50 protein-coding genes (2 of these 50 only partly in view) are annotated in these 57,671 nt (G+C 73.8%); 32 read left to right on the forward strand and 18 right to left on the reverse strand.

Annotated features, from left to right (window positions below; genetic code table 11):
* The 4 genes from GA0070614_RS22580 to cofC form a co-directional block, all read right to left on the reverse strand.
* Positions 1–817, reverse strand: the 5' portion of a protein-coding gene (locus GA0070614_RS22580) for an NUDIX hydrolase (protein ID WP_088977841.1). The gene continues 68 nt to the left of window position 1, outside the view; the window shows 817 of its 885 coding nt (coding positions 1–817); it begins with the start codon at positions 815–817; its stop codon lies beyond the left edge, outside the window.
* Positions 818–887: 70 nt separating this feature from the next.
* On the reverse strand, positions 888–3,182 hold the full coding sequence (locus GA0070614_RS22585; RefSeq protein WP_088977842.1) for an RNA degradosome polyphosphate kinase: 2,295 nt from the start codon (positions 3,180–3,182) through the stop codon (positions 888–890).
* Between the two features lie 54 nt (positions 3,183–3,236).
* The gene (locus tag GA0070614_RS22590; protein ID WP_088977843.1) at positions 3,237–3,434 is read right to left on the reverse strand and encodes a cold-shock protein; all 198 of its coding nucleotides are present in this window, start codon (positions 3,432–3,434) and stop codon (positions 3,237–3,239) included.
* A 22-nt stretch (positions 3,435–3,456) separates the two neighbouring features.
* Complete coding sequence (gene cofC, locus GA0070614_RS22595) at positions 3,457–4,083, reverse strand: 2-phospho-L-lactate guanylyltransferase (protein WP_088977844.1); 627 nt, start codon at positions 4,081–4,083, stop codon at positions 3,457–3,459.
* Positions 4,084–4,198: 115 nt separating this feature from the next.
* Here cofC and GA0070614_RS22600 point away from each other — a divergent pair, with 115 nt between their 5' ends.
* From GA0070614_RS22600 to GA0070614_RS22620, 5 genes are all read left to right on the forward strand, one after another.
* Positions 4,199–4,924 (forward strand): lysophospholipid acyltransferase family protein, encoded by a 726-nt coding sequence (locus tag GA0070614_RS22600; protein ID WP_088977845.1) that lies wholly within the window; start codon positions 4,199–4,201, stop codon positions 4,922–4,924.
* A 22-nt stretch (positions 4,925–4,946) separates the two neighbouring features.
* Complete coding sequence (locus GA0070614_RS22605) at positions 4,947–5,951, forward strand: NAD(P)H-dependent glycerol-3-phosphate dehydrogenase (RefSeq protein ID WP_088977846.1); 1,005 nt, start codon at positions 4,947–4,949, stop codon at positions 5,949–5,951.
* A 55-nt stretch (positions 5,952–6,006) separates the two neighbouring features.
* Positions 6,007–7,143, forward strand: coding sequence for a cystathionine gamma-lyase (locus tag GA0070614_RS22610; protein ID WP_088977847.1), 1,137 nt, complete (start codon positions 6,007–6,009; stop codon positions 7,141–7,143).
* Between the two features lie 136 nt (positions 7,144–7,279).
* On the forward strand, positions 7,280–8,065 hold the full coding sequence (locus GA0070614_RS22615; protein ID WP_172892484.1) for a putative protein N(5)-glutamine methyltransferase: 786 nt from the start codon (positions 7,280–7,282) through the stop codon (positions 8,063–8,065).
* Positions 8,066–8,163: 98 nt separating this feature from the next.
* Positions 8,164–9,216, forward strand: a complete 1,053-nt coding sequence (locus GA0070614_RS22620; protein ID WP_088977849.1) for an ROK family protein — start codon at positions 8,164–8,166, stop codon at positions 9,214–9,216.
* A 78-nt stretch (positions 9,217–9,294) separates the two neighbouring features.
* Here the strand turns inward: GA0070614_RS22620 and GA0070614_RS22625 are convergent, their stop codons facing one another.
* Both GA0070614_RS22625 and GA0070614_RS22630 read right to left on the reverse strand, forming a co-directional pair.
* Positions 9,295–9,495 carry a DUF397 domain-containing protein gene (locus GA0070614_RS22625; RefSeq protein WP_088977850.1) on the reverse strand — a complete coding sequence of 67 codons (201 nt, stop codon included), beginning with the start codon at positions 9,493–9,495 and terminating at the stop codon, positions 9,295–9,297.
* Between the two features lie 2 nt (positions 9,496–9,497).
* Positions 9,498–10,343 (reverse strand): helix-turn-helix domain-containing protein, encoded by an 846-nt coding sequence (locus GA0070614_RS22630; RefSeq protein WP_088977851.1) that lies wholly within the window; start codon positions 10,341–10,343, stop codon positions 9,498–9,500.
* Between the two features lie 271 nt (positions 10,344–10,614).
* Between GA0070614_RS22630 and GA0070614_RS22635 the strand changes: the two genes are divergently transcribed.
* Positions 10,615–10,842, forward strand: a complete 228-nt coding sequence (locus tag GA0070614_RS22635) for a hypothetical protein (RefSeq protein ID WP_088977852.1) — start codon at positions 10,615–10,617, stop codon at positions 10,840–10,842.
* 149 nt (positions 10,843–10,991) lie between these two features.
* Positions 10,992–12,092, forward strand: a complete 1,101-nt coding sequence (locus GA0070614_RS22640; RefSeq protein WP_088977853.1) for a D-alanine--D-alanine ligase family protein — start codon at positions 10,992–10,994, stop codon at positions 12,090–12,092.
* A 199-nt stretch (positions 12,093–12,291) separates the two neighbouring features.
* Here the strand turns inward: GA0070614_RS22640 and GA0070614_RS22645 are convergent, their stop codons facing one another.
* Together GA0070614_RS22645 and GA0070614_RS22650 are read right to left on the reverse strand one after the other, a co-directional pair.
* A complete protein-coding gene (locus GA0070614_RS22645) occupies positions 12,292–12,927 on the reverse strand; it encodes a DUF3515 family protein (protein WP_088977854.1) in 636 nt (211 codons plus the stop codon).
* Positions 12,928–13,161, reverse strand: a complete 234-nt coding sequence (locus GA0070614_RS22650) for an Lrp/AsnC ligand binding domain-containing protein (protein ID WP_013284547.1) — start codon at positions 13,159–13,161, stop codon at positions 12,928–12,930.
* A gap of 163 nt (positions 13,162–13,324) precedes the next feature.
* Here GA0070614_RS22650 and GA0070614_RS22655 point away from each other — a divergent pair, with 163 nt between their 5' ends.
* Both GA0070614_RS22655 and GA0070614_RS22660 read left to right on the forward strand, forming a co-directional pair.
* On the forward strand, positions 13,325–14,263 hold the full coding sequence (locus GA0070614_RS22655; protein ID WP_088977855.1) for a thiamine-phosphate kinase: 939 nt from the start codon (positions 13,325–13,327) through the stop codon (positions 14,261–14,263).
* Positions 14,264–14,291: 28 nt separating this feature from the next.
* Positions 14,292–14,753, forward strand: coding sequence for a GNAT family N-acetyltransferase (locus GA0070614_RS22660; protein WP_088977856.1), 462 nt, complete (start codon positions 14,292–14,294; stop codon positions 14,751–14,753).
* A 198-nt stretch (positions 14,754–14,951) separates the two neighbouring features.
* Here GA0070614_RS22660 and GA0070614_RS22665 read toward each other — a convergent pair whose 3' ends face one another.
* Both GA0070614_RS22665 and rpmB read right to left on the reverse strand, forming a co-directional pair.
* On the reverse strand, positions 14,952–16,208 hold the full coding sequence (locus GA0070614_RS22665) for an ATP-grasp domain-containing protein (protein ID WP_088977857.1): 1,257 nt from the start codon (positions 16,206–16,208) through the stop codon (positions 14,952–14,954).
* A 209-nt stretch (positions 16,209–16,417) separates the two neighbouring features.
* The gene (gene rpmB, locus GA0070614_RS22670) at positions 16,418–16,609 is read right to left on the reverse strand and encodes a 50S ribosomal protein L28 (RefSeq protein WP_088963534.1); all 192 of its coding nucleotides are present in this window, start codon (positions 16,607–16,609) and stop codon (positions 16,418–16,420) included.
* 326 nt (positions 16,610–16,935) lie between these two features.
* On the opposite strand from rpmB, the gene GA0070614_RS22675 reads away from it, so the two are divergent.
* The 3 genes from GA0070614_RS22675 to GA0070614_RS22685 all read left to right on the forward strand — a co-directional run bounded on the left by GA0070614_RS22675 (position 16,936) and on the right by GA0070614_RS22685 (position 21,747).
* On the forward strand, positions 16,936–18,555 hold the full coding sequence (locus tag GA0070614_RS22675; RefSeq protein WP_088979594.1) for a DAK2 domain-containing protein: 1,620 nt from the start codon (positions 16,936–16,938) through the stop codon (positions 18,553–18,555).
* A complete protein-coding gene (recG, locus tag GA0070614_RS22680) occupies positions 18,552–20,753 on the forward strand; it encodes an ATP-dependent DNA helicase RecG (protein ID WP_088977858.1) in 2,202 nt (733 codons plus the stop codon). The genes GA0070614_RS22675 and recG overlap by 4 nt, the downstream gene beginning before the upstream one ends.
* Positions 20,754–20,814: 61 nt before the next feature.
* A complete protein-coding gene (locus tag GA0070614_RS22685) occupies positions 20,815–21,747 on the forward strand; it encodes a serine hydrolase domain-containing protein (protein WP_088977859.1) in 933 nt (310 codons plus the stop codon).
* A 291-nt stretch (positions 21,748–22,038) separates the two neighbouring features.
* On the opposite strand, the gene GA0070614_RS22690 is transcribed toward GA0070614_RS22685, so the two are convergent.
* Positions 22,039–23,301, reverse strand: coding sequence for a hypothetical protein (locus GA0070614_RS22690; protein WP_088977860.1), 1,263 nt, complete (start codon positions 23,299–23,301; stop codon positions 22,039–22,041).
* A 315-nt stretch (positions 23,302–23,616) separates the two neighbouring features.
* Between GA0070614_RS22690 and rsmD the strand changes: the two genes are divergently transcribed.
* From rsmD to GA0070614_RS22740, 10 genes are all read left to right on the forward strand, one after another.
* Positions 23,617–24,180 (forward strand): 16S rRNA (guanine(966)-N(2))-methyltransferase RsmD, encoded by a 564-nt coding sequence (rsmD, locus tag GA0070614_RS22695; RefSeq protein WP_088977861.1) that lies wholly within the window; start codon positions 23,617–23,619, stop codon positions 24,178–24,180.
* Entirely contained in the window at positions 24,177–24,665 is a 489-nt protein-coding gene (coaD, locus tag GA0070614_RS22700; RefSeq protein WP_088977862.1) for a pantetheine-phosphate adenylyltransferase, read from the forward strand. The genes rsmD and coaD overlap by 4 nt, the downstream gene beginning before the upstream one ends.
* 151 nt (positions 24,666–24,816) lie before the next feature.
* Positions 24,817–25,314 carry an SPFH domain-containing protein gene (locus GA0070614_RS22705; protein ID WP_088977863.1) on the forward strand — a complete coding sequence of 166 codons (498 nt, stop codon included), beginning with the start codon at positions 24,817–24,819 and terminating at the stop codon, positions 25,312–25,314.
* Between the two features lie 110 nt (positions 25,315–25,424).
* Positions 25,425–25,988, forward strand: a complete 564-nt coding sequence (locus GA0070614_RS22710) for a YceD family protein (RefSeq protein ID WP_088977864.1) — start codon at positions 25,425–25,427, stop codon at positions 25,986–25,988.
* Positions 25,989–25,993: 5 nt separating this feature from the next.
* Positions 25,994–26,167 (forward strand): 50S ribosomal protein L32, encoded by a 174-nt coding sequence (rpmF, locus tag GA0070614_RS22715; protein WP_088963525.1) that lies wholly within the window; start codon positions 25,994–25,996, stop codon positions 26,165–26,167.
* Positions 26,168–26,283: 116 nt separating this feature from the next.
* Positions 26,284–27,261: a phosphate acyltransferase PlsX gene (locus tag GA0070614_RS22720; RefSeq protein ID WP_088977865.1), complete on the forward strand. Its 978-nt coding sequence runs from the start codon at positions 26,284–26,286 to the stop codon at positions 27,259–27,261.
* Positions 27,258–28,040, forward strand: a complete 783-nt coding sequence (gene rnc / locus GA0070614_RS22725) for a ribonuclease III (protein WP_088977866.1) — start codon at positions 27,258–27,260, stop codon at positions 28,038–28,040. The genes GA0070614_RS22720 and rnc overlap by 4 nt, the downstream gene beginning before the upstream one ends.
* On the forward strand, positions 28,033–28,890 hold the full coding sequence (gene mutM / locus GA0070614_RS22730; RefSeq protein WP_088977867.1) for a bifunctional DNA-formamidopyrimidine glycosylase/DNA-(apurinic or apyrimidinic site) lyase: 858 nt from the start codon (positions 28,033–28,035) through the stop codon (positions 28,888–28,890). Before rnc ends, mutM begins: the two co-directional genes overlap by 8 nt.
* 217 nt (positions 28,891–29,107) lie before the next feature.
* Complete coding sequence (locus GA0070614_RS22735; RefSeq protein ID WP_088977868.1) at positions 29,108–31,327, forward strand: MMPL family transporter; 2,220 nt, start codon at positions 29,108–29,110, stop codon at positions 31,325–31,327.
* Positions 31,328–31,357: 30 nt separating this feature from the next.
* The gene (locus tag GA0070614_RS22740; protein WP_088977869.1) at positions 31,358–33,766 is read left to right on the forward strand and encodes a protein kinase domain-containing protein; all 2,409 of its coding nucleotides are present in this window, start codon (positions 31,358–31,360) and stop codon (positions 33,764–33,766) included.
* Positions 33,767–33,945: 179 nt separating this feature from the next.
* On the opposite strand, the gene GA0070614_RS22745 is transcribed toward GA0070614_RS22740, so the two are convergent.
* Complete coding sequence (locus GA0070614_RS22745) at positions 33,946–34,809, reverse strand: endo alpha-1,4 polygalactosaminidase (RefSeq protein ID WP_088977870.1); 864 nt, start codon at positions 34,807–34,809, stop codon at positions 33,946–33,948.
* Between the two features lie 147 nt (positions 34,810–34,956).
* Positions 34,957–36,108 (reverse strand): CAP domain-containing protein, encoded by a 1,152-nt coding sequence (locus tag GA0070614_RS22750; RefSeq protein WP_088977871.1) that lies wholly within the window; start codon positions 36,106–36,108, stop codon positions 34,957–34,959.
* Between the two features lie 374 nt (positions 36,109–36,482).
* Here GA0070614_RS22750 and GA0070614_RS22755 point away from each other — a divergent pair, with 374 nt between their 5' ends.
* The 3 genes from GA0070614_RS22755 (at position 36,483) to GA0070614_RS22765 (ending at position 41,165) form a co-directional block, all read left to right on the forward strand.
* Positions 36,483–36,677 (forward strand): hypothetical protein, encoded by a 195-nt coding sequence (locus tag GA0070614_RS22755; RefSeq protein ID WP_088977872.1) that lies wholly within the window; start codon positions 36,483–36,485, stop codon positions 36,675–36,677.
* A gap of 268 nt (positions 36,678–36,945) precedes the next feature.
* Positions 36,946–40,545, forward strand: coding sequence for a chromosome segregation protein SMC (gene smc, locus GA0070614_RS22760; protein ID WP_088977873.1), 3,600 nt, complete (start codon positions 36,946–36,948; stop codon positions 40,543–40,545).
* The gene (locus tag GA0070614_RS22765) at positions 40,545–41,165 is read left to right on the forward strand and encodes an HAD family hydrolase (protein WP_088977874.1); all 621 of its coding nucleotides are present in this window, start codon (positions 40,545–40,547) and stop codon (positions 41,163–41,165) included. The genes smc and GA0070614_RS22765 overlap by 1 nt, the downstream gene beginning before the upstream one ends.
* A 125-nt stretch (positions 41,166–41,290) precedes the next feature.
* Here GA0070614_RS22765 and GA0070614_RS22770 read toward each other — a convergent pair whose 3' ends face one another.
* Positions 41,291–42,235: an SMP-30/gluconolactonase/LRE family protein gene (locus GA0070614_RS22770; RefSeq protein WP_088979595.1), complete on the reverse strand. Its 945-nt coding sequence runs from the start codon at positions 42,233–42,235 to the stop codon at positions 41,291–41,293.
* Positions 42,236–42,312: 77 nt separating this feature from the next.
* Here GA0070614_RS22770 and GA0070614_RS22775 point away from each other — a divergent pair, with 77 nt between their 5' ends.
* Positions 42,313–43,287: an ArsR/SmtB family transcription factor gene (locus tag GA0070614_RS22775; RefSeq protein WP_088977875.1), complete on the forward strand. Its 975-nt coding sequence runs from the start codon at positions 42,313–42,315 to the stop codon at positions 43,285–43,287.
* A 19-nt stretch (positions 43,288–43,306) separates the two neighbouring features.
* On the opposite strand, the gene GA0070614_RS22780 is transcribed toward GA0070614_RS22775, so the two are convergent.
* The 3 genes from GA0070614_RS22780 to GA0070614_RS22790 all read right to left on the reverse strand — a co-directional run bounded on the left by GA0070614_RS22780 (position 43,307) and on the right by GA0070614_RS22790 (position 46,254).
* Complete coding sequence (locus GA0070614_RS22780) at positions 43,307–43,837, reverse strand: DinB family protein (protein WP_088977876.1); 531 nt, start codon at positions 43,835–43,837, stop codon at positions 43,307–43,309.
* Between the two features lie 239 nt (positions 43,838–44,076).
* Complete coding sequence (locus tag GA0070614_RS22785; RefSeq protein WP_231933360.1) at positions 44,077–44,517, reverse strand: MarR family winged helix-turn-helix transcriptional regulator; 441 nt, start codon at positions 44,515–44,517, stop codon at positions 44,077–44,079.
* A 24-nt stretch (positions 44,518–44,541) separates the two neighbouring features.
* Complete coding sequence (locus GA0070614_RS22790) at positions 44,542–46,254, reverse strand: alkaline phosphatase D family protein (protein WP_088977877.1); 1,713 nt, start codon at positions 46,252–46,254, stop codon at positions 44,542–44,544.
* Positions 46,255–46,406: 152 nt separating this feature from the next.
* Between GA0070614_RS22790 and ftsY the strand changes: the two genes are divergently transcribed.
* From ftsY to ffh, 6 genes are all read left to right on the forward strand, one after another.
* The gene (gene ftsY, locus GA0070614_RS22795) at positions 46,407–47,588 is read left to right on the forward strand and encodes a signal recognition particle-docking protein FtsY (RefSeq protein ID WP_088977878.1); all 1,182 of its coding nucleotides are present in this window, start codon (positions 46,407–46,409) and stop codon (positions 47,586–47,588) included.
* Positions 47,589–47,595: 7 nt separating this feature from the next.
* Positions 47,596–48,459 carry an aminoglycoside phosphotransferase family protein gene (locus GA0070614_RS22800; RefSeq protein WP_172892486.1) on the forward strand — a complete coding sequence of 288 codons (864 nt, stop codon included), beginning with the start codon at positions 47,596–47,598 and terminating at the stop codon, positions 48,457–48,459.
* Positions 48,460–48,689: 230 nt separating this feature from the next.
* Positions 48,690–50,099 (forward strand): ammonium transporter, encoded by a 1,410-nt coding sequence (locus tag GA0070614_RS22805; RefSeq protein WP_088977880.1) that lies wholly within the window; start codon positions 48,690–48,692, stop codon positions 50,097–50,099.
* Positions 50,100–50,124: 25 nt separating this feature from the next.
* Positions 50,125–50,463, forward strand: coding sequence for a P-II family nitrogen regulator (locus tag GA0070614_RS22810; protein WP_170839442.1), 339 nt, complete (start codon positions 50,125–50,127; stop codon positions 50,461–50,463).
* Between the two features lie 10 nt (positions 50,464–50,473).
* The gene (locus GA0070614_RS22815) at positions 50,474–52,780 is read left to right on the forward strand and encodes a [protein-PII] uridylyltransferase (RefSeq protein WP_088977882.1); all 2,307 of its coding nucleotides are present in this window, start codon (positions 50,474–50,476) and stop codon (positions 52,778–52,780) included.
* Between the two features lie 464 nt (positions 52,781–53,244).
* Positions 53,245–54,795 carry a signal recognition particle protein gene (gene ffh, locus GA0070614_RS22820; RefSeq protein ID WP_088977883.1) on the forward strand — a complete coding sequence of 517 codons (1,551 nt, stop codon included), beginning with the start codon at positions 53,245–53,247 and terminating at the stop codon, positions 54,793–54,795.
* A gap of 61 nt (positions 54,796–54,856) precedes the next feature.
* On the opposite strand, the gene GA0070614_RS22825 is transcribed toward ffh, so the two are convergent.
* Positions 54,857–57,671, reverse strand: the 3' portion of a protein-coding gene (locus tag GA0070614_RS22825; RefSeq protein ID WP_231933361.1) for a S8 family serine peptidase. It continues 761 nt past the right edge of the window; 2,815 of the gene's 3,576 nt are visible here — the last part of the coding sequence; its start codon lies off the right edge, out of view — the gene reads right to left on this strand; it ends in the stop codon at positions 54,857–54,859.

The raw sequence follows: 57,671 nt of genomic DNA on the forward strand, positions 1-57,671 counted from the left end.
TGCTCCAGTCGTCGGCCCGCCCGGTCAGCCGCTCCAGCGCGCCCGGGATCACCTTGCCCTGGCTGCACACCCCGACCGACCCGCCGGCGGCGGCCAGCTCCGCCAACCGGCCGGCCGCCGCCAGCGCGCACTCCTCACGCTGCTGACCCGGACGCGGCTCGTCCAGGTCGCCGCAGACCTCGATCGACAGGTCCAGCAGGGCCGCCACCGGGGCGAGGGTCTGCACGCAGCGGCGCGCCGACGCCGACAGCAGCCGGGTCGGGCGGACCAGCGCCAGCAACGGCGCGAGCGCCTCGGCCTGGGCCTCGCCCTCGGCGTCGAGCGGGCGGCCGTCGTCCGGGCCGGACCAGGTGGCCCGCCGTCCGGCGTGCCCGTGCCGGATGAGCGCCATCGTCGCGGTCACCGGGGGCAGCGCGGCGAACGCGGCCAGCACCTCCGCGTCGTGCGGGTAGCTGACCAGCCGAACCGCGTCGTCGACGCCGAGCCAGCGCACGTCGTCGACCTCGGTGCCCGGCTGGAACCCGCCCTCGCCCACCGCCCGCATGGACCAGTAGTCGACCGCCTTGGATCGGCCCTCGCTGCGGTAGCGCACGGTGGGCAGCCGGACCTGCGGGACGGCCCGCACGTCGCTCTCCTCGGCCACCTCGCGGACGGCGGCCAGCAGCGGGTGCTCGCCGGACTCCAGCTTGCCCTTCGGCAGCGACCAGTCGCCGTAGCGGGGGCGGTGCACCAGGCAGACCTCGACGCCGCCGTCGGCGTCCGGCCGCCAGGCCACCCCGCCGGCAGCCCGGATCCCGACCGGTTCGTCGTCCACCATCTGGTCACCCTACGTCCGGGACGGCCCCCGCACGGGCCGCTCGGGCTCCTCCCCGCACGCCTGCGCCGGCTCAGCCCGCCGTGCCGCCGACCCGGCGCAGCAACAGCTCCTGCAGGTCGACCAGCGGCTCCTGGTCGCTGCCGGTACGCCGGGTCCAGGTGCCGTCGGCGGCCAACTCGAAGGCGTCCACCTCGGCGCTGAACGCGGCGGTCAGCACGTGGTCCAGCTCGGCCCGGGCCACCGGGTCGCTGACCTGCACCAGCGCCTCCACCCGGCGGTCCAGGTTGCGGTGCATCAGATCGGCCGAGCCCATCCAGAACTCGGCGTCGCCGTTGTTGCCGAACCGGAAGATCCGCGAGTGCTCCAGGAACCGGCCGAGGATCGAACGGACCCGGATGTTCTCCGACAGCCCCGGCACCCCCGGGCGCAGCGTGCACATGCCCCGGATCAGCAGGTCCACGTGCACCCCGGCGCGGGAGGCCCGGTACAGCGCGTCGGTCACCTCCTCGTCGACCAGGGCGTTCACCTTGAACTGCACCAGGCCCGGCATGCCGAGCCGGACGTGCGCGATCTCCCGTTCGATCCGCTCGACCAGGCCGCGACGGATGCCCTGCGGCGCCACCAGCAGCCGCCGGTACGCGGTCTGCCGGCTGTACCCGGTGAGGACGTTGAACAGGTCGGTCAGGTCGGCGCCGATCTCCGGGTCGGCGGTGAGCACCCCGAAGTCCTCGTAGAGCCGGGCGGTCTTCGGGTGGTAGTTGCCGGTGCCGATGTGGCAGTAGCGGCGGATCTGGTTGCCCTCCTGGCGTACCACCAGCGCGGTCTTGCAGTGCGTCTTGAGGCCCACCAGGCCGTAGACGACGTGGCAGCCGGCCCGCTCCAGGGTGCGGGCCCAGCCGATGTTGGCCACCTCGTCGAAGCGCGCCTTCAGCTCCACCAGCACCACCACCTGCTTGCCGGCGGCGGCCGCGTCGACCAGGGCGTCGACGATCGGGGAGTCGCCGCTGGTGCGGTAGAGGGTCTGCTTGATGGCGAGCACGTCCGGGTCGGCGGCGGCCTGCTCGATGAAGCGCTGCACGCTGGTGGCGAACGAGTGGTACGGGTGGTGCACCAGCACGTCGCCGTCGCGCAGGGTGGCGAAGACGCTGCGCGGCACCTCGCCCTCGGCGAGGCGGGGGTGGGTGGCCGGCACGAACGGCGGGTCCTTCAGGTCCGGGCGGTCGGCCTCGCCGTAGAGCTGCCAGAGCGCCGACAGGTCGAGCAGCCCCGGCACCCGGAGCACGTCGTGCCCGTCCATGTCCAGCTCGCGGACGAGCAGCTCCAGCATGTGGTCGGAGATCGACGCGGCGACCTCCAGCCGGACCGGGGGGCCGAAGCGGCGTCGGGCCAGCTCCCGTTCCAGCGCCTGGAGCAGGTCCTCGTCCCGGTCCTCGTCGACCTCCACCTCGGCGTTGCGGGTCACCCGGAACAGGTGGCACTCCACCACCTGCATGCCGGAGAAGAGCTGCCCCAGGTGCACCGAGATCAGCTCCTCGACCGGCAGCATGTGCACGCCGGGCCGGTCCTTGGCGACCCGGACGAAGCGCGGCACGTTGTTCGGCACCTTGACCCGGGCGAACAGCTCCGAGCCGCCGTCCGGGTCGCGTACCGCCACCGCCAGGTTCAGCGACCGCCCGGAGATGTACGGGAACGGGTGCGCCGGGTCCACCGCGAGCGGCGTCAGCACCGGGAAGATGTGCTCGCGGAAGTAGGTGCGCAGCCGCTCCCGTTCCGGGTCGTCCAGCTCGGCCCAGCGCAGGATCCGGACGTCGGCCTCGGCGAGGCGGGGCAGCACGTCGTCGACGAAGCAGGCGGCGTGCCGGGCCACCAGGTCGGCGGTCTTCTCGGTGATCCGGTCGAGCTGGGTCCGCAGCGGCAGCCGGTCCCCGCCGCGTACCGGCAGGCCGGCGGAGAGGCGGCGCTTCAGGCCGGCCACCCGCACCATGTAGAACTCGTCGAGGTTGCTGGCGAAGATGGCCAGGAACTTGGCCCGCTCCAGCAGCGGGGTGCGCGGGTCCTCGGCCAGCGCCAGCACCCGGGCGTTGAAGTCGAGCCAGGAGACCTCGCGGTTGAGGAAGCGGTCCTCCGGCAGCGGCTCGCGGGCCGCCGTGGCGTCCTCCGGGGTGGGCCGCTGCCCCGCGTCCAGCACCTCGTCGAGTCCCGCCGAGGCGCCGGCGGCGCCGGTCCCGGGGGAGTCGGGGGTCGTGCCGACGACGTCCTCCGGGCTGCGCGGGGCTCGGCCGCCGCGACGGCGGGCGCCGTTGCGGGAGGCCGTCGGGTCGGTGGCGTGCGGTGGGCCGGTGGGGTGCTCCCGAGGGGTGCTCACCCGCTCATAATCACCCGATTCCGGTTAACGCAAAATGAACTCCGGCCGGGTCGGTCAGGCCATCGTCGGGAACGTCACCCGGACGACCGCTCCGTCCGGGTCGCGTTCCACCCGCAGCCGCTGCCCGAGGCGGAGCAGCCGCAGCCCGGAGGCGTCGAAGGCGCGCGCCGGGAAGGCCAGCTCGGTGCCGTCGTCCAGCAGCAGCACCCCGGTGCGGGTCTGCGCGTCGAAGCTCGCCACGGTGCCCTGCATGCCAGCACCGTACACCGGTGGGTCAGGGGCAGGGCGCCAGCAGCGCGGCGCTGCGCGGGCCGAGCCCGAGCCGGGCGGCGGCGGCCAGGTCGGCGGCGGTGTCCACGTCCCGGCGCAGGGTGGGCCAGTCGCCGTGCAGCGGCAGCGCCCCACCGGCGGCGTGCGCCGCCGCCGAGCCGACCCCGAAGCGGGGCTCCAGCGCGACGCCCGGCGGCGCGGCCAGCAGCACGGTGCCGCTGCCCGGGGCGTCGGCGACGAACCGGCGTACCCCCGGGGTGTCGGTGGCGGCGGCGAGCAGCGCGGCGGCCAGCTCCGCCGGGCGCAGCGCGGGCAGGTCCGCGGTGAGGCCGGCGACCCAGCCGCGGCCGGCGACCTCGGCGCCGTGCCGGAAGGCGGCGTTGAGCCCGGCGTCCGGCCGGTCCGGGACGACCCGCGCGCCGGCCGCGCCGGCGGTGGCCGCCACCGCCGGGTCGTCGGTGACCACCAGGACCTCGGCCACCGCCGGGCAGGCCACCGCCGCGCGGACCGTGTCGGCCGCCAACGCCAGCGCCAGCTCCTCGTGGGGTACGGCCGGCAGCGCGCCCCGCAACCGGCTCTTCGCCGCGTCGAGGCGCTTCACCGGCACCACCACGGTCCAGGTCGGCTGCACGCGCCAATCCTGCCAGCGTCGCCGGCCGGTACCCTCACTGGCCGGACCCGGGGCGAGCAGGCATGATTTCCGCTGCGGGCCACACCGCGGGGGTCCGGGGCGACGAGGAGGCAGGGTGACACGGCGCAGGCTGGGCTTCTGGCAACGATTCGCCGTGGTGCTGGTCAAACCGGTGATGCTGCTCTGGACCCGGCGCACCTGGCGCGGCGCCGAGCAGTTGCGCCGCGAGGGCGGGATCATCATCGTGCCCAACCACCTCTCGCACGCCGATCCGCTGGTCTCCGCGCACTTCATCTACGAGGCCGGACGCTGGCCGCAGTACCTCGGCAAGGCCAGCGTGTTCCGGGTGCCGGTGATCGGCTGGATCCTGCACCGCTGCAAGCAGATCCCGGTGGAGCGGGAGACCGTCCACGCGGTGAAGTCCCTGGACAAGCTGGTCGCCGCCCTCGACGCCGGTGGCGCGGTGGTGATCTACCCGGAGGGGACGATCACCCGCGAGCCGCAGCTGTGGCCGATGAAGGGCAAGACCGGGGCGGCCCGGCTGGCGCTGGCCACCGGCGCCCCGGTGGTCCCGGTGGCGATGTGGGGGCCGGAGAAGCTCTTCGACCCGCGTACCAACCGCTTCGGGCTGCGGCCCCGCACCCCGGTGACCGTGGTCGCCGGCCCGCCGGTGGACCTGAGCCGCTGGGCGGGCGCGACGCCGACCCGGGCCGTGCTGGAAGCGATGACCGACGAGATCATGCTGACCCTGCGTGACCAGCTCGCCGAGATCCGGGGCGGCACGCCCCCTCCGCTGTGGGAACGTCCCGCCCGTCCGCGTACTCCCGAGGTGACCGAATGAGCGAGCGCAGCGAGGTGACGGCATGAGCCATGTGGCGGTGCTGGGGGCGGGTTCCTGGGGGACCGCCTTCGCGAAGATCCTCGCCGACGCCGGCCGGGACGTGACGATCTGGGCCCGCCGGGAGTCGGTCGCCGAGGCGATCTGCACCCACCGGCGCAACCCGGACTACCTGACCGACATGCGGCTGCCCGAGCGGGTCACCGCGACCGGCGACGCCGCCAAGGCGATCGCCGGCGCCGAGCTGGTGGTGCTGTCGGTGCCGTCGCAGACGCTGCGCGGCAACCTCGCCGACTGGGCCCCGCACCTCGCCCCCGACTCGACCCTGGTCTCCCTGATGAAGGGGATCGAGCTGGGCACCACCCGGCGGATGAGCGAGGTGATCGTGGAGACGGCCCGGGTCACCCCGGACCGGGTGGTGGTGGTCTCCGGCCCCAACCTGGCCCCCGAGATCGCCGCCGAGCAGCCGGCCGCGACGGTGGTCGCCGGCACCGACGCCCGCCGGGCCGAGCTGGTGCAGCGCTCCATCCGCACCCCGTACTTCCGGCCGTACACCAACGACGACGTGATCGGCTGCGAGCTGGGCGGCGCGGTCAAGAACGTGATCGCCCTGGCGTACGGGATCGCCACCGCGATGGGCTTCGGCGACAACACCCGGGCGATGCTGATGACCCGAGGGCTCGCCGAGACCGCCCGGCTGGGCGTGGCGCTCGGCGCCGACCCGATCACCTTCGCCGGCCTGGCCGGCATGGGCGACCTCGTCGCGTCCTGCTCGTCGCCGCTGGCGCGCAACCGCACCTTCGGCGAGCACCTGGGCCGGGGGGAGACCCTGGAGCAGGCGCAGGCGGCCACCCGGCAGACCGCCGAGGGGGTGAAGAGCTGCCTGGCCATCCGGGACCTGGCCCGGGCGCACGGGGTGGAGATGCCGATCACCGAGCAGATCGAACGGATCTGCCACGAGGGAATGGACCCGAGACTCGCCGTGGACGCCCTGATGAGCCGTACCGCCAAGCCGGAGTCGTACGAGTGAGCGCGAGGAGTGAGCCGGTGTTGCGAGCCCCGCAGTCGCGAACCCAGGTGGCACCGTGAGCGCGGACCAGTGGCACGACGGCACCCGCTGCGTGCACGCCGGCCTGCCCGAGCCCGCCCCGGGCGACCCGTTCCTGCCCGGGCCGGTCTTCGCCGCGCCGTACCACCTCGACCCGTGGCAGGGGCCGGCGGCGAGCCCGAACGGCTACGGCCGGCCGGACAACCCCACCCGCCGGCTGCTGGAGGCGGCCATCGGTGAGTTGGAGGGAGGCGACTGCCGGGTCTTCGCCAGCGGGCAGGCGGCCATCACCGGGCTGCTGCTGGCCCTGCTGCGCCCCGGCGACCGGGTGCTGCTCCCCGCCGACGGGTACTTCCCGGTCCGCGCCTTCGCCACGGCCACCCTGGAGGGCATCGGCGTCTCCGTCGGGTTCGTGCCGACCGCCGGGCCGTACCCGTCGTTCGACGGCGTCCGGCTGCTGATGCTGGAGACCCCGGCGAACCCGGGGCTGGACGTGGCCGACGTCGCCGCGCTCGCCGCCGCGGCGCACGCCGCCGGCACGCTGGTCGTGGTCGACAACACCACCGCCACCCCGCTCGGGCAGCGTCCGCTGGACCTCGGCGCCGACCTGGTCGTCGCCTCCGGCACCAAGGCCCTGACCGGGCACTCCGACCTGCTGCTGGGCTACGTCGCGGCCCGCTCGGCGGAGCTGCTGGAGACGCTGACCGCCTGGCGTACCACCACGGGCGCGGTGACCGGGGCGTTCGACGCCTGGCTCGCCCACCGGTCGCTGGCCACGCTGGACCTGCGGCTGGCCCGGCAGTCGGCCAACGCGGCGGCCGTCGCCGAGCTGCTCGCCGGGCGCGCCGACGTGACCGGGCTGCGCTGGCCCGGCCGGCCGGAGGACCCGGCGTACCCGGTGGCGTCGGCGCAGATGCGGCGGATGCCCGGGGTGCTCTCCTTCGACCTCGGTGACGCCGCGCGGGTGTCCCGGTTCGTCGAGGCGTCCCGGCTGGTCGCCGCCGCCACCTCGTTCGGTGGCCTGCACACCACCGCCGACCGGCGGGCGCAGTGGGGCGACGACACCGCGCCCGGCTTCGTCCGGCTCTCCTGCGGGGTGGAGGACACCGCCGACCTGGTGGCCGACATCGCCGCCGCGCTGGACGCCGCCGGGCCGGCCGGTCCGCTATCGTGATCTCCGACCCGCAGGGGTCCCGACCGGAGGAGGTGAGTCCGATCCGCCAGACAGCAGGACCGGCGCTGCCCTCCGGGTCCCCGTCACCGCGCGGGTGACGGCGGGAGCGCCGACGAGCGTTCCCGAGAGGCATTCCGTGACGTCCTTCCACCCTGACCGTCCCGCCCTCGTCTCGCGGCTGCGCGCCGCCGGCTGCGTCTACGCCGAGGACGAGGCGGACCTGCTCATCGCCGCCGTCGACTCGTCCGACGCGCTGGCCGCGCTGACCGACCGCCGGGTCGGCGGCGAACCGCTGGAGTACGTCCTCGGCTGGGCCGAGTTCTGCGGGCTGCGGGTCGCCGTCGCGCCCGGCGTCTTCGTGCCCCGCGCCCGTACCGCCCTGCTGGTGGAGGCCGCCGTGTCGGTCACCGGGCCGGCGCCCGCGGTGGCCGACCTGTGCTGCGGGTCGGGCGCGACGACCCTGGCGCTCGCCGCGCGGCTCACCCCGCGCTGGCTGGTCGCCGTCGACCTGGACCCGGCCGCGGTGGCCTGCGCCCGGCGCAACCTCGCCGGCCGGGACGTCCCGGTCCTGCACGGCGACCTGTACGACCCGCTGCCGCCCACCTGGCGGGGCCGGCTCGACCTGGTGGTGGCCAACGCCCCGTACGTGCCGACGGAGGCGGTGGCGCTGATGCCGGCCGAGGCGCGGCTGCACGAGGCGCCGGCGGCGCTCGACGGCGGGGCGGACGGGCTGGCCGTGCTGCGCCGGGTGACGGCCGGGGCGGTGGACTGGCTGGCCCCCGGCGGTCACCTGGTGGTCGAGGTGAGCGACGGCCAGGCCGACGCGCTCTGCGCGACGATGACCGGGCTGGGCCTGGCGCCGCGGGTGTGGCACGAGCCGGAGTGGGACGCCACCGCCGTCACCGCCCGCCGGCCCGGCTGACCGCCGCTCGGGCCGGCCGGTTCGGGTCCTCCGGGCGTGGCGGGGCCCGGGAGCGGGAACTAGCCTCGCATCAGGATCGGGGCGGGAGGCGGCGGGCGATGGACAGCGCGGACGTGCCGGTGGTGGTCGGCATCGACAACGGTGGGACCAGCAACAACGCCACCGTCCTCACCGTCGACGGGCGGTTCCTGGTCGACGGGCTGCTGGAGATCCCCAGCGAGGTGGGGGCCGGCCCGGAGGCGGCGGTCGAGGCGATGGCCCGCGCGCTGGACGGGGCGCTCGCCCACACCGGCGTGCCGAGGGCGCTGGTGCGGGCGGTGGGGCTGGACACCCCGGGGCCGGCCAGCGCCGACGGGGTGATCTCGTCGCGGGGGTCGACGAACTTCGCCCAGGCCGCCTGGCACGGCTTCGACGTGCGGGGCGCGTTGCAGCGGCGGCTGGGCCTGCCGGTGGTGTACCACAACGACGGCAACGCGGCGGCGCTCTACGCCCACCACGTCCACTTCGGAGCCGAGGCGACGGCCCGCTCCTCGGTGTCGGCGATCGTCGGTACCGGGCTGGGCGGGGGAGTGGTGGTGGACGGCCGGGTGCTGACCGGGGCGGCGGGGATGGCCGGTGAACTCGGGCACGTGCACATCCCGCTGACCGGGCTGCTCGCCCCGGAGCAGCCGGTCCCGACCTGCGCCTGCGGGTTCGTCGGGGACGCGGAGAGCGTGGCCTCGCTGACCGCGATCCGGCGCAACCTGCTGCCGTACTGGCTGACCCGGTACCCGGACCACCCGCTCGCGGCGGAGCCGGCCGACCGGGCCGCGAAGCTGCTGCGGGGGTACGCCGAGCGGGGCGACGCGCTGGCCCGGGAGGTCTTCGCCCAGCAGGCCGCCGCGCTGGGCCGGCTCTTCACGATCGCGGCCAACGTCGCCGACCCGCACGCGTACTTCGTGGGTGGCGGCGTGGTGGAGGCGGCGCCGGAGTTCCGGGACTGGTTCCTGGCGACCGTACGCGAGCACACGGTGCTCCGCGCGGAGCAGGCCGCCGTCGCGACCTTCGCCCTGGTCCCCGACCGGGACATGGCCGGCGCCCGCGGCGTCGCCATCGCCGCCCTCACCGCCCTGCGGCCGGCCACCCGCGCCCCCGCTCCGCTGCCCGGTTGAGCAGGAGGTCCGCGTCCCCCGCACCGGGCCGTGCGGGGGACGCGGACCTCCTGAGCCGTCCCGTGGACCCGGGTCGGGTCAGCGCCGGGGCGGGGCGGCGGCGAAGGCGGCCCAGGCGGCCGGGGGGAAGAGCAGGACCGGGCCGGCGGGGTCCTTGGAGTCGCGTACGGCCACGGCCTCCGGCACGGTCGCCAGCTCCACGCAGGCCCCCTCGTCGCCGCTGTGGCTACTCTTGCGCCACGCGGCCGTGGCCAGCGCCGCGCTGATCGTCGGTGTCATCTCTACCGTCCCTTCAACAGTTGCACGAGCTGGTCGCGGCTGTCCGCCGGGCTGAGCGCGACGGTCCGCAGGTGTTCCATGATCTTGGTGCAGGTACGCAGGTCACCCGGGCGGTCGAGGACCATCTGCCCGGCGACGGTCTCCACCGAGGCGATCAGCGGATCCTCGGGGTCGGCGAACTCCAGGATGTGCAGCGAGCCGCGGGTGCCCCGGTGGTAACCCGCCGCCAGGGGGATCACCTGCACGGTCACGTTCGGCAGCTCGCCCATCTTGAGCAGGTGCCGCAGTTGACCCTGCATCGCCGCGCGGTCGCCGACCGGCCGCAGCAGCGCGCCCTCGTCGATGATCGCGTCGAAGATGGGCGGGTCGTCGGCGGTGATCCGCTGCTGCCGGTCCAGCCGTAGCTGCACCCGCTGCTCGACCTGGTCGTCGCTGAGGGTGTGCGGGCCGCCGCGCATCACGCCCCGGATGTAGTCCGCGGTCTGCAGCAGCCCGGGCACCACCGAGGGTTCGAAGTTGGCGATGCCGGTCGCCTCCGCCTCCAGCGCGATGAAGTCGATGGTGCGCTTGTCCAGCAGGTGTGAGTACGGCACCCACCAGCCGGGTTTGCGGGTGTCCTTGGCGAGCTGCACCGCCGCGGCGATCTCGTCCGGCCCGACGCCGTAGAGGCTGAGCAGCGCGCGCACGGTGGCGGGGCTGACCAGCGTCTGCGCGTTCTCGTAGCGGGAGAGCGTGCTGCGGGTGCTGTTGATCTCGTCGGCGGCGGCCTCCAGCGTGAGGCCGGCCGCCTCCCGGTGGGTGCGCAGGGCGATGCCCAGCCGTCGCGCCCGGGCGGTCTTGGGAGCCATACGTCGATGGTGACATATGTCTTCGGGAAAGTGCGCATGAGAGAACGTCGATGAGAGTTGCATTCACGCCTGTCCACCTGTCAATCTGTGATGGCGTCCTCACCAACGGTTGTCGTGGCGACGGCGATGGTGAGCGACCGGAGGGGATGGGGCGCGTGGTGATCGGGTTTACTCCCCCGTACCCGATCGCCACGTGCCACCCCGCGCCGCCACCGTCCACGCTGGAGGGAGACGTCGGAATGAGGTCGAGCGGATGTCCTGGCGAGCGGCGATGACGCGGTTCCTCGTGGTGCTCACCGACGTCCGTCCGGTGGAGGGGGAGGTCCGCAACGAGCGCACCTCCCCGGAGCGGCGCCGCCAGGTGGTCGGCGCCAGCAGCCGGGAGGCCGCCGACCGGATCGCCGGCGCGTTCATGGCCCTGGGCATGGTCCGCGCCGGCCGGCAACGGGTGAAGGTGATCGCGGTCGGTCGCGGCCGGCACACCTGCCCGGACAGGTAGGTCACGCACCGTATCGGTCCGGGTGACCGTTTGCGAGGGAGGCTCAGCTCCTCCCGGGTATCACCATCGGCCCGCCGCCACCCACAGTAAGGTCAACCGGGTGAGCGCGCCGCAGGCGGCTCGGCAGTCGCGTACCGAGAGGTGACCCAGTGACCACCCCAGGCAAGACCCGCGTGGCGATCGTCTTCGGCGGCCGCAGCCCCGAGCACGGCATCTCCTGCGTCAGCGCCGGCAGCGTGCTCGCCGCGCTCGACCCGGACGAGTTCGAGGTGGTGCCGGTGGGCATCACCCGCCAGGGGCAGTGGGTTCTCGCCAGCGGCGACCCGAGCCGGCTCGCCATCGCCGACCGGAAGCTGCCGGAGATCACCGCCGGCTCCGGCGCCGAACTGGTCCTGCGCGCCGACCCCACCGCCGGTGGCCTGATGGTGCTCGACCCCGCCGAGGGCCCGCGCGCGATCGCCGACGTCGACGTGGTCTTCCCGGTGCTGCACGGCGCGTACGGCGAGGACGGCACCATCCAGGGCATGCTGGAGATGGCCGACATCCCGTACGTCGGGGCGAACGTCTTCGCCTCCGCCGCGGCGATGGACAAGGAGTTCACCAAGAAGCTCTGCGCCGTCGAGGGCATCCCGGTCGGGCCGTACGCGGTGCTGCGCAACGGGATGACGCTCAGCGAGGAGGACAAGGAGCGCCTCGGCCTGCCGGTCTTCGTCAAGCCGTCCCGGGCCGGCTCGTCCTTCGGCATCACCAAGGTCGACGACTGGTCCCAGCTCGACGCCGCGGTCGCCACTGCCCGGGAGATCGACACCAAGGTGCTGGTCGAGGGCGCGATCGTCGGCCGGGAGATCGAGTGCGGCGTGCTGGAGGGCGAGGCCGGCGGCGCGCCCGAGGCGTCCGTGCTGGCCGAGGTGCGGGTCGTCTCCGGCCACGACTGGTACGACTTCGAGGCCAAGTACATCGACGACTCCTGCGAGTACGACATCCCGGCCACCCTGCCCGATCAGGTCACCCGCCGGGTCCAGGAGTACGCCACCCGCGCCTTCACCGCGCTGGACTGCTCCGGGCTGGCCCGGGTGGACTTCTTCGTCACGCCCGAGCTGGACGTCTACCTCAACGAGATCAACACGATGCCGGGCTTCACCCCGACCTCGATGTTCCCCCGGATGTGGGCGGCCTCCGGCCTGGAGTACCCGAAGCTGGTCAACCGCCTGATCCGCACCGCCCTGCACCACGACACCGGCCCCCGCTGACCCCCCGGCCACCCCCACCGCGCCCAGACCCCACCGCGCCCGAGGCGCCGCGGGCGCCCCACCGCGCCCAGACCCCACCGCGCTCAAGATCCGCACACTTTCAGAGAAAGTGTGGCTGTTTCGCTCCGGATAGCCACATTTTCTCTGAAAGTGCAGCCGGCACGGTGCCCGCCGCCGGCGCGGTGGGAGTCGGCGGGGGTCAGGCTCGGCAGCCGGCCGGGACCGCGCCGCCGGACGGGACCGAGGCGACGATCGTGTCGGAGATCGGGGTGACCCACTGCAACGGCTGCTCGTACGACAGCGGCACGGTGACCGTCACGGCGGTCTCCCGGTCGACGGTGGTGAGCACCGTGGCGTCGGACTTCTGCTCGGCGTACCAGCAGACCTTGTTGACCGTCCAGACGTCGGCGGTCGCGTCCACGGTCGGCTCGGCGCCGCCGCAGGCCACGGTCAGCGCCGGGTCGCCGTACGCGGCGTTCTGCTCCGGCCCGGCGGTGACCGGCCGCTGCTTCAGCTCCCGGACGGAGTCGGGCAGCTGCGACATGAGCGCCCGGCAGACGACGGTCGGACGGGCGTCCAGTGCCGGGGCGGCCATCTCGACCGGGGTGGTGGCCTGCGCCCGCGCGGTCGTCGCGGTGGGGCTGGGCGCGGCGGCCGGGGTGTCCGGCGCCAGCCGGGCGAAGGTGATCCCGGCGACCGCGACGGTGATCGGCACCGCGACCAGGGTGGCGATCAGCGCCGCCCTGCGGGTCGCCGGATCCTTGGGCCGCCGGGCGCCCTTCGCGGGCTGCTCGCGGTCGACCCCGGCAACGGAGGTGGAAGTGTTCTCGTCCACTTACAGGCGCACCACCGAACACGTGAGGGTGCGGGTGATGCCGGGCACCATCTGCACCTTGCTGACGATCAGTTTGCCGAGCTCGTCGACGGTGTTCGCCTCGGTGAGCACCACCACGTCGTACGGCCCGGTGACGGCGTCGACCCGGACCACGCCGGCAAGGTCCGCGATCAGACCGGCCACGTCACGCGCCCGGCCGACCTCCGTCTGGATGAGGATGTACGCCTGTACCACGACTCGACCTCCGTCCGCCGCCGCCCGTGGGCGGCCCGAAGGGTGAAACTACCTTACGGAGCAGGGGTGATCCCTATCGGTGGCCGCCTGGAAGCGGTGAGCGAGCACACGTGGTGGCGGGACGGCAGGGGACGGGCATGGACGAGCGCGGCGAGGGGACGGCATGACGGTCGCGGGTGTGGGCGAGTTCGGACTGATCGACCGGGTGACGGCCCGCCTGGAGCACGGGCCGAGCTGCCTGCTCGGCCCGGGTGACGACGCGGCGGTGGTCGCGGCGCCGGACCGGCGGGTGGTGGCCTCGACGGACGTGCTGGTCGAGGGGAGGCACTTCCGCCGGGACTGGTCCGGCGCGGTCGACGTCGGGCACCGGGCGGCGGCGGCGAACCTGGCCGACATCGTCGCGATGGGCGCCACCCCCACCGCGCTGCTGGTGGCCCTCTGCATGCCGGCGGACCTGGACACCGCCTGGGCCGAAGGGCTGGCCGACGGGTTGGGCGCGGAGGCGGCCCTGGTGGGGGCGAGCGTGGTCGGCGGGGACATGTCGGCCAGCCCCACCCTGACCATCGCGGTCACCGCGCTGGGGGACCTCGACGGGCGTGCCCCGGTGGTCCGCTCCGGCGCCCGGCCGGGGGACGTGGTGGCGCTGGCCGGGCGGACGGGTTGGGCGGCTGCCGGGCTGACCGTGCTCTCCCGCGGGTTCCGCACCCCCCGGCTGCTGGTCGAGGCGTACCGGCGGCCGGAGGTGCCGTACGCGGCGGGGCCGCACGCGGCCCGACTCGGCGCCACCGCCATGATCGACGTCTCGGACGGGCTGCTGGCCGATCTCGGTCACGTGGCGAAGGCCAGCGGGGTCGGGATCGACCTGCACCGGGACGCCTTCGAGGTGCCCCGGCAGATGCGTGACGCCGCGCAGGCGCTCGGCGTCGACCCGTACTCGTGGATCCTCGCCGGTGGCGACGACCACGCGCTGGCGGCGACGTTCCCCCGGTCGGTGGCCCTGCCGGCCGAGTGGCGCCCGGTCGGCCGGGTGGTCGAGGGCGAGGGCGTGACGGTCGACGGGGTCGGGTACGACGGCCCGGCCGGCTGGGACCACTTCCGGTAACGGCCGGTCCCGGTCGTACCCTTTACCGGTGAGTGAGATCGAGATTCACCCGCGGGCCTTCGACGCGCCGGTGGCGCAGGCGCTGATCCGTGCCGCCCTGGCCGACCTCGGCCAGCGGTACGGCGGCAGCGGCGACGAGACCCCGGTCGACGCCGCCGAGTTCGTCCCGCCGCACGGCGCCTTCCTCGTCGCATACCTCGACGGCGAGCCGGTCGGGTGCGGCGGCTGGCGCAGCCACGACGACGACACGGCCGAGCTGAAGCGGATGTACACCGCCCCGGCGGCCCGGGGGCGGGGCGTCGCCCGCGCCGTGCTGGCCGCCGTCGAGCGGTCCGCCCGGGACCACGGCCGCAAGCGGATCATCCTGGAGTGCGGCGACCGGCAGCCCGAGGCGATCGCGATGTACACCTCGGCCGGGTACGACCCGATCCCCAACTTCGGGTTCTACAAGGACGCGCCGGGCTGCCTCTCCTTCGGCCGGGTCCTCTGACGCCCCACCGCACCTCGGCCGGAGCGCCCGCCACCGGCCGCCGGCCCAGCCCGCCCAGCCCAGCCCAGCACCGGTCGCAGGTCCAGCCACCACCGATCGCCGGGCGGCCCGCTCGGTACCGGCCGCCGGCCCAGCCCGTTCACCACCGGCCGCCGGCGCGCCCTGCTCAGAACCGGCCGGCGGCGGGCCGGGAGCGGCTCAGCCGACGCTGATCCGGACCAGTCCGGCGGCGTGCCGGGCGGTCCGCGTCGCCTCCGCCGGGTCGGTGCCCCAGGTGAGCACGTGACCGCCGCGCCGGGCGGAGCAGACCAGCTCGCCGACGGTGTCGCCGACCCGGACGTCCGGCTCGACGGAGAGCACCCCGGGGGCGCGCAGCGCGTCGCGTACCCCGTCGACGGCGGTCACCGTCCCGGGCGGGGCGAGCAGGAACTCCACCGCCGCCGCGCCGGAGGGTCGGGCCGGCAGCGTCGGGCGCCCGCCGCGCAGCACGTCCAGGTACGCGCCGATGAACCCGCACTCGTACGCGGCCGCGATCAGCGCGGTGATCATGTCCCCGGGCAGCCGGGCGGCGCACTCCACCAGGGTCGGCGTCCCGTCGGCGACGATCCACTCGCTGTGCAGCACCCCGGTGCCGAAGCCGGCCGCCCGGGCGAGCCGGGTGGCCACCGTCACCAGGTCCGACTGCTGTGGCGGGGGCAGCGCGGAGGGCACGGTGTGCCCGGTCTCGACCGGGCGGCGGCCGGGCAGGACCCGCTTGTCGGTGACATTGGCGAAGAGCACCTCGCCGTCGGCCACCAGCAGTTCGACGCTGTACTCCGGGCCGACGAGGGTCTGCTCGACCAGCACCTCGCTGGGCAGGCCCCGGTCGGTGGCCTCCGGCGACTCCTCCGGAGTGGCGGTGGCCGCCCAGGCGGGGTCGATCTGCTCCCGGTCGGTGATCAGCTGCACGCCCAGGCTGCCCGCGCGGCGGGTCGGCTTGAGCACGCACCGCCCGCCGAAGCGGTCGGCGAAGAGCGCCGCCTCCCGCGGGTCGGTGACCAGCGCGTACGCCGGATTCGCCAGCCCCGCCGCGGTGGCGGTCCGGCGCATCCGGTGCTTGTCGGTGAAGACCTCGGCGGCCTGTGGCCCGGCGCCGGGCAGGCCGAGCCGGTCGGCGAGCCGGGCCGCGGCGGTCACGGCGTACTCGGTGCCGGGCACGACCAGCCGGGCGGCGGTCAGGCCGGGTTCGCGGGCGAGCAGCGCGTCGACGTCGAGCCCGGTCTGGTACTCGGCGGCGACCGTGCGGGAGACGACGGGCAACCGGGCGGCGAGCCGGTCGAGGTCGCGCCGCCGGATCACGTCCGGCTCCTCGACGAGCACGATGCGCGACGGTGGGAGCTGCTCGTCGAGCCAGCGCAGGATGCCGACGGGGGACCCGAAGAGGATCATCTCCTCCGGGGCGAGGTCCAGGTGCACCGGTCGTCCTCCGTGGGCGCGCAGGGAGCCGGTGCGGACGTGCCCCCGCCGGCCGGCGGGGGAGACGCTAGTCGGGTGCCCGGGGCCGGTCGAGAGACGAGTCGCCGACCGGTCAGAAGCAGCTGCGGGCGTACCCGGACACGACAGAACCGGCGGACCGTGACGGCCCGCCGGTGCTGGCGAATCTTCGAGCTGGAGGCGTTACCGCGTCAGGCGCGGGTGACCTTGCCGGCCTTGATGCACGAGGTGCAGACCTGCATCTTCTTGGTGTTGCCGCCACCGGCCGGGGTACGCACCGACTGGATGTTCGGGTTCCAGCGGCGGTTGGTCCGCCGGTGCGAGTGGGACACGTTGTGGCCGAAGCCCGGCCCCTTGCCACAGACGTCGCACACGCTAGCCACGGGATACTCCTGGGATTGAAACGTTCATGAGGTCGCCGGCAGGCGCTGCCCGGGCAACCTGGCCAGGTTACCCGATGACTCCCACCCCGGACCAACCGGCCCGGCCCGCAGGCGTCGGCGTGACGGCGGTCACCGTCCGCGGCGACCACGCCCCCGTGGCGCAGACCGACGGAGGGACGGCCCCAGACTACCGCCGGCCGGACCCCGGGCGCGACCGGCGTCCGCCGTGCCGGTCCGCGCCCGCCCCGCCGGCCGGGACCTCGGACACGCCGGGTGGGGACGGCCGACCCCGGCGGGTGTCGGTGCGCGACAGTAGGCTTCTCGCCGTGCTGGACACCCTCGACGCCGCCGCGGTGCGCCGCTGGTGCGCCGGTGGGCTCATCGCGCTCCGGCACCACCAGGGCGAGATCGACGGGCTGAACGTCTACCCCGTCCCGGACGGCGACACCGGCACCAACATGGTGCTCACCCTCACCTCTGCCCAGCAGGCCCTCGCGATGGACCTGGACACCCTGCCGGAGGACGGGCACACCCCGCACGGCCACGCGCTGCGGCTGATGGCCCGGGGGGCGCTGCTCGGCGCGCGGGGCAACTCCGGGGTGATCCTGTCGCAGATCCTGCGCGGCTTCGCCGACGCGCTCGCCGACGTCTCACCCGTCGGCGGCCGGGAACTGGCCCGCGCGCTGCGCCACGCCGCCACCGCGGCGTACGCGGCCGTCGCCCGGCCGGTGGAGGGCACCCTGCTCAGCGTGGTCGCCGCCGCCGCGACCGCCGCCGAGCAGGCCGACACCGACGACCTGCGCACGGTCGTGCGGGCGGCTGCCGGGGAGGCGGCGCGCGCCCTGGCCCGTACCCCGGAGCAGTTGCCCGCGCTCGCCCGGGCCGGCGTCGTCGACGCCGGCGGCCGGGGGCTCTGCCTGCTGCTCGACGCGCTGGTCGAGGTGGTCACCGGGGAGAGCCCGCCCCGGCCGGCGCCGCTGACCCGCGCGGTCCGCCCGCCGCTGACCGCCGTCCGCGAGACCGGCTCCGAGGAGTACGCCTACGAGGTGCAGTTCCTCCTCGACGCCGACCACGAGGCGGTGTCGAGGATGCGGGAGACGCTGGACGCGTTGGGCGACTCCCTCGTGATCGTCGGCGACGGGGCGGAGTCGCACGGCACCTGGAACGTGCACGTGCACGTCAACGACGTCGGCGCGGCGATCGAGGCCGGGGTGGTCGCCGGCCGGCCGTACCGGATCTCGGTGACCCGCTTCGCCGACCAGGCCCCGCCGGCCCCACGGCCCGGGCCCGCCACCGACGGCCGGGCGGCCGTGGTGGTCGCGGCCGGCGCGGGCATCGCGGAGCTCTTCGCCGGGGAGGGCGCGACGGTCGTGCCGGGCAACCCGTCCACCGGGGAGCTGCTGGACGCCGTCCGGGCCACCGCCGCGGCCCGGGTGGTGGTGCTGCCCAACGACCCGAACACGCAGGCCGTGGCGAGCGCCGCCGCGAAGGAGGCGCACGCCCTGGGCGTCAAGGTCAGTGTGGTGCCGACCCGCTCGCCGGTGCAGGCGCTCGCCGCGCTCGCCGTACGCGACCCGCAGCGACGCTTCGAGGACGACGTCATCGCGATGGCCGAGGCCGCCGGCGCCTGCCGGTACGCCGAGGTGTGCCGGGCCAGCCGGGAGGCGCTGACCGTGGCCGGCCCGTGCCGCCCCGGTGACGTGCTCGCCCTGGTCGAGGGGGAGGTGCACCTGATCGGCGCCGACCTCGTCGACACCTGCGTCGCCGTGGTCGACCGGATGCTCGGCGGCGGTGGCGAACTGGTCACGCTGCTCACCGGCGAGGACGCCCCGGACGGCCTCGCCGAGGCGGTCCGCGCCCACGTCGCCCGGCGCTGGCCCTTCGTCGAGGTGCAGGCGTACCCGGGCGGGCAGCCGCACTATCCGCTGCTGGTGGGGGTCGAATGACGAGCGAGCCGTCGACGGTGGACACGCCGCTGAAGAAGCTGGTCGGGGAGCGGACGGCCAAGGCCCTGGCCGGCCACCTCGACCTGCACACCGCCGGTGACCTGATCTACCACTTCCCCCGCCGGTACGACGAGCGCGGCGAGCACACCGACATCCGGTCGCTCGACGTGGGCGAACAGGTCACCGTGCTGGCCCAGGTGCAGCGCACCGCGGTGCGGCCGATGCGCCAGCGCCGGGGCAACCTGCTGGAGGTGACCGTCGGCGACGGCTCCGGCGGTGTGCTGACCTGCACCTTCTTCGGCAACCAGGCGTGGCGGGAGCGGGAGCTGCGTCCCGGGCGTTGGGGGCTGTTCGCCGGCAAGGTCACCGAGTTCCGGGGCAAGCGGCAGCTCAACGGCCCGGAGTACGTCCTGCTCGGCGAGGGCGGCGACGGCGAGGCGGCGGCCAACGAGGAGGTCGAGGAGTTCGCCGGCGCGCTGATCCCGGTCTACCCGGCCGCCGCGGCGGTGCCGACCTGGGTCATCGCCCGTTGCGTGCGGGTGGTGCTGGACACCTTCACCCCGCCGGACGACCCGCTCCCGGCCGCCGTGCGGGCCAGCCGCAACCTGGTCGGCATCGGCGCCGCGCTGCGGGAGATCCACCGCCCGTCCAGCAAGGAGGAGCTGTACCGGGCCCGGCGTCGGCTCAAGTGGGACGAGGCGTTCGCGGTGCAGCTCACCCTGGTGCAGCGCAAGGCGCGGGCGGCGTCCTGGCCGGCGAAGGCCCGCCCGCCGAAGCGCGGTGGGCTGCTCGACGCGTTCGACGCCCGGCTGCCGTACGAGCTGACCCCCGGCCAGCGGGACGTGGGCGTCGAGATCGCCGCCGACCTGGCCACCCCGCATCCGATGCACCGGCTGCTCCAGGGCGAGGTGGGCTCCGGCAAGACCGTGGTGGCGTTGCGGGCCATGCTCCAGGTGGTCGACGCGGGCGGGCAGGCGGCGCTGCTCGCCCCGACCGAGGTGCTCGCCGCCCAGCACCACCGGGGCATGCTGGAGCTGCTCGGCCCGCTCGCGCAGGCCGGTGAGCTGGGCGCGGCCGACGACGCGACCCGGGTCGAGCTGGTCACCGGCTCTCTCGGCGCGGCCGCTCGGCGGCGGGCGCTGGCGGAGGTCGCCGAGGGCCGGGCCGGGATCGTGCTCGGCACCCACGCCCTGCTCTACGAGGGGGTCGACTTCGCCGACCTCGGCCTCGTGGTGGTCGACGAGCAGCACCGCTTCGGCGTCGAGCAGCGCGACGCGCTGCGGTCCAAGGCCGAGCAGCCGCCGCACGTGCTGGTGATGACGGCGACCCCGATCCCGCGCACGGTGGCGATGACCGTCTACGGCGACCTGGAGACCTCCACCCTGTCCCAACTGCCGCAGGGGCGCTCGCCGATCGCCTCGCACGTGGTGCCGGCCGCCGAGAAGCCCGCCTTCCTGGACCGGGCCTGGCGCCGGTTGCGCGAGGAGGTCGCGGCCGGGCACCAGGCGTACGTGGTGTGCCCCCGGATCGGCGAGGGCCCGGTCTCCGACGAGGAGCCGCCCCGGGAGGACGACAGCGGCCGACGGCCGCCGCTGGCGGTGACCGAGGTCGCCCCGCTGCTCGCCGAGGGCCCGCTGCACGGGCTGCGGATCGGCGTCCTGCACGGCCGGCTGCCGGCCGACGAGAAGGACGCGGTGATGCGGTCCTTCGCCGTCGGTGACCTGGACGTGCTGGTCGCCACCACGGTGGTGGAGGTGGGCGTCAACGTCCCCAACGCCACCGTGATGATCGTGCTGGACGCCGACCGGTTCGGTGTCTCCCAGCTGCACCAGCTGCGCGGCCGGGTGGGGCGGGGCAGCGCCCCCGGGCTCTGCCTGCTGGTCACCGAGGCGGCCGAGGGTTCCTCGGCCCGGGAACGCCTCGACGCGGTCGCCTCCACCACGGACGGGTTCAAGCTGGCCGAACTCGACCTCGAACAGCGTCGCGAGGGTGACGTGCTGGGCGCGACCCAGTCGGGTCGCCGGTCGCACCTGCGGCTGCTGTCGCTGCTGCGCGACACCGACCTGATCCGCGACGCCCGCGCCGAGGCGCAGGCGCTGATCGCGGAGGACCCGGAGCTGGAGCGGCATCCCGCGCTGGCCGCCTCGGTCGCCGCGCTGGTGGACGAGGAACGCGCGGAGTACCTGGAGAAGGGCTGACGCCGCCGTCCCTCGTGGAGCGTGCCCCCACGGGCCGGCCGCCCGCGCCTAGGCTCGGCCGATGGCTGTTCCCCTCACCCGCGGCGTGCTCCTGCTGGCCCATGGCGACGACCTCGTCCTGGAGCAGGTGGGCGGTGCCGCGGACGACACGTCCGGGGTGCCGTGCACCCGCGCCACCCGGTTCCAGATCGCGTCGATCAGCAAGCAGATGACCGCGGTGGCGGTGCTGCTCCTCGCCGAGCGCAAGGCCCTCGACCTGACCGATCCGGTCGCCCGCTGGCTGCCGGGCACGCCCGCGCACTGGTCCGGGATCACGCTGCACCACCTGCTGACCCACACGTCCGGGATCGGACACTGGTCGGACTACCCGACGATCGACCTGGCCGGACCGGCCGACCCGGACGACCTGCTCGCCGCCTTCGCCGCCGTCGCGCCGTTCTTCGCCCCCGGCGAGGGCTGGCGGTACAGCAGCCCGGGCTACGTGCTGCTCTCCCGCGTCGTCGCGCGGGCGGCCGACCGGCCGTACGCCGCCGTCCTCGACGAGGAGGTGTTCGGGCCGCTCGGGATGACCGGCAGCTTCGCCGGCACGCCGGTGGACCGCACCGAGGTGGCGGTGGGCCACGAGGACGGCAGCCCGGTGCCCTCCTGGGACCTCGACGTCGTCAACCAGGGCACGGGCGACGTCTGGTGCACCGGGCCGGATCTGCTCACCTGGCTCGACGTGCCGCGCCGGGGGCGACTGCTGACCCCCGCGTCGGTGGCGGCGATGACCACTGCGCACGCGACGACCCCGACCAGGGGCGGCGACGCCTACGGATACGGCTGTTTCCTCGGTCAGCTGGCCGGTGAGCCGGCGGTGCACCACTCCGGGTACAACCTGGGCTTCAAGTCGCTCGCGGCGTGGCTGCCGGAGTCGGACCGTCGCCTGGTGCTGCTGACCAACCAGGCCGAGGTCGATCCGGCGCTGGCGTCGGTGGCGCTCGCGCCGCGCTGACACACGTCGAGGCCGCACGTGGCGGTGGCGCGCCTGCGGAGTCCCCGTCGCGAGATGCCCGTCCGCGGCGGGTCCGTCCGCGGCGCGCCCGTCGGGAGGTGCCCGTCCGCGGCGGGTCCGTCCGCGGCGCGTCCGTTCGGGTGCCGTCGGCGCGTCCCCGAGCCCGGCGCGCGTCCCCGATCCGGGTTGGCTCGGCCGGCACGCCCGAGCCGCCGGGCCCGGCCCGGAAACCGCGCGGGGGCGCGTCGACCTCTTCGGTCGACGCGCCCCCGGCGGTCAGGCAGGTGTCGCTCAGGCGGTGAAGCGGATCCGTCGACGACGCGCGACGACGAAGAGCACCGCGCCGGCCGCCAGCAGGGCGAGCGCGCCCGCGGCGATGCCGCCGGCCGCCGCGCCGGTCACCGGCAGGCCGGGCTCCTCCGGCTCGCCGCCGCCGGTGCCACCGTCCTCGCAGCCCTCCGGCTGATCCCAGGCCAGCGGGCCGCCGGAGTCGAGGTCACCGGTGACGGTGACGGTGAAGCCCTTGCCGGCCTTGAAGCTGACGGTGCCGGTGCGGCCCGGCTCGACGGTCAGCGTCTTGGCCTCGCCCTTGCTCGGGGTGAACGTCGAGGTCAGCGTGACGCCGTCCTCCGGGTTGGTGATCCGGAAGATCATCTCGTCGCAGGTGGACTCGTAGTTGGCGTCCGGGACGCCGACCTCGGGCTGCTGGCAGTCCTCGGGCTTCGCCCAGCCGCCGGTGAAGTCCTTCATGCCCGGCGCGGTGACGGTGATCTCCTGCGCCTGACCCGGGGTGAGCTTGCGGGTCTCGATCTTGCGCATGGGGACGGTCACCTTCTCGGTGAAGCCGTTGCTGCCGGTGATGGTGAACTCGGCCGACGCGTTGCCGGTGCGGTTGACCAGGGTCAGCTCGACGGTGCCTTCGCAGTCGGACTCGGCGATGACCTCGGGGACGGCGGTGCAGGTGCCGGAGCCGCCGTTGTACCAGGCCTGCGGGCCGGTGGACCGGGAGCCGATGCCCTTCTTGCTGCCGACCTTGCGGTCGCCGTAGCGGTCGCTGGTGTCGGTCAGCGGGTCGATGATCGTGCTGCCGAAGACGAAGTCGACCTGGGTGTAGCAGTTCGGCACCTCGACCGTGAAGTCCAGGGTGGCCAGGCCCAGCTCGCCCTCGCCCACGCCGGTGAACTTCTTGACCGACTTGTCCAGCACGTACTGCGGCACGGCGAACTTCGCCGACGGCGTCACGTACGACACCAGGGCCAGCTCCTGCTCCTCGCCGGCGCAGAGCGGGCCGTTGGTCAGCGTGATCGAGGCCGTGCCCTTCGGGCCGTCGAAGGTGTGCGTGTACTTCGCGTCGGCGGCCTTGACGCAGGTCGGCGCCGGCTCCGACGGGGTGGTCGGCGTCGCGGTGGTGGTCGCGGTCGGCGAGGCCGACGGCGAGGGCGAGGTGTTGGTGGCGCTCGCGGGCGCCGTGAAGGCGAGTGCCGTGGCGAGGCCGGCCAGTGCGGCGGCGGCCACGGCGAGCGGTCGCCGGGGCGACAGCTGGGGACGGATCACGCGTACTCCCGGGGTGAAGAAGCGTCAGGGTGCGGCGGGTGGGGTGGCGGCGGCTGGTCGCGGTCGCCTGCGGCGTGTCCCGCGACGGCGCCCTCCCCGGCGCCGCGCGGCCGGCGCAGCGTCGCCGGCACCCGGCCGACCCTAGTGGGATCGCCGTCCGCGTCACAGCGCTCAGGAAGGGCTAAGAATGATGTTATGAATCTGAGATCATTGATGTACCGATCGTGATCATCACGCCACTCGGCCGGCACGCACCGTCTCGCCCGACCCGCCCCGGCCGTCGCGTAGCGTCATCGGTATGAGCAGGGGGAGACCGTGACCCGGATCGTGGCCGGCACGCTCGGCGGGCGGCGGATCGCCGCGCCACCCGGCGCCGGCACCCGACCCACCTCCGACCGGGTGCGGGAGGCGTTGTTCAGCGCGGTGCAGGCCGAGGTCGACCTCGTCGGCGCGCGCGTCGCCGACCTGTACGCCGGCTCCGGCGCCGTCGGCCTGGAGGCGCTCTCCCGGGGCGCCGGCCACGTGCTGCTGGTCGAGTCCGATCCGCGCGCCGCCCGGGTGATCCGGGAGAACGTGGCCACGCTGCGGGCCGCGCCGGCCGCCCGGCTGGTCACCGGCAAGGTGGCCGGGGTGCTCGCGGCCGGCCCCGGCGGCGAGCCGTACGACGTGGTCTTCGCCGACCCGCCGTACGCGCTGCCCGACGCCGAGGTCACCGCGATGCTGGCCGCGCTGGTCGCGCACGACTGGCTGGCCCCGGACGCCCTGGTGGTGGTGGAGCGGTCCAGCCGCACCGGACCGGTCACCTGGGTGGAAGGCGTCACCGGCGAGCGCAGTCGCCGCTACGGCGAGACCACCCTTTGGTACGGTCGCCGATCATGAGACGTGCGGTGTGTCCCGGCTCGTTCGACCCGGTCACCAACGGACACCTCGACATCATCGGACGGGCCAGCCGGCTCTTCGACGAGGTGATCGTCGGCGTGCTGGTCAACCAGTCGAAGAGCGGCCTGTTCACCGTCGAGGAGCGGATCGACATGCTCCGCGAGGTGACCTCCTCGTACGACAACGTCCGGGTCGAGTCCTTCCGTGGCCTGCTGGTCGACTTCTGCCGGGCGCAGGAGGCGAGCGTGCTGATCAAGGGCCTGCGGGCGGTCAGCGACTTCGACTACGAGCTGCAGATGGCGCAGATGAACATCGGCCTGGCCGGGGTCGAGACGCTCTTCATGCCCACCAACCCGCTCTACTCCTTCCTCTCCTCCAGCCTGATCAAGGACGTGGCGAAGTGGGGTGGGGACATCTCCGCGCACGTGCCGGACCGGGTCCGCGAGGCGCTCCAGGCGCGCATCGGCCCGGCGTCGCGCGGCTGAGCCGTACCCGTCGGCCCCGGGTCGCCGCCACGCGACGCGCCGGGGCGGAAGGGGCGAGGTTCGCCCGCACACGACATCATGTGTGGAGCGGGAGACCGGCCGGAGCCCGCATCATGTAGGTCGGCCGACGGACGACAGGAGTGAGGTACCGGTGGACCCGCTCGATCGCATCGACGAACTGATCGCCATGGTGGAGCAGGCCCGCTCCGTACCGATGTCGCGCAACAACTGCATGGTCGACCGGGGCGAGATGATCGCGGCCCTGGACGAGTTGCGCGCCGAGCTCCCCGCCGACCTGCGCCGGGCCGCCGCCCTCCTGGAGGAGCGCGACAAGATCATGGAGGCCGGCAAGCGGGAGGCCGACCGGATCATCAGCGAGGGTGAGGCGGAACACGCCCGGCTGGTCTCGGTGAACGAGATCACGGTCTCCGCCGAGCACGAGGGCGCCCGGATCATCGCCGAGGCCCGGGCCGAGGCGCAGCGGCTGCGCGACGAGGTCGACGACTACGTAGACACCGCGCTGGCCAACTTCGAGCAGTTCCTGACCCGGGCGTTGGCCTCGATAGAGCGTGGCCGGGACAAGATGCACGCGCTGCGTGAGATCGGCACCTTCGCCGGGGACGAGGCGGAGCGCCCGCTACCCTTCTGAGCGGCACCTCACCAGCCGACATGAGCCGAGGGCGTCCGCCCCCGGTTCGACGGTGCGGCGGTCGCCCAGGTAACCTTTTTTGTCGGCCTCTCACCGGCCGGAGTCTGACTATGCCCAAGCACTCGCCATCGAACCTGAACCCCAGGTCGCCGCTGGTCCTCGACACGAGGGACCTGCCGCGTCGGCCTGGTGCGATGCGTACGGTCAAGCGGGTCGCACCGGCACCGGCGGACCTCGGCGTGGAGTTGATCGGCGTGCCGGAGGGCGCGGACCTCGACCTCGACCTGAGGTTGGAGTCGGTGTCCGAGGGCGTGCTCGTCTCCGGGACCATCAGCGGTCCCGTCCGGGGCGAGTGCGGCCGGTGCCTGCGTGAGATCAACGACTCGGTGGTCGTGAACGTCCAGGAGCTGTACGCGTACGAGGACAGCACCACGGACGAGACGACCGACGAGGACGAGGTGGGCCGGATGCAGGGCGATCTGATCGACCTGGAGCCGGCGCTGCGGGACGCGGTGGTGCTCACGCTGCCGACCAACCCGCTCTGCCGGGAGGACTGCCCAGGCTTGTGCCCCGAGTGTGGGGTGCACTGGGACGATCTGCCGGCCGACCACAGCCACCAGCAGATCGACCCGCGTTGGGCGGGCCTGTCGCAACTGAACCGTACAGAGGAGTAGGAACCGTGGCCGTCCCCAAGCGCAAGATGTCGCGCAGCAACACCCGGTCCCGCCGGGCGAACTGGAAGGCGGCCGTGGTCGCAACCGTGGCCTGCCCGCAGTGCAAGTCCGCCAAGCTGCCGCACGCCGCGTGCTCCGTCTGCGGCACGTACAACGGCCGCCAGGTCCTCGAGGTCTGAGACCTGGACGCCGAGTGACGCCCCCGACCACGGGTCGGGTGGCGCGCGCACCCTGGCGATCGCCCGGTGCCCCGGCTCCCTCCGACATCGACCGGCCCGCTCCGGCCGGTGTCACGGTGGAGCCGGGCACCGCGCGGATCGCCGTTGACCTCCTCGGCGGGGACGACGCCCCCGCCGTCGTGGTTGACGGCGCTCTGCGGGCTGTCCGCGCCGATCCGGACCTGCACCTGCTGCTCGTCGGCCCGACCGAGGTCGCGGCCGCGGTGACCGACGCCCTCACCCCGGTGCAGCGCGCCCGGATCACCGTCCGCCCGGTGCACGCCGCCGCCGGTCCGGCCCACCACGCGCCGCGCGCCGACAGCACCGTCCGGGCGGCCGTCGCCGCCGTCCGCGACGGCACCGCCGACGCCCTCGTCTCCGCCGGCTCGACCGGCGCCACCGTCTCCGCCGCCGCCCTCGGCTTCGGCCGGTGGGACGACGTGCGCCACCCGGCCCTGGTGGCCACCCTCCCGGCCGTCTCCGGCCCGGTGGTCCTGCTCGACGTCGGCGGCTCCCTGGAACCCCGTCCCGCCACGCTGGCCCGGCACGCCCTGCTCGGCGCCGCCTACGCCGCCGTGGCGCACGCCGTCGCCGCCCCCCGGGTGGGGCTGCTCTCCGTCGGCACCGAGGCGGGCAAGGGCGACCGCCCCCGCAAGGCCGCCGACCCCCTGCTCGCCGCCGCGACGCTGCCGTGCGGCGCGCGCTACGTCGGCCTGGTCGAGGGGTACGACCTCTCGATCGGCGCGCGCGCCGATGTGGTGGTCACCGACGGCTTCACCGGTAACGTGCTGCTCAAGGCCATCGAGGGCGCGTACGCGATGGCCGGCGGCCCGCCCGAGATCGGCGGCGCGCCCCGCGCGGCGGCCCTGCTCGGTGTCGCCGGGACGGTGGTGGTCTGCCACGGCGCCGCCGAACCCGCCGACGTCGCCTCCGGCATCGCCCTCGCCGCGCACCTGTGGCGACGCCGCGCCACCGACCGGGTCCGCGCGCTGCTCGCCGGCGCCCCCGCGCACTCCTCGCCCAGTGACAGCATCGACACCGAGGTAAGCCCATGACGAACGACAAGCGCCGACGTGCCCACGTCGGTCACCTGGAGGCGGCGTTCGGCGTGACGCTCGATCCCGAGCTGCTGGAGCGGGCCCTGACCCACCGCTCCTACGCGTACGAGAACGGCGGCCTGCCCACCAACGAGCGGCTGGAGTTCCTCGGCGACTCGGTGCTCGGCGTGGTGATCACCACCGCGCTCTTCCGCAACCACCCGGACCTGCCCGAGGGGCAGCTCGCCAAGCTGCGGGCCAGCGTGGTCAACATGCGTGCCCTGGCCGACGTGGCCCGCGGCCTGGGGCCGGACGGGCTCGGCGCGTACCTGCTGCTCGGCAAGGGCGAGGAGGCCACCGGCGGCCGGGACAAGGCCAGCATCCTCGCCGACACGCTGGAGGCGCTGCTCGGCGCGATCTACCTCCAGTACGGCCTCGACACCGCCGCCCTGGTCATCCACCGCCTCTTCGACCCGGTGATGGCCGAGTCCGCCGGCCGCGGGGCCGCCCTGGACTGGAAGACCAGCCTCCAGGAGCTGACCGCCGCGCTGGGGCTGGGCGTGCCCGAGTACCGGATCGAGGGCACCGGGCCGGACCACCTGAAGACCTTCACCGCCTGGGTGGTGGTGGCCGGCAACCGCTACGGCGGGGCCGAGGGGCGCAGCAAGAAGGAGGCGGAGCAGCGGGCCGCCGAGGCGGCCTGGCGGGAGCTGACCGCCCAGGCCGAGCGGGAACAGGCCGCCCTGGCCGCCGAGGAGTCCGCGCCCACCGCCGAGGCGGGTCTGGGCCGTGCCTGAACTGCCCGAGGTCGAGACGGTCCGGCAGGGCCTGGCCCAGTGGGTCACCGGCCGGCGGATCGCCTCGGTCCAGGTGCGCCACCCCCGCGCCGTACGCCGGCACGTCCCCGGCGCGGCGCACTTCGCCGCCGTGCTGGCCGACCGTACGGTCACCGACGTGCGGCGCCGCGGCAAGTACCTCTGGCTGCCGCTGGACAGCGGCGACGCGATGATCGGCCACCTGGGCATGTCCGGCCAGTTGCTGCTGCAGCCGGTGGAGGCCGCCGACGAGCTGCACCTGCGGGTCCGGTTCCGGTTCGCCGACGACGGTCCCGAGCTGCGCTTCGTCGACCAGCGCACGTTCGGCGGGCTGTCGGTCAGCGAGGGCGGCGCCGAACTGCCGGCGGAGATCGCGCACATCGCCCGCGACCCGATGGACGGCGAGTTCTCCGACGTCGGCTTCGTGGCCGCCCTGCGCCGCCGGCGCACCGAGGTGAAGCGGGCGCTGCTCGACCAGACGCTGATCTCCGGAGTGGGCAACATCTACGCCGACGAGGCGCTGTGGCGGGCGAAGCTGCACGGCGCGCGGCCGACCGACGCGCTGACCGCCCCGGCCGCCACCCGGCTGCTCGGACACGTCCGTGACGTGCTCGGCGAGGCGATCGCACAGGGCGGCACCAGCTTCGACGACCTGTACGTCAACGTCAACGGCGAGAGCGGCTACTTCGACCGGTCGCTCAACGTGTACGGCCGGGAGGGCGAGCCCTGCCGGCGGTGCGGCGCGCCGATCCGGCGGGAGGCGTTCATGAACCGGTCGTCGTACAGCTGCCCGCGCTGCCAGCCGCGTCCCCGGGGTGCCCTGAGGGGGTGACCCCGAGCCGGCTCGGGGTTGCGCCGGTGTGCCGTTCCCGGCGCGTCCCCGACACCGGTCCCATTTGCCCGTCCGGTCCGTCCGGGCGTCCCGCAGCGCGTGCCGGGTGACGTCCGGGACGAGCCGGGGCCGATCCCCGATGTCGGCGGGTCCCCGTTTCCCTAGCGTCAGCACGGTCGGCAGACCGCCGACGTGTGCGACAGGGGGAACGCGACAGATGGGCAGAAGACCGGTGACGGTGCGGCTGGCGCGGTGGAGCGCCGAGCACCCGTGGCGTGCGATCGCGCTCTGGGTGGTGTTCGTGGCGGTGTGCTTCGTCGGGGGCAGCGCCGCCGGGCTGAAGGAGGCCACCGACGCCGACATGGCGATCGGGGAGTCCGGCCGGGCGGACATCATCGTCACCGAGGGGAACTTCGACGACCCCGCGGTCGAGAACATCCTCATCACGCCCCGCGCCGGGACGCTGGACCAGGCGGCGGCGAAGGAGGCGGCGGCCGAGGCGACCGAGCGGATGCGCCAGGTGACCGGAGTGGCATCGGTGGGGGCGCCGGTGTCGTCCCGCGACGGCAACGCGCTGCTGGTGCCGGTGACCATGGCCGGCGACCCGGACGACGCCTCCGACCGGGTGCAGCCGCTGCGCGACGCGACGGCGGGCATCCAGGGCTCGTACCCGCAGCTGCGGGTCGAGCAGGTCGGTGGGCCGTCGATCGGCAAGGCCCTGGACGACACCCTCGGCAAGGACTTCAAGCGGGCCGAGCTGCTGAGCCTGCCGGTCACCCTGGCCATCCTGATCGTCGCCTTCGGCGCGCTGATCGCCGCCGGGGTGCCGGTGCTGCTGGCGCTCTCCTCGGTGGCCGCCGCGATGGGGCTCTCCACGCTCGCCTCGCACCTGGTGCCGGCGACCGACACCACGTCCAGCGTGATCCTGCTGATCGGCATGGCCGTCGGCGTCGACTACTCGCTGTTCTACGTCCGCCGGGAGCGGGAGGAACGCGCCAAGGGCCGGTCCGGGCTGGACGCCGTCGAGATCGCCGCGGAGACCTCCGGGCACGCGGTGGTGGTCTCCGGCTTCGCGGTGATCATCTCGATGGCCGGGCTGCTGCTCGCCAACGACGCGGTCTTCTCCTCGCTGGCGGTCGGCTCGATCCTGGTGGTCGCGGTCGCGGTCACCGGCTCGCTGACCGTGCTGCCGGCGCTGTTGGCGAAGCTGGGCCGCTGGGTCGACCGGCCCCGGGTGCCGCTGCTCTGGCGGCTCACCGCGGCGCGTACCGGGCGGCACGGGCAGCCGGCGAAGCCGCGGTTCTGGCCGGCCGTGCTGCGCCCCGCGCTGCGCGCGCCGCTGGCCACCCTGGTCGTCTCGGTCGGGCTGCTGCTCGCCCTGGCCGCGCCGGCGCTGGGCATGAAGCTGAAGTTCCCCGGCATGGAGGACCTGCCCCGGACCACGCCGGCCATGCAGGCGTACGACCGGCTGACCGCCGCCTTCCCGAGCACCGGCACCAGTCACCTGGTGGCCGTGCAGGCGCCCGCCGCGCAGGCCGACCGGGTACGGGCGGCGCTGACCGACCTGGCCGGGCGCGCCGCCGCCGACCCGCTCTTCGCGCCGGCCGAGGGGGACGGCCCGAAGATCGAGGTGTCGGCCGACCGGCGGGTGTCGACGCTGGAGGTCGCCACCCCGTACGCCAGCCGGGACGACGAGGCGGCACGTTCGCTGCACACGTTGCGCGACGACCTGCTGCCGGCGACGATGCGCGGCATCCCCGGGGTGGAGTACGCCGTCGGCGGCGGGGTCGCCGCGAGCGAGGACTACGCGCAGCACATCCAGGAGAAGCTGCCGCTGGTGATGGCCTTCGTGCTGGCGCTGACCTTCCTGGTGATGACCTGGACGTTCCGCTCGGTGGTGGTGGCGCTCACCTCGATCGTGCTCAACCTGCTCTCCGCCGGCGCCGCGTACGGCCTGCTGGTGCTGGTCTTCCAGGGTGAGTGGGCCGAGGGGCTGCTCGGCTTCACCTCGATGGGGGCGATCGTCTCCTGGCTGCCGCTCTTCCTCTTCGTGGTGCTCTTCGGCCTCTCCATGGACTACCACGTCTTCGTGGTCAGCCGGATCCGGGAGGGGATCCGGGCCGGCATGTCCAACCGGGACGCGGTGGCGTACGGGATCACCTCGTCGGCGGGCGTGGTGACCAGCGCCGCGGTGGTGATGGTCGGGGTCTTCGCCATCTTCGCCACGCTGAGCACGATCGACATGAAGCAGCTCGGCATCGGGCTGGCGGCGGCGATCCTGCTGGACGCGACGATCATCCGGGCGGTGGTGCTGCCGTCGCTGATGACGCTGCTCGGCGACGCCAACTGGTGGGCCCCGCGCTTCCTGCGGACCCGGGAGGCCGCCCCGCCGGCCGACCCGCCCACCCCCACCCCGGAGCTGGTCGGCGCCCGCTGACCCGGATGCCTGGGCCTCAGGGGCGGGACTATGTGTTCCAACCCTGAGGCCAATTTCCGATTTAGATCGTTCCGGGATGAGTGTCCCCGGTGCGTTGTACAAGATCTGACAGCGTTTGCATGCTGGCTCGGTTTTCATTGTCTTCCTGCGGTAGTAAGGTTCCACCCTGCGTATAGGGGACCGGGGGATGCCTTGCCTGACAAAGTTGCCATACTGGCGGGAATAGATGGATATGTGGGGCGGTGGGACCCACTGGATTGCAGCGTCCATGATGTGGAGGAGCTTGCGGCGATCCTTGAGATGCCCGAGTATGGTTTCCAGGTGTGCACCCTGAAGAATGAGCAGGTCACAAAGGCGGCGATCGTCCGCCAACTGATCGAGGCCCGGAATTCTGGTGCCACGACTGCTCTCTTCTATTTCTCTGGGCATGGTGCCGCCACAGAAATCGGCACCTTCCTCGTCACCCATGACAATAGTGACTTTGACGAGGGTGTCGAGCTGCGTAAGTTGGCGGAGATGCTGGGGTCGGCAGATGCGCAAACCCTGATCGTGTTGGACTGTTGCCACTCTGGAGCGGCCGGCCAGTTCGGCGACCTGCCCTACCAGGCCCGTCTGTTGGCTGGTGCAGACGTGCAGGCGGCCTTTAGGCTCAGTGCCAACTCTGTGGCGGTAATCGCAGCATGCACCAGTGAGCAACTGGCCTGGGAGGAGCGCAACCTGGGTCACGGCATCTTCACATATCACCTCCTGCAGGCCCTGCTGGGTGAGGCCGTCGACCATGAGGGCAACCTGACCGCGAACAGCCTGTACGACGTTGTGTCCAGGAACATGGCGGCGAATGGACAGATCAGCGACCGGCAAAAACCGATCTTCGCTGGGCATCTCGCCGGCCGCCTAGTTCTGGCGTCGAACCTGGATCCCGCGCTCCCGCCGCCTCCCCAAGAGGAGGAGCTGCGGCAGATTGAACTGGAAGCCGCTGCCCTGATCGAGGACTACAACGGCTACAAGTCCCGGTTCGACACGCGATCGTGGCGAACTGAAGGGCACGAGGCGTGCAGTCGCCGACTCGAGTTGATCGACAAGTGGTTCACCAAGCGCCGCACGGTGCCCGGGCTGCTCACTCGGCCGGACTTCAAGAAGTCGGCGGAGACGCTGCTGCGGTACCGGACCGAACTCGGCTACGTCGAGAAGGGGACGGTAATCGCCGAAGGTGAGTTGGAGGAGCGCATTGGCGAGGGGGGGTTCGGGGCCGTCTGGAAGGTGGTCAACCGGGAGACGGGTAAGCGCGTCGCGCTCAAGCTCTACCATCCGCACGAGATGTATGACAGCGAGAAGACGCGGCGCTTTGAGAACGGCTACGACGCAATGAAAATGCTTCGTCACCCCCAAGTAGTGGCCGTGCAGCGCTACAGCCGGTGTCCCACCGGATTCGTCATGGATTTCATCGACGGCCCGAATCTCCGGTCTCTCGAACCGCATGCCTTCATGGAGCCTTATGCGCTGATCCGGCTATTGATCGGCATAGGCGAAACTATTCAGCATGCGCATCAGAATGATGTGATCCATCGTGACATAAAGCCCGAGAATATTGTTTGTGAATACCAGGAGGACGGCTCTGTATTGCCGTATCTGACTGATTTTGACCTGGCCTGGTTCAACACGCATACGCAACGCGCGACCAAGACCGCTATGGGTGTCGTCTATTACGCGGCCCCGGAACAATTCTTTGCCTTTGACCCGAAGGCTGCGTTGACGAAGACACCCGCTTTGGACGTCTTCTCCTTCGGTCAGTTGATGTACTACTGCTTTACCGGCCGCGATCCGGATCCTGTTCGACTGGACGTCAACCGGCAGACGCTAGAAGAAACGGCTATGCGCAAAGGGCTCGACAACGAGAGCGTGCTTGCCTTGTGTAGCCTCTATCGAGAGGCGACCGAGTGGGATCAACCGGTCCGCCTGCAGAACTTCATTACCGTGCTCAGCCGCCTGCGTGCCATCGAGGCTTCGCTGCTGCACACCTCGCCAACGAAAATGTTCGATCAGGATGGCTTCGTGGCTGAGTTGATTGCGATGCTGACCGGGCGTTCCGTGGTGCCGGGTTCCACTTCCTCGTACATCACTGCCGCCGGTACCTGGCAGGTGACGCTTGAGTGGCAGGAGAGGCACAGAAAGAGGCAGTACCGGCAGCATCTGAACGCTCACTTCCTGCCGCAGGGCAGAATTGGGCTGGAAGGAGTGCCAAACGAGCAGATGCGGAGAACGCTCAACAAGCGACTAGACGAGGCGTTGAAGCGGTACTCGTCGTTGGCGACGCGCCACCCCGGCCGGCACGGCACTTACGAGGTCTTCGTCGAAATCGTGCCTCGGCAGCTTGATGTGGAGGGAGTTCGGGCCGCTGCGGACATTATCAGCGAGTCGGTTGCTGCGCTCAGCATCTGACTACTGCTGTATATGAAGGGTCATGCGGGGAGGCATGGAAGGGCGGCTGAAGCTGGGCAGGTGCGGACACACCAGTACGAAGCCGGCTCTCTCGCCCTGGTCACGACCACCATCGTCTGATCGGCGTACCTCTCTCCGCCTTGCACGTGCGGAGTTGCTGTGGGGGATGTAACGGAAGGTCAGGGGAGGGGGCAGGGGTCGCGCCAGGGGCCCAGGTCGCGTTGCTTGCGGATGGAGGCGAAGCCGTAGCCGACCGTGGTGACGCAGAACGTGGCGGTGCTCCCGGTGTACTCCACGTGGAAGACCGGCTTGCCCGCCTCGGCGAAGGGCAGCAGCTTGGCGCACCGGCGCAGCCGTACGCACTCCTCGTTCACCGCGAAGTCGAAGTCGGGCGCCAGCGCGGCGACCTGGTCCAGGTCGTCGACCAGCCCGGGGGAGAGCTCCAGGGACCGGGCCAGCGCCGCGACGCGCCGGTTGAACCGGAGCTGGTCGTCGAAGTGCAGCCGGAACCCGGAGCGGTGGGCGTACCCGTCGGCGTCGGTCAGCGCGACCGCGCCGAACCCCTTGCCCCGGCAGAGCCGGAGCCGGTCGGCCAGCACCGGACGCAGCACGTCCCAGCGGCGCACGTCCAGCCAACGGCGGCGTGGCCGGTCGGTCGGGGCGCCGCGGACCGCCGCCGGGAAGCGGGTGGCGTCCGGGTCGTCCTCGGCGTACGACCCCACGTGCACCTGGCACACCAGCCGCCGGTCCCGTCGGCGCAGCTCGGCCGTCTCGGCGGAGGTGGTCCGGACCGGGTCGAGCAGGAAGACGTCGGCCTGCACCGTGGTGTCGACCGGGCCGGTGAGCTGCCACTGCCACTGCCACCGGTGGGCGTACCCGGCCGGCCACTGCGTCGGCGCGCCCGGCGGTGTGGGCACGGCGCGGCAGGCGTACACCGGGGTGAGCAGGACCAGCGCCACGGCGGCCGACAGTGCCCGGCGGGCGGTGCGCCGCCACGACCGCCGGGCGGGTGTGCCGCGCCGCGCTGGCCGTCGGATCCGCATGCGCCGCTCCCGGGTCCTCGGGCGGGCCGCGCCGCCCCGCGCCGGTACGCCGGGCCACCTCGCGCGGCGTGCCGCACCCGGTCAAACGACGCGCCCCCGGCCGACGACGCGGTGGGCGTCGCGGACGGGGGCGCGTCGGTGGACGGCTCAGCGGGGCGCGGCGAAGACCTGGGTCCAGTACGGGCCGTTGCTGCTCGCCACACCGACACCGATCTCGGTGAAGGCGCAGTTGAGGATGTTCGCCCGGTGCCCGGGGCTGTTCATCCAGGCGTCCATGACCGCGGCCGGGGTCTTCTGGTTCCAGGCGACGTTCTCGCCGTAGGTGCGCCAGGCGTAGCCGACCCGGTCGAGCCGGTCGCCGGCGTCGCTGCCGTCGCTGCCGGTGTGCGACATGTTCTGGTGGTCGGCCTGGTCCTGGCTGTGCCGCTGGGCGGCGGTCATCAGCTTGTCGTCGATGCCCAGCTTCCCGCAGCCGGCCTTGGCCCGCTCGGCGTTGACCAGGTCGACGACCTGCTGCGCCTGGCTGCCGACGCCGGGGCTCAGCGAGTTCGTGCCGCCGCCGGTCGAGGCGCTGCCGTTGCGCGCGGTGCCCTGCCGGGACGCCGCCGTGGTCCGCGTCGGCGCGGGCGTCGGCCGGACCGTCTTCGTCGGCGACGGCTTCGGGCCGGCGGTGGTCGGCGTGGCGCTGGGGGAGGGGCTGCCGGTGGCGGCCGGCGCGTCGGCGGGCGCGCCGGTGACGTCGGGGACCACCGGGGCGGCGGCCACCGAGTCGTCGAAGGACGCCCGCTCGGTCTCCTCGCCGGGCAGGACCAGCGCGCCCACGCCGAGGCTCACCACCAGCGTGGCCGCCGCGGCGGCGCCGCCGATCAGCAGCGGGCGGGGGAGGCGGCCGCGCTGCCGGTGCCGCCCCTGTCCCTCGGCCGACGGCTCGCCCGCCGGGCTCCCGGCGGGGGCGGTGTGCGGACTGCGGGCGGCGGCCCGCTCGAACGGGGCCACCACGGGGCCGGGGAGGTCCCGGGGATACCGGTCGGCGGTCCGCTCGAAGGGGGCCACGACCGGTCCGGTCGGCGCGTCGACCGGCGGGAGGGCGGCGGTGGGCTCGTCGTACGGCCGGTCGGCGTGCCAGACCCCGGTGGGGGCCTGCGCCCAGTCGTCACCGGGCTCGTCCGGGGCGTCCCCGAAGAGGTACGCCGAGCGTGGCTCCGGGCGGTCGGTCAGCCAGCTCGGCTGCTCGTCGGCGGGCGGCGCCGGTCGCCGGGGAGCGCCGTCCGCTTCGTTGGGGTCGGTCCAGCCGTACACGCCTGTCGCCTCCACGGGGTCGGTTGCGGGCCGGGGTGACGCTACGGACGCGCCGCGAACTGCGGCAACCTGGCTAAGGAAGAGTTAAGGGAGAGTGGCTCACGTAGTGACCGTACGCACATTTCCGGGCGTACAGTCAAGGAGTCCGGACAGAGCGTGTCCGAGCCTTGGCGGCCCCCCGACGAGTGGACAGGGTAGACGTGGAGATGATCTACGGCCTGCGGGAACTTGACGAAGGAGGGGTTGTCGGCTCAATATATAGGTGTCGCCAGTCGCGCCCAGCCATGCCCGGATTTCGCCGGGATAGCAGTCGCGGACAGTTCATGGGCGCGCGTTGGCCGGCCTTTCCGGCAGCGCATATCAAGGAGTTCAGCATGGCGAAGGCCCTCTTCGGCCACGTAGGTGCAGCGCCCGACCGGCGCCTGCTCGACGAGGTCACCCGACTGCGTGCCACGGTTCAGGCACTGGAGTTCGAGATCACGCGTCTGCGCGCCGAGAACGATCGGCTCGCCGCGGCCGCCGCGGAGGCTGACGACCTCCTCCGGCTCGCCGAGCCCGCGCTGACCTGACCGCATCGGGATCCCGCACAACTGAATAGCACCACCGAAACAACGCGCGCCGACACGCAAAGTGCCGGCGCGCAGCTCTGTCCCCCACAATTTCGCCACCGCATTCCTGCGATCTTGTCGGATGCGTCACGTCGCCATTCACCGACGCCCGCCGTGCCCCGGGGCGGGTCGCGTGCCGACCGGCCGTCACCGAGGGGTTAGTCTGCGGGTTCACCAGGTCCGCGCAGCCCGCGACGCCTGCGGCGGCCACCGGACGAGGATCGAGAAGGTGCATCTCAAGAGCCTGACGGTGAAGGGGTTCAAGTCCTTCGCCTCCGCGACGACCCTCAAGCTGGAGCCGGGGATCACCTGCGTGGTGGGCCCGAACGGCTCCGGCAAGTCCAACGTCGTCGACGCCATCGCCTGGGTGCTGGGCGAGCAGGGCGCCAAGGCGCTGCGCGGCGGCAAGATGGAGGACGTCATCTTCGCCGGCACCGCCGGCCGCGCGCCGTTGGGCCGCGCGGAGGTCACCCTCACCATCGACAACACCGACGGCGCGCTGCCGATCGAGTACACCGAGGTCTCCATCACCCGCCGGATGTTCCGCTCCGGCGAGAGCGAGTACGAGATCAACGGCGACTCCTGCCGGCTGCTCGACATCCAGGAGCTGCTGTCGGACTCCGGCATCGGCCGGGAGATGCACATCATCGTCGGCCAGGGCCGCCTGGACGGCATGCTGCACGCCAAGCCGGAGGACCGGCGGGCGTTCATCGAGGAGGCGGCCGGCGTCCTCAAGCACCGCAAGCGCAAGGAGAAGGCGCTGCGGAAGCTCGACGCGATGCAGACCAACCTCAACCGGCTCACCGACCTCACCGCCGAGCTACGCCGCCAGCTCAAGCCGCTGGGCCGGCAGGCCGAGGTGGCCCGGCGCGCCGCCGCCATCCAGGCCAACCTGCGCGACGCCCGGCTGCGGCTGCTCGCCGACGACCTGCACACCCTGCGCACCACCCTGGACAAGGAGATCGCCGACGAGACCGCGCTGCGGGAGCGCCGCGAGCAGGTCGAGGCGGAACACACCGAGGTGCAGGGCCGGCTGGCCGAGCTGGAGGCGGCCCTCGCCGAGGACGCGCCGTTGCTGGCCGCCGCCCAGGACACCTGGTACAAGCTCTCCGCCCTGCAGGAGCGGTTCCGCTCCATCGAGCAGCTCGCCCGGGAGCGGCTGCGCCACCTCAGCGCCACCGGCGACGACGAGCGCACCGGCCGCGACCCGGACCAGCTGGAGGCCGAGTCGCAGCGGGTCCGCGAGCAGGAGGAGGAGCTGCGCGCCGCGCTCACCGAGGACCAGGTCCGCCTCGCCGAGGCGGTCGAGCAGCGGCAGGAGCTGGAACGGCAGCTCGCCGCCGCCGAGCGGGAGCTGGTCGCCGCCGCCAAGGCCATCGCCGACCGGCGCGAGGGGCTGGCCCGGCTCACCGGGCAGGTCAACTCGGCGCGGGCCCGCACCACCAGCGCGGGCGAGGAGATCGACCGGCTCGCCGCCGCGCACACCGACGCGCTGGCCCGGGCCGAGAAGGCGCAGGCCGACCTGGACGCGGTGGCCGCCCAGTCCACCGAGGCGGACCGGGACAACGCCGAACTCGACGAGCGGCACGCCGAGGCGGTCGCCGTCCACGAGAAGGCGCAGGCGGCCGTCCGGTCCCTCAGCGACGCCGAGCGGGCCGCCGAGAAGGACGCCGCCACCTGGAAGGCCCGCGAGGAGGCGCTCGCCCTCGGCCTGCGCCGCAAGGACGGCGCGGGTGCGCTGCTCGCCCGCGCCGGCGAGGTGCCCGGCCTGCTCGGCAGCCTCGCCGGGCTGCTCACCGTCGCCCCCGGCCACGAGGCGGCGCTCGCCGCCGCGCTCGGCGGGCTCGCCGACGCGGTCGCGGTCAGCGGGGTGGACGAGGCCGTCGAGGCGATGCGGCTGCTGAAGATCTCCGACGCCGGCCGGGCCGGGCTGTTGGTCGGCAGCCCCGCCGGCCCCGGCATGGACGGCAGCGCGGACGCGCTGCGCCCGAAGCTGCCCGAGCACGCCCGCTGGGCCCCGGATCTGGTCGAGTGCGCCGCCGAGATCCGCCCGGCGGTGCACCGCGCGCTGCGTGACGTGGCGCTCGTCGACGACCTCGCCGCCGCGGCCGAGCTGGTCGCCGCCAACCCGGAGCTGCGCGCGGTCACCCCCGACGGCGACGTGGTCGGGGCGTACGCGGCGGCCGGCGGGTCGGCGAAGGCGCCCAGCTACATCGAGGTGCAGGCCGCCGTCGAGGAGGCCCGCGCCAACCGGCTCGCCGCCGAGCGGACCAGCGCCGAGCTGCGCGACCAGCTCGTCGACGCGCGGGCCGAGGTGGCCACGGCCAAGGAGGCGGTGCAGCACGCCGCCGCCGCCAAGCGGGAGGCGGAGAGCCACCGCAACGCCGCCGCCCGCCGGCTGGCCGAGCTGGGCGCCGCCGCCCGCTCGGCGAAGGCGGAGACCGACCGGCTCGGCGAGTCCCGGGCCCGCGCCGAGGCGGCCCGGGAACGGGACCTGACCGCCCTGGCGGAGCTGGAGGAGCGGCTGCGGCTGGCCGAGGCCACCCCGATCGACGCCGAGCCCTCCACCGAGGAACGCGACCAACTCGCCGCGATGGTGCCCCGGGCCCGGCAGAACGAGATGGAGGTCCGGCTCGCGGTGCGTACCGCCGAGGAGCGGGTGGCCTCCATCGCCGGCCGGGCCGACTCGCTGGCGCGGCAGGCGACCGCCGAGCGCGCCGCCCGGGAGCGGGCCGCCGCCCGGCGGGCCGCGCGGGCCCGGGGCGCGACGATCGCCCGGGCGGTGGTCGGCGGGGCCCGCGAGGCGCTCACCCGGCTCACCGGGTCCATCGCCGCGGCCGAGGAGCACCGCGACGCCGTGGCGCGTGAACGCGCCGCCCGCGAGGCCGAGCTGTCCGAGGTACGCGGCGCGGCGAAGCGACTCGGCGCGGAGCTGGAGCGGCTCACCAGCCAGGTGCACCGGGACGAGGTGGCCCGCGCCGAACAGCGGCTGCGCATCGAGCAGTTGGAGGCCAAGGCCGCCGAGGACTTCGGACTGGACGTGGAGACCCTGGTCGCCGAGTACGGCCCGAACCAGCCCGTCCCGCCCACCCAGGCGGACGTCGCGGCGGCCGAACGCGACGGCCTGCCGGTGCCCGAGCCGGTCCGCTACGAGCGCCCGGTGCAGGAGAAGCGCGCCGCCAAGGCGGAACGGGAGCTGGCCCTGCTCGGCAAGGTCAACCCGCTCGCGCTGGAGGAGTTCGCCGCGCTGGAGGAGCGCTTCAAGTTCCTCTCCGAGCAGCTGGAGGACCTCAAGGCCACCCGCCGTGACCTGCTCACCGTGGTCAAGGACGTCGACGACCGGATCCTGGAGGTGTTCGCCAGCGCGTTCGAAGACACCGCCCGGGAGTTCGAGCAGGTCTTCACCGTGCTCTTCCCCGGCGGCGAGGGCCGGCTGATCCTCACCGACCCGGAGGACCTGCTCACCACCGGGGTCGAGGTCGAGGCGCGGCCCCCGGGCAAGAAGATCAAGCGGCTGTCGCTGCTCTCCGGCGGGGAGCGCTCGCTGACCGCGGTGGCGATGCTGGTGGCGATCTTCCGCGCCCGGCCCAGCCCGTTCTACATCATGGACGAGGTCGAGGCGGCGCTGGACGACGTCAACCTGGGCCGGTTGATCACGCTGCTGGCACAGTTGCGGGAGAAGAGTCAGCTGATCGTCATCACGCACCAGAAGCGGACGATGGAGATCGCCGACGCGCTGTACGGGGTGACCATGCGCAGCGGGGTCACCCAGGTGATCAGTCAACGGCTCAACCGGGCCGACGAGGACGAACGGCAGGAGAACGACTAGTGGCTCGGGAACGCGCGACGGCGCTCCTGGTGGACTTCGACGGCGTGCTGCGCCGCTGGGACCCGGCGGTCGCCGCCGGCGTCGAGCGGGAGTACGGGCTCTCCGAGGGCGTCCTCGGCGAGATCGCCATGCAGTGGGGGCGGCTCCAGCCGGTGTTGACCGGCCGGGTCAGCCACGCCGAGTGGATGTCCAGCGTCGCGGACGCGCTGACCGAGTCGGTGGGCAGCCCGGAGCGGGCCCGTGCCGCGGTCGAGCAGTGGCAGCGCTACCGGGGCGAGGTCGACCCGGACGTGCTCGGCTTCGTCCGTGAGGTGCGGGCGGCCGGCGTACGGGTCGGGCTGGGCACCAACGGCACCGACCTGCTCGACGCCGACCTGGCCGCGCTGGGGCTGGTCGGCGAGTTGGACGTGGTGGTCAACTCCTCGGTCGTCGGGGTGAACAAGCCGGCCAAGGAGTACTTCCAGGCGGCCTGTGCGGCGCTGGAGACCCCGGCGTCACGGGTGCTCTTCGTCGACGACGAGGACTGGGCGATCCGGGGCGCGCGGGTGGCCGGCCTGTCGGCGCTGCGCTGGTCCGGCCCGGACGACCTGCGCTACCTGCGCAAGGCCCTGGCGTACTGAGGCCGGTGCGGCCCTGCCCGGACGCCCGGACAGGGCCGCAACCGGCCGGTGCGGCGGAGTGACGGCTGACCGGCCCGCCACGGTCCTCGGCCGCCGACCACCGTCGACAGGGCCGCTGCCTACCGTCAGCGCAGGCCGGTGACCCGGGTGACGGTGAAGGGCGGGGCCGGGGCGGCGGCGTTGAGCTGGCTGTTGACCCAGAGGAGCCGGTCGCCGTCACGGGCCAGTGTGGTCGGTGACTCGGCGAGCCCGGCCGGGTCGGACCGGCCGATCACCCGGGCGCTCCGCCGGTCGGCGGCGAGCAGCGCCAGGTCCACGGTGAACCGCCAGCCGCCCCGACCGTCCGGGGCGTTCACCACCCCGTAGAGCCGGTCCTCCTCCAGCAGCAGGCCGTCGGCGCCCAGCTGCCCGCCGGTCACCGCGACCTCGGTGACGGTCCGGGCGGCCAGGTCCACCCGCCAGAGGCGTTCGGTGCCCGGCTCCCCGGTGCCCTGGTCGGCCACGAGCGCGAGCCGGCCGCAGGCGGTCACGACGATCCCGTTGAGGAATCCCGGGGCGGTCGGGAAGTCGGTGGCCGCCAGCCACGGCACGAGTCCGCCCACCGCCACGCCGTCCAGCGGGGCGCGCCACAGGGTGCCGGTGGCCGAGTCGGTGACGTAGACGGCGTCCCGGGTGAGGGCCAGGTCGTTCAGGGCGGCGCCGGGCGCCGTCCGCCGGGCCAGCAACCGGCCGTCGGGGGCGTGCACGAAGAGCGTCCCGGTGTCCCAGCCGGCCACGAAGAGCCGACCCCGGTGGTCGGCGTGCACCCCGGCGGCGCTGCTGCGGCCGTCCCCGCCGGGCGGCAGGAACGGCCGCAGCTCGGGCTGCCCGGTGCGGCCCCGGTAGACCGCTCCGGTGGTGACGCTGGTGACGTAGACGGTGCCGTCGGGGGTGACGGCGATCCCCTCGGGCCGTACGACGGGGTCCCGGGAGACCAGGTAGGTGTCGGGACGCGCGTCGGCGGCGAGCACCGGCCCGGGTACGGCCAGCAACGCGAGTGCCGTGGTGGTCGCGGCGAGTGTTCTCCTCATGAGCCGAGGGTCGGCCGCCGGGCCGGCCGGGCCCACCCCCTTTCAGGCGTACCCGAATGGTGGCTACCGTCGGTGCGGTGGTGACCCTGCGCCTGACCGCGACGGACCTCGGCCGCATCGTGCTGCGCTCCGCGCCGGCGGTGCTGCTGGAGTTGGGCGCGGCGGGCCAACGCCTCCTGCGGCCCACCGTGCCCGAGCACCTGGCCGCCTGGCGGGCCCGCTGCCGGGCCGCGCTGCGTCCGGTGATGCGCCCCTACCTGGACCTGTGCCGCCGGCCGGACTGGTTCCCCGACTTCCTCACCCCGCCGCGCCTCGGCAGTGACCTGGAGGGCGCGTTGGCGGAGGTGGACGCCACCCCGGCGGAGGTCCTCGCCGCCGAGCTGCGCCCGGCGGTCGAGGCCGGTCATCTGCCGCCGCGCGTTGCTCCGCTCGCCGCCGCAGACCCGGCGGCGCGACGGCGGCTGCGGGACGCGATGGTGGCCTTCCACGCGGTCGCGGTGGCCCCGTACTGGACCGAGATCGTCGCGGCGGTGCACGCCGACCGGGCGGTGCGCGGTCGGGCCATGGTGGACGCCGGGATCGACCGGGTGCTGCGGGAACTCAGCCCGCACCTGCACTTCGCCTCGGCGGGCCAGCGGTACGAGCTGTCGTACGAGTGCGCCTTCGGCGCGGACGTCGTGCTGTCGCCGGCCGGGCGGGGCGTCACGCTGGTGCCGTCGTACCTCGTGCCGCAGCCCGCCGTGCGGGACGACCCGGCCGGCCCGATGGTGCTGGCCTATCCGATCCGCCCCACCCGGCGGGAGCTGACCACCGGCCAGCCGCTGGCCGACCTGCTCGGACGGACCAGGGCCGCGGTGCTGGGCGCGGTCGCCGACGGGCCGAGCACCTCCGAGCTCGCCCGCCGGCTCGGCATCTCGGTCGCCTCGGCGAGCCAGCACGCCGCGACGCTGCGGCACGCCGGGCTGATCGACACCCACCGGGCCGGCCCGTCGGTGCTGCACACCCTGACCCCGCTCGGCGGAGACCTGCTGCGGGCCGGGAGTGGGCGGTGACGGGCCGCCCGGAGCGCGCCTACTCGCCGGTGACGCCGTCGATGCGCTCCCGGATGAGGTCGGCGTGGCCGTTGTGCCGGGCGTACTCCTCGATCATGTGCACGTACACCCAGCGGACGCTGATGTCGTCGGTGCCGCCGTCGCGCCGCCGGCGCGGGAAGGTGTGCTCCAGCGAGACGCCGGCGACGGCCTTGCGGGCCGCCTCGACCTCGGCGGCGAAGGTGGCGAAGTCGGCCTCCGCGTCGGCGTCGGCGACGTCGTCGAACTCGCCGTCCGGGTTGTCCTCGCTCCAGTAGATGCCGCCGAGGTCCTGCCCCGCCGCCCGGACCCGGAACCAGCTGCGCTCCACGTCCGCCATGTGCCGGACCAGGCCGAGCAGGGTCAGCCCGGACGGCTTGACGCTGGGTGTCCTCAACTGTTCGGCGGTCAGCCCCGCGCACTTGGTCAGCAGGGTGTCGCGGTGGTAGTCGAGCCAGCCCTCCAGCATGGTGCGCTCGTCGGCGACGTACGGTTCGGTGGTCCGGGTGATCTCCGGTGCTCTCCAGGTCATGCCGCCCATCCTCCCCGGCTATCCCGACAGCCCGCGACGGGTTAATCGGCGACCGCGCCGCCGAGGCTGCGGAAGGAGGCTGCGGAAGAAGGCGACCACCGAGCCGGCCGCGCCCGGCTCGTGCGCGCCGACGCTGTTCCGCACGGCGAGCACGAGGTTCTGCATGATCGTGCCCAACCCGATGCTTCGGGCCCCTGTACCGGGCAGCGGCGTCGGGCGGGGCCGGGGCCGGGGCCGGGTCAGAAGGTGTCGTTGAAGCGGTGCAGGAGTCGGGCGAACTCCTCCACGTCCCGCCGCGGCCAGCTCTGCATGGTGCGGCGGATCTGCCCCAGGCGGGCGGCCCGGGCCGCGTCGAAGCGGCGGGTGCCCTCCTCGGTGAGGCTGAGCTGGGCGGCGCGGCGGTCGTCCGGGTCCGGGTCGCGGCGGACCAGCCCCAGCCCTTCCAGGCCGTGGATCTGCCGGCTCAACGTGCCCTTGCCGATGCCGAGCCGGGTGGCCAGCTCGGTGAGCCGGATCGAGCCGGAGCGGCGCAACCAGAGCAGCAGCCCGTACGCGTTGGGCTCCAGGTTCGGGTGGACCTCCCGGGCGATCTCCCAGGAGAGGGCGCGCCCGCGCCGCAGCAGCGCGGCAAGCTCGTCCTCGACCGCGCGCAGGGCCTCCGGCAGGTGCTCCTCGTCCACGTCACCGAGCGTACGGGGCGGGGATCAGCCCGCCGGAGTCAACCGCTGCCGCGCCACCTCGCGCAGGTGGCCGTCACTGGTCGTGCCCTCGATCAGCACCTCGGACTCCCGCCCGGTGTGCGTCAGCGTCGCCACCGCGTTGCCGAAGTACGGGCCGGCCAGCTTCTTCCACCGCACGCTCGGACGGCGTACCCCGGCGGAGCGGGCCAGGGCCCGGGCGGCGGCGGCCGGCCCCGGGTTCCAGCCCAGCCGCATCAGCGGGCGCATCCCCGCCGGCACCTGGTTGTGGATGGGGGAGCAGGTGAGCTGGTGCACGGGGGTACGCACCGCCGGGTCCTCGAACCGGGCCCGGGCCACGTACGAGTGGTGCACGTCGCCGGAGAGCACGCTGATCGACGCCGGGGCCGGGTACGCCGCACCCGCCCCGATCCGGTCGCCGGAGGTCGAGGCCGTGCCGCTGCCCAGCCGGGCGAAGAGCGCGCCGAGCCCGTCGAAGGAGCGGCGGAACGCCGCCCAGTGCTCCAGGTCCAGCCCCCGGCGCAGCTGCTCGGAGACCTTCGCCACCCAGGGCCGGCGCGAGTCGGCCAGGCGCTCGTTCCAGGCCTCCACGTGGTGGATGCCCGGCGGCAGCAGCCAGGGCAGCGACGCACCGACCACCAGGTGGTCGTAGACGCCGTGCGCCCGGTCGAGGAACCAGGACCACTCGCCCGGCGGCAGCATCGCCCGGTTGCCCGGCTGGAGCACCCGGCTGCACCGGTTGTCGAGCATCACCAGGCGGGTCCGCCCCAGGTCCAGGGCGTAGCTCCACTGGTACTGCACGGCCCGCCAGCGCTCGGTGTCGTGCGCCTCGTCGGCCTCCCGGTCGACCCGCTCGCCGAACTCGCGCAGCACGTCGGTGGCGTCCTCGGCGGCCATCACCTTGGCGTAGACCGGGTCCTCGGCGATCTCCTCCGGGGACAGGTTGCCCAGGTGCTGGTACACCCAGTAGGAGGCCAGCCCGCTGCGGATCCGCTCGGCCCACCAGGGCTGGGCGCGCATGTCGTCGCGCCAGGGCGCCGAGGTGTTCCAGTCGTCGATGACCTCGTGGTCGTCGAAGATCATCACGCTCGGCACGGTGGAGAGCAGCCAGCGGATCTCCGGGTCCCGCCAGGACTCCAGGTAGAGCTTGGTGTACTCGTCGAAGCTGACCACCTGGGTCGCCGGGGCGTCCTTCGGCCGCCGTCGACGCCGCTTGAGCAGCCGGCGCACCGTGGGGGAGGTCTCGTCCGCGTAGACCTGGTCGCCGAGGAGCACCAGCAGGTCCGGCAGGCCGGCCGGGTCCTCCTCGGCCATCGCCCGGCGGGCGTACGCGTCGAGTGCGTCCGGCGGCAGCCGCCGGGCGGTGGCGTGCTGGGTGGTCTCCCGGCACGAGCCGAAGATCAGTCGTACCGGCTGGTCCCGGTCGTCGGTCGCCCTGGTCCGGATCACGCTGGGCGGGAAGCCGCTCGTCGGCACCGGCCAGGCGACCTCGTCGTCCACCAGCACCTCGTACCGGTCGACGCTGTCCGGGGCGAGCCCCTGCACCACCACGAGGGCGTAGTGGTGGTCGTACGCGGAGAAGGTCGGCGCGGTGCCGTGGGCCCCGCCGGCCGTGCGGACGGTGACCACGGCGGGCGCGCTGGTCTCCACCCAGACGGTGGCCCGGGTGCCGACGACCCGCCTCAGCAGAGGTCCAACGAGCAGGCGTGCGGCGGGCATGGCGGACCTCCGAGGTGAGCGGACTTCATCATTACTACCCCGCCGGCGGTCCCACCACTGCTGGCTGTGGCCGAGCCTACCGTCGGGCCTTCCGGGCGGCACGGGGGTGCGGTCGATGAGACGCCGTCGTCGGCATCTGACAGGATTTCGGCATGACGGAATACCTCCTCGTCGCACTCGCCCTGCTCGGTGTGCTGATCCTCGGCGGCCTCAGCCTGGTGGTGCCCCGGCTGCGCCGGCGCCCCGAGCCGCCGCTGCCGGAGACCGAGGTCGACACCCGGGCCGAGGAGGACCTGGCCGGTCCGCCGGTCGAGGCGGCGGAGTCCGACTTCTCCACCGGAGTCCTGGTCGAGCCACCGGTGGTCGAGGCGCCCCCGCTGGAGGTTCCGGAACCCACCGCCGGCCGCCTGGTGCGGCTGCGCTCCCGGCTGTCCCGCTCGCAGAACGCCCTCGGCAAGGGCCTGCTCGGCCTGCTCAGCCGCGACCACCTCGACGAGGACACCTGGGAGGAGATCGAGGACGCCCTGATCACCGCCGACGTCGGCGTCGACTCCACCCGGGAGATCGTCGACCGGCTGCGCGAGCGGACCCGCGTCCTCGGCACCCGCTCGGCCACCGAGCTGCGGGCCCTGCTCGCCGCCGAGCTGGTCAACGCCCTCGACCCGAGCCTGGACCGGTCGCTGAAGACCACCCCCAAGGAGGGGAAGCCGGCGGTGCTGCTGGTGGTGGGCGTCAACGGCGCCGGCAAGACCACCACCTGCGGCAAGATCGCCCGGGTGCTGATCGCCGACGGCCACAGCGTCACCCTGGGCGCGGCGGACACCTTCCGGGCCGCTGCCGCCGACCAGCTGCAGACCTGGGGCGGCCGGGTGGGCGCCGAGACGATCCGCGGCCCCGAGGGCGCCGACCCGGCCAGCGTCGCCTTCGACGCCGTCCGCCGCGGCATCGAGGCCGGCACCGACACGGTGCTCATCGACACCGCCGGCCGGTTGCAGAACAAGATCGGCCTGATGGACGAGCTGGGCAAGGTCAAGCGGGTGGTGGAGAAGCACGGTCCGATCGACGAGACGCTGCTGATCCTCGACGCCACCACCGGCCAGAACGGCCTGGAGCAGGCCCGGGTCTTCACCGAGGTGGTGAACGTGACCGGGGTGGTGCTCTCCAAGCTCGACGGCACCGCCAAGGGCGGCATCGTGATCGCCGTGCAGCGCAAGCTCGGCATCCCGGTCAAGCTGGTCGGCCTCGGCGAGGGCGCGGACGACCTGGCCCCGTTCGACCCGGCGCAGTTCGTCGACGCGCTGCTCGGGACCGAGCCGCTCGCCCGGGACGCGTAACCTCGCAGTGACGAACGACGATCGCGCGTACGCCGGGTGGCGTGACCCCCGCCACCCCGGTCAGGGCCTGGGGAGACCGTACGTGACCTCGCAGGAGATCCCGCTGCACGGCGGGAACGTGAGCACCGTGGTCCGGGTCGGCGACACCGTCCGGCGCAACGCCGGCCCGTGGACCCCCTCGGTGCACGCCCTGCTGCGTCACCTGGAGTACGTGGGGTTCACCGGCGCGCCCCGTGCCCTCGGCATGGACGAGCGCAACCGGGAGGTCCTGTCGTACCTGGAGGGGGAGTGCGGGGAGTACCCGCTGGCCCCGCACTGGGTGACCGACGAGGCGCTGGTCACCGTGGCCACCATGCTGCGGATGTTCCACGACGCCCAGTACGGTTTCGCCCCGCCGCCCGGGGCGGTGTGGCGCTCGTTCGGCCCGCCCCCGCCGGACACCGAGGTGATCTGCCACCACGACGCCGCCCCGCACAACGTGATCTGGCGGCCGGACGGCACCCTCGGGCTGATCGACTTCGACCTGGCCTCGCCCGGCGCCCGGATCTACGACGTGGCGTACGCGGCCTGGACCTGGGTGCCGATCTTCTCCGACCGGGACTCGATCACCCTCGGCTGGAAGCGCCCCGACCGGCCGCGCCGGCTGCGGCTCTTCGCCGACGCGTACGGGCTGATCCCGCGCGACCGGCACCGGCTGATCCGGACCATCCGCAAGCGGATCGTGGACCACGTCGAGGGCATCCGCCGGATGGCGGCGGCCGGCGAGCCGGCGTTCGTCCGGATCGTGCACAAGGGTCACCTCCGTCGCCCGATGCGTGACCTGCGCCTGCTCGACTACGAGCGGCACGCCCTGGAGCGCGCCCTGCACTAGGCGCTGCCGACCTGCGAAGAGTGGCCGTTCCGCGAGGAACGGCCACTCTTTTCCGATCCTCCGACGGCGGTGAGGAGTTCTTCACACGCCGGAAACAACCCGTCACACCTCGGAAATCGAGCGGTGTCGGTGAAGGAAACAGGCGGCGACCAAGCTTCCGCGCAACCGGCGTACGGGCGACGCTGCCCCGGAAGCCGCGAAGGAGGGAACTTCACCTTTAGGAGGCCAGCGTGCCTGAAGCACCGACGATCGACGGCGGCAACACCGTTTGGCTGCTGGTTTCGACCGCGCTCGTGCTGCTCATGACCCCCGGACTGGCGCTGTTCTACGGCGGACTCAACCGGTCCAAGGGTGTGCTCAACATGATGATGATGAGCTTCTCGGCCATCGGGCTCATCTCTGTTCTGTGGTGGTTCTACGGATTCAGCGTCGCCTTCGGGTCCGACGTCAACGGGCTCTGGGGCGACCCGGGCGCCTACCTCGGCACCAAGACCTTCCTGGCGGAGACCGACCTGTGGGGCGCGACCGCCGAGAACCCCAGCGGCATCGGGGTCCCGCTCTACGTCTTCATGGCGTTCCAGATGGTCTTCGCGGTGATCACCGTCGCGCTGATCAGCGGCGCGGTCTCCGACCGGGCCAAGTTCGCCGGCTGGCTGCTGTTCGCCTTCGGCTGGGCCACCCTGGTCTACTTCCCGGTCGCGCACTGGGTGTGGGGCGGCGGCATCATCGGCGCCAAGATCCACGCGCTGGACTTCGCCGGTGGCACCGCCGTGCACATCAACGCCGGCGCCGCGGCGCTCGCCCTGGCCCTGGTGCTCGGCAAGCGGCTCGGCTGGCCCCGTGAGGGCATGAAGCCGCACAACATCCCGCTGGTCGCGCTCGGCGCGGGCCTGCTCTGGTTCGGCTGGTTCGGGTTCAACGCCGGCTCGGAGCTGACCGTGGACTCGGTCGCCGGTCTCGCCTTCATCAACACCCAGCTGGCCACCGCCGCGGCGGTGCTCGGCTGGATCGCGGTCGAATGGATCAAGGACAAGAAGCCGACCATGGTCGGCGCCTCCTCCGGCGCCGTCGCCGGTCTGGTCGCCATCACCCCGGCCTGCGGCTTCATCGCCCCGTGGGCGGCGGTCCTGCTCGGCATCGTCGCCGGCGTGGTCTGCGCGCTCGCCATCAGCCTCAAGTACAAGCTCGGCTACGACGACTCGCTCGACGTGGTCGGCGTGCACTTCGTCGGTGGCTGGATCGGCTCGCTCTGGCTGGGCCTGTTCGCCACCAACTCGGTCAACGCCGCGATCACCGACGTGGTGGGCGCCTCCGACGGCCTCTTCTACGGCGGCGGCGTCACCCAGCTCGGCCGGCAGGCCCTCGGTGGCCTGATCGTCACGGTCTGGTCGTTCGCCGTGGCGTACGGCCTGGCCATCGCCATCGAGAAGACCATCGGCTTCCGGGTCACGGCCGAGGCCGAGGTCGAGGGCGTCGACATCGCCGAGCACGCGGAGAGCGCGTACGACCTGTCGCCGACCACCGGCAGCGCCGGCGGTGGGGCGTTCGCGATGGCCGGGCTGACCCCGGGCGCCGCGAAGCCGGCCTCGGAGGAGGCCCCCGCACCGGCCGCGCCGGTGGACGAGAAGGTCGCCGGTTAACGTTCGGAGAATGGAGGGCATGGACATGAAGCTGGTGACCGCGGTCATCAAGCCGTACCAGCTGGACGCGGTGAAGGAGGCCCTGCACGCCCTCGGCGTGGCCGGCCTGACCGTCAGCGAGGTCCAGGGGTACGGACGGCAGAAGGGGCACACCGAGGTCTACCGGGGTGCCGAGTACACGGTCGAGTTCCTGCCCAAGATCCGGGTCGAGGTGCTCACCGACGAGATGGACGTCGAGAAGATCGTGGACGCGATCGTCGCCGCCGCCCGGACCGGCAAGATCGGTGACGGCAAGGTGTGGGTGACCGGGGTCGAGGAGGTCGTCCGGGTCCGCACCGGCGAGCGCGGCCTCGACGCCCTGTAGGGCCCTGCTCATGACCCCGTCGACCAGCGCCACCGCGTCGGACACCCCCGGCTCCACCGACGCGGCTGCCCCGGTCGACGGGGTCGGCGGCATCGGGGAAGCGGCCCGGGCCAGGCGCGCGGAAGGGTACGACGCCTGGCTCGGGTCGCTGCTGCCCGCCCGGGACGGCATCGCGCTGGTCGCCGTCGGCGGGCTGGGCCGGCGGCAGTGCGCCCCGTACGGCGACCTCGACCTGGTGCTGCTGCACGCCGGGGTGGCCGGCGTGGACGAGCTGGCCGCCTCGCTGTGGTACCCGGTCTGGGACGCCGGGGTGCGGCTGGACCACTCGGTGCGCACCCTGGCCGAGGCGCTGTCGGTGGCCCAGGACGACGTCAAGGTGGCCCTGGCCCTGCTCGACGCCCGGTACGTCGCGGGGGACCGGGCCCTCGCCGACGCGCTGGTCCGCACCGCCGTCGACCACTGGCGGCGGACCGCCGTACGCCGGCTGCCCGAGCTGCGGGAGATCACCGAGGCCCGCTGGCGTACCCACGGGGAGCTGGCCTTCCTGCTCGAAGGCGACCTCAAGGAGGCGGCCGGCGGCCTGCGGGACGTGGGCATCCTGCGGGCCATCGCCACCGCCGGGGTGACCGACGCGCTGCGGCCCGCCGTCCGCGCCGCCCACCTGCGGCTGCTGGACGTCCGCGACGCCCTGCACCAGCAGGTCGGCCGGCGCGTCGACCGGCTGGTCGCGCAGGAGCGGGACGGGGTGGCCGCGCTGCTCGGCCTCCGGCCGTCGCCGGTCGAGGGCGGGCCGGACGGCGTCGCCGCGCACGACGGTGACGCCCTGCTGCGCCGGGTCGCCGGGGACGCCCGCACGGTCAGCCACGCCCTCGACGACGCCTGGCGGGCCGCCGACCGGCTGCGCGCCGGTCGCCGCCGGGGCGCCGACGGCCGCCCGGTGCGCCGACCGGTCGCCCGGGACGTCGTCGAGCACGACGGGGAGCTGGTGCTCGCCCGGACCGCCATCGGCGCCCGCCCCGACCCGAGCCTGTCGCTGCGGATCGCCGCCGCCGCGGCCACCACCCGGCTGCCCATCGCCCGGGCCACCTGCGAGTGGCTCGCCGCGTACTGCCCGCCGCTGCCGTCGCCCTGGCCGCCGGAGGCGCGCGCCGCGCTGATCACCCTGCTCGGGGCCGGTCCCGGCCTGGTGCCCGCCTGGGAGACCTGCGACCGGTACGGCCTGATCGACGGCTGGCTGCCGGAGTGGACCCGGCTGCGCAGCCTGCCCCAGCACAACCCGGTGCACCGGTTCACCCTGGACCGGCACCTGGTGCAGACCGCGTACGAGGCGAGCCGGCACACCCGCGAGGTGGACCGCCCCGACCTGCTGCTGCTCGGCGCGTTCCTGCACGACATCGGCAAGGGGATGGCAGGGGACCACAGCACGGTGGGCGCGCCGGTCGCCGAGGCGGTGGCCGCCCGGATCGGCCTGCCGGAGCCGGAGGCGGCGCTGATCGGCACGCTGGTGCGGCTGCACCTGCTGCTGCCCGACGTGGCCACCCGGCGGGACCTGTCCGACCCGAAGACCGTCGCCGGGGTGGCCGCGAAGGTCGGCGACACCACCACCCTGGACCTGCTGCACGCCCTGGTGCGCGCCGACGCGGCGGCCACCGGACCGGCCGCCTGGTCGGACTGGAAGGGCCGGCTGGTCGCCGAACTCGTCGCCCGGGTGCGTACCGCGCTCGACACCGGGGTGGTGCCCCCGCCGCCGGCCCCGGACCCGACGCTGGTGGCGGGCCCGCTGCCGGTCGTACACCTGAGCGGGGACCGGGTGTCGGTGGCCGCGGCGGACCGGCGGGGCCTGCTCGCGACGGTGGCCGGTTGCCTGGCCCTGCACCGGCTGGAGGTGCTGGCCGCGGACGCCTCCACGGTCGACGGCCGGGCGCTGGTCGAGTGCCGGGTGCAGCCGCGTTACGGCCTCGCGCCCGACCCGATCGCGCTCGCCGCCGACCTGCGTCGCGCCGTCGGCGGGGACGTCTCGGTCACCCAGCGGCTGCGCGGCCGGGCCCTCGCGGCGCGGGGCGAGGGGGCCGCGCCGCGGGTGGTCTGGCACCGGGAGGCCGCCACCGACGCCGTGCTGCTGGAGCTGCGCGCCGCCGACGCGGCCGGGCTGCTCTACCGGGTGACCTGTGCCCTGGACGAGGCCGGCGCGCACGTGCGGGCGGCCCGCATCTCCACCCTCGGCGGCGACGTGGTGGACGTGTTCTACCTGGTCGGCGGTTGGCCGGACGACGCGGAGCGGGCTCGGCTGGAAGCCGCCGTGCTGGCCGCCGTCTGACCGGCGCGTACCGTCCGGGCGGACGCACCGTCCGGCGTGGCGTCCGGGGCTGTCCGGCGCTGTTCGGGGTGGGCGCGGGGGTACGTCGCCGGGCGCTACGGACTTGAGTACGGAGGTGAATCGCCGGACCGCCTGCTTCCGGACGCCGGGATGCTCGGTGCGGTCGTCCGGTGACTCACACCTGTCAGCCCGTCCGGTGACTCACATGTGTCATCAGGTCCGTAGCGTGCGGCAGGTACCCCGCCCCGCCCTTCACCGGCTGCGGCTCACCCCGCGCGGGAGGCTGTCGGGCCCGGTTCCCGCAGCCGCCGGCTCCGGCCGCGTCGGTGGCCCGGCAGGGTGTCGGGAGCGGTGGGGGTGGCTGGGCCGGAGCGGGGGCGCGGGTGGCGGGCTACCCTAGCGGTGGCTGGACACCTGCCCGGCCGCGTTGTGCCCGCCGGAAAAACGACAAACGGGATGTTCGCGTGTTTGACACCTTGAGTGACCGCCTCTCCGGGATCTTCACCAAGCTCCGCGGCAAGGGTCGGCTCACCGACGCCGACATCGACGCCACCGCGCGCGAGATCCGCATGGCGCTGCTGGAGGCGGACGTCGCGCTGCCGGTGGTCAAGGGCTTCATCGCGAACGTCAAGGAGCGGGCGCGCGGGGCCGAGGTCTCCCAGGCGCTGAACCCGGCCCAGCAGATCATCAAGATCGTCAACGAGGAGCTGATCACGGTCCTCGGTGGCGAGGGGCGGCGGCTCCAGTTCGCCAAGCAGCCGCCGACGGTGATCATGCTCGCCGGCCTCCAGGGTTCCGGCAAGACCACCCTCGCCGGCAAGCTGGCCCGCTGGCTCAAGGCCCAGGGCCACCAGCCGCTGCTGGTCGCCGCCGACCTCCAGCGTCCCAACGCCGTCGGGCAGCTCCAGGTGCTCGGCGGTCGCGCCGGCGTCGAGGTGTACGCCCCGGAGCCGGGCAACGGCACCGGCGACCCGGTGCAGGTCGCGCGCGCCTCGATCGAGCACGCCCGGCGGGCCGCCCGGGACATCGTCATCGTCGACACCGCCGGCCGCCTCGGCATCGACGCCGAGATGATGCAGCAGGCCGCCGACATCCGCGACGCCGTCCAGCCCGACGAGGTCATCTTCGTCATCGACGCGATGGTCGGTCAGGACGCCGTGCGCACCGCCGAGGCGTTCCGCGACGGCGTCGGCATCACCGGCGTGGTGCTGTCCAAGCTCGACGGCGACGCCCGGGGTGGCGCCGCGCTGTCGGTGCGGGAGGTCACCGGCCAGCCGATCCTCTTCGCCTCCACCGGCGAGAAGCTGGAGGACTTCGACGTCTTCCACCCCGACCGGATGGCCAGCCGGATCCTCGGCATGGGCGACGTCCTCACTCTGATCGAGCAGGCCGAGCAGGCCTTCGACACCGATCAGAAGGAGAAGATGACCGCCAAGCTGATGGGCGGTGAGCAGTTCACCCTGGAGGACTTCCTCGACCAGCTCATCGCGGTCCGGCGGATGGGCCCGATCGCCAACGTGCTGGCCATGATGCCCGGCATGGGGCAGATGAAGGACCAGCTCGCCGAGCTGGACGACAAGCACTTCGACCGGGTCACCGCGATCATCCGGTCGATGACCCCGGCCGAGCGGACCAACCCGAAGATCATCAACGGCTCCCGCCGGGCCCGCATCGCCAACGGCTCCGGCGTCACCGTGATGGACGTCAACCAGCTGCTCAACCGCTTCGCCGACGCGCAGAAGATGATGAAGCAGATGGGCGGCATGATGGGCCTGCCCGGTGGCGGCCGGCGCAAGGCCACCAAGTCGCCGAAGAACAAGCGCAAGGGCACCAAGGGCGGCAACCGGCCGCGTACCGGCGCGGGGATGCCGGGCGGCTTCCCGGGCGGCATGCCGCAGCTCCCGCCGGGCATGGACCCGGGCGACCTGGCCGGTGGGCAGGGCCTGCCGCCGGGCTTCAAGCTCCCGAAGATCGACTTCAACAAGCTCGGCAAGGGCGACAACCGCCCCCGCTGACGCGCGTACGCGACGGGGCCCGGCCGGTGTACCGGCCGGGCCCCGCCCGTTCGTCAGCCGGTCACGGGGTCAGGTCGGGCCGGTCGGTCACCCGCAGCGCGTTGACGATCGGCTTGCCGTACCCGGTGTGGGTCACGAACCGCACGTTGAGCTGGCCGTCGCTCACCCGGACGGTGTACGACCGGCTCACCGCGGCGAAGCTGCCCGCCTCGCCGGCCACGTCCAGCGACGGCAGCACCTCCTGGCCCTCGATCAGCACGTCGAAGACCCGCTTGTCCGGGGCCTGCCGGCGTACCTCGGCGAAGTCCAGCTCCACCGTGTAGAAGCCGTCGGCCAACCCGTCGGCCCGGTACTCGTACATCCCCTCGCGCAGGGTGGCGAAGCGGGCCGGGTCGTTGGTGCCGGTGATCGTCGTGTTGGTCGACTGCCGGCTGGAGTTGCCCAGCCAGCCGGCCCCGCCGGCGGTCCACGCCCCGTCCGCCGACCAGGTCTGACCCTCGACGTCGGTCCGCGCGCCGGTGCCGCCCGCGTCGACCGCCAGCACCTGGCTCGGCACCACCACGGTGACCGGGACGACGATCGTCGGCCGGCGCCCACTGGCCGAGGCGATCTGCACCTTCGCCCGGTGCCAGCTGCCCGGCGCCAGTCCGCTGGTGTCGACGGCGACGCCGACGGTGTGCCGCCCGCCAGCGGCGGCCAGCGTGCCGGTTGCGCCGGTCAGGGTGAGCCACCCCAGGTCGGCGGGGGAGCCGTCGGCCGCCAGTTCGGTGACCGTGACGTCGCTGGCGAGCGAGCCGGTGTTGGTCAGCCCGAGCTGCCGGTCCCGGGTCTGCCCGGCCGGGGCGACCACGGTCAGGTCCGCGACGGACGCGCCGACCCGGGCGGTGCGCAACGCGAGCGAGCGGGTCGCGACCGTCCCCGGGGCGAGCGTCGCGCTCGCCGACCCCGTCTCGTAGTGCGCCGCCGCGACACCCAGCGCGACCGCACCGGCGGGCGCCTGGATCAGGTACCCGCCGTCGGCGTCCGTCACGTCGGAGACGTCGGCGTCCCCGACCCGCGCGGTGACCGCCGCGCCGGCCACCGGCAGGCCGTCGTTGGCGTCGGTGACCACGCCGGAGACCACCGCGCTGCGGGTGGGCCGGAACGCGATCGCCGCGCCGTCGGTGATCGCCGAGCTGTTGTACGAGTACGCGAAGCCGACGGTGCCGTCCGCGTTCTCCAGCCCGATGGTGGCCCCGGTGCCGGTCTCCACACCGGTGCCGTCCACGTCGGCGTACCGGTAGGTGACGGTGCCGTCCTCGCTGATCGCGGCGCTGAACGTCACCCGCGAGGAGCGGCTGGCGAAGAACGACACGTTGCGCCACTCCACCACGAACGTGCGGTTCGGCTTCGCGCCCACGACGGCCGTGTACACGCCCGAGTCGGCCTCCACGTACAGGTCGTCCCAGAGCGGGAAGAGGGCCAGGTCCGGGTCGGCGGTGTTCGGCAGGTCGGTGTTCGCCCGGCTGCTGGAGGCGGTGCCGAAGCCGAGCGCCCCGTTGGTGCTCACCCACGCCTGCCGGTACGACCTGCCGTACAGCGGCACCCGGAAGGGAAGGGTCACCGGGACGGCCTTGTCGTCCCCGGTCAGCGGCATCAGCTCCGTGCCGCTGACGAAGGAGCCACCGGCCGCGCCGCAGGCGTAGCCGAACCCGTCCACCCGGTCCGGCAGGGCGACGTCGAGGGTGACGTCCCCACCGATGTCCGCCGTGCGGGTGACCGGGTCCGCGCAGCGGTAGCTGTGCGCGAAGCGCACCTCGTACGACCCGTGCGGCACCACCAGGCGGTAGCGTCCGGCGTCGTCGGCGGTCGCGGTCAGCGGGGTGCCCGCCACGGTCACCGTCGCGCCCGCGGCCGGGCCGGCGGCGGTGGTCACCGTGCCGCTGAGGGTGCCCGACGGCGCCTGGGTGACCGCCACGTCCCGGGTCACGGTCTGGTTCTCGGTGACGGTCACCGTGCCGGTCGCGGTGAGGTAGCCGAACTTGCTGACGGTCAGCGTGTAGTCGCCGACCATCAGCCGGTCGAACGCGTACCCGCCGTCGGCGCCGGAGACGCCGGTGCGGGTCATCGGGCCGGTCACCGTCACGCTCGCCCCGGCGAGGCCGGCGCCGGCCGAGACGACCCGGCCGCCGAGCGCGCCGAGCGCGCCGCGCGGGCTGGCGGTCACCGCCGCGTACGCGTCGAGCCGGCCCTCGCCGAAGACGTTGTTGTCGTCGGCGGTGCCGCCGCAGGTGGTGGCGTCCACGTCGATCGCCGTGTCGTCGAGGATGCTCCGGGTGGCGTCGACGTCGCCCTGGACGGCCGGCGAGGCGGACCACATCAGCGCCACGGTGGCGGCGGTGTGCGGGGAGGCCATCGAGGTGCCGCTGAACGCGCCGTAGCCGGTGCGGGTCGCGGAGCGGACGTTCACCCCGGGGGCGGCGATGTTCGGCTTGATCTGGCCGTTCTCCCCGGCGCCCCGGCTGGAGAACCCGGCGATGGCGTTGTTGACGTCGAACGCGCCGGAGGCGTAGCTGACCGCGTACGACCCGGGGCTGCCGGCGGTGGCGCAGCCCGGCCCGTTGTTGCCGTTGGAGAACGCCGGGAAGATGCCGGCGGCCACCCAGGACGACACGGTCTCGGTGTACCAGGGGTCGTACGCGTTGGAGCCCCAGGAGTTGTTCACCACGTCCGGGGCGAGGTCCGGTCGGGGGTTCGCCCCGGTGAGGTCGGTGGGGGCGACGATCCACTGGCCGGCGGCGAGCAGCGAGGCCCGGGAGCAGGAGCTGCTCTCGCAGCCCTTCGCGGCGATCCACCGCGCGCCGGGGGCGACGCCGACGACGTTCGCGCCGTCCAGG

The sequence above is a fragment of the Micromonospora coxensis genome, from assembly GCF_900090295.1.
Taxonomy (GTDB): Bacteria; Actinomycetota; Actinomycetes; order Mycobacteriales; family Micromonosporaceae; genus Micromonospora; species Micromonospora coxensis.

Bases quoted from the DNA above. Each gene is read 5' to 3' on its own strand.
- GA0070614_RS22620 (WP_088977849.1), top strand. From the start codon at position 8,164: ATGGACAGCGCGGACGTGCCGGTGGTGGTCGGCATCGACAACGGTGGG.
- GA0070614_RS22740 (WP_088977869.1), top strand. From the start codon at position 31,358: ATGTGTTCCAACCCTGAGGCCAATTTCCGATTTAGATCGTTCCGGGAT.
- GA0070614_RS22605 (WP_088977846.1), top strand. From the start codon at position 4,947: ATGAGCCATGTGGCGGTGCTGGGGGCGGGTTCCTGGGGGACCGCCTTC.
- GA0070614_RS22685 (WP_088977859.1), top strand. From the start codon at position 20,815: ATGGCTGTTCCCCTCACCCGCGGCGTGCTCCTGCTGGCCCATGGCGAC.
- GA0070614_RS22635 (WP_088977852.1), top strand. From the start codon at position 10,615: ATGACGCGGTTCCTCGTGGTGCTCACCGACGTCCGTCCGGTGGAGGGG.
- GA0070614_RS22655 (WP_088977855.1), top strand. From the start codon at position 13,325: ATGACGGTCGCGGGTGTGGGCGAGTTCGGACTGATCGACCGGGTGACG.
- GA0070614_RS22770 (WP_088979595.1), bottom strand. From the start codon at position 42,235: ATGAGGAGAACACTCGCCGCGACCACCACGGCACTCGCGTTGCTGGCC.
- GA0070614_RS22790 (WP_088977877.1), bottom strand. From the start codon at position 46,254: ATGCCCGCCGCACGCCTGCTCGTTGGACCTCTGCTGAGGCGGGTCGTC.
- GA0070614_RS22625 (WP_088977850.1), bottom strand. From the start codon at position 9,495: ATGACACCGACGATCAGCGCGGCGCTGGCCACGGCCGCGTGGCGCAAG.
- coaD (WP_088977862.1), top strand. From the start codon at position 24,177: ATGAGACGTGCGGTGTGTCCCGGCTCGTTCGACCCGGTCACCAACGGA.
- GA0070614_RS22735 (WP_088977868.1), top strand. From the start codon at position 29,108: ATGGGCAGAAGACCGGTGACGGTGCGGCTGGCGCGGTGGAGCGCCGAG.
- GA0070614_RS22630 (WP_088977851.1), bottom strand. From the start codon at position 10,343: ATGGCTCCCAAGACCGCCCGGGCGCGACGGCTGGGCATCGCCCTGCGC.
- GA0070614_RS22810 (WP_170839442.1), top strand. From the start codon at position 50,125: ATGAAGCTGGTGACCGCGGTCATCAAGCCGTACCAGCTGGACGCGGTG.
- GA0070614_RS22780 (WP_088977876.1), bottom strand. From the start codon at position 43,837: ATGACCTGGAGAGCACCGGAGATCACCCGGACCACCGAACCGTACGTC.
- GA0070614_RS22710 (WP_088977864.1), top strand. From the start codon at position 25,425: ATGCCCAAGCACTCGCCATCGAACCTGAACCCCAGGTCGCCGCTGGTC.
- GA0070614_RS22755 (WP_088977872.1), top strand. From the start codon at position 36,483: ATGGCGAAGGCCCTCTTCGGCCACGTAGGTGCAGCGCCCGACCGGCGC.
- recG (WP_088977858.1), top strand. From the start codon at position 18,552: ATGACGAGCGAGCCGTCGACGGTGGACACGCCGCTGAAGAAGCTGGTC.
- GA0070614_RS22745 (WP_088977870.1), bottom strand. From the start codon at position 34,809: ATGCGGATCCGACGGCCAGCGCGGCGCGGCACACCCGCCCGGCGGTCG.
- ftsY (WP_088977878.1), top strand. From the start codon at position 46,407: ATGACGGAATACCTCCTCGTCGCACTCGCCCTGCTCGGTGTGCTGATC.
- GA0070614_RS22815 (WP_088977882.1), top strand. From the start codon at position 50,474: ATGACCCCGTCGACCAGCGCCACCGCGTCGGACACCCCCGGCTCCACC.
- GA0070614_RS22590 (WP_088977843.1), bottom strand. From the start codon at position 3,434: ATGCAGGGCACCGTGGCGAGCTTCGACGCGCAGACCCGCACCGGGGTG.
- rnc (WP_088977866.1), top strand. From the start codon at position 27,258: ATGACGAACGACAAGCGCCGACGTGCCCACGTCGGTCACCTGGAGGCG.